Here is a 56867-nt window from a genome sequence, read left to right as displayed (position 1 = left end):
TGCTCAACGCCGACACCACCGAGGCCGACCTGGAACTCCTGCTCGCCGAGGTCAAGGCGGCGGCCGCGGAACTGCAGCCGTAACGCGGGCCCGAAGACCTTAACCACCAGGTCACAGCGGGTTCGTGGAGCGGAAACACCGCACGGGCAAGGTGCTGTCATGGAGCACACCGAGCACCCGGAGCACCAGACGCCGCAACCGACGCCCGCCCTCCCCCGTGCCCGACGGCGCGGCGCCAGAGCCCACCGCTGGCGCCGCGACTCCGTCGAACTCGCCGCCGTCTTCGTCTCGGTCACCGCGGCCGACCTGGTCGCCAAGATCGTCGTCAACGGCCCCGACGGCCCGGTGGTCCTCGCCGCCTCCGCCCTCGCCCTCCTCGCCACCGCCCTGTTCCACACCTGGTGGTCCCAGCGCCACCACCCCCACGCCCCCGCGCCGCCGACCACCCTGTGGCGCGTCCGCACCGCCGCCCGCAGCTCCCCCGCCGACCTGGCCCGCGTCCACACCGCCCTCGCCGACCGGCACGTCGCCATCCTCTCCCTCCAGCCCCACCCCCTCCCCGACACCACCGTCGACGAGCTCTACCTCCGCGCGCCCCACACCCTCAGCCCCATCGACCTCACCACCCTCCTCACCACCACCGGCCACCCCCTCCTCGACACCCCCACCCGCATCGGCTAGGGCTACCGGCCGTCCGCGGCACGGGCCGGGGTGAGGCGGTAGGCGGGGAGGCCTCGGCGGCGGATGAGGAGTTCGGCGACCACGAGGTTGGGGAGCCAGCTGAGGAAGGGGACCGCGGCGTAGGCGTTGTCGAAGAGGCGGCCGCCGTCGACGGGCCCCTGGGCGGCGAGCTCCTGGAGGACGATGAGGACGCCGAGCCAGGCGCGCAGGGTGACGGCGGCGTAGGTGAGGGCGAAGCTGCGGATCATCCAGGCGCGGTGGCTCGGCAGGTCACGGTCGCGGATGGCGCGGTAGCCGCGCCAGGTGGTCCAGGCCCAGAGCAGGGCGAGGCTGCCGAACCCGAAGAAGCCGTCGAAGGCGATCGAGTTGAAGAACGACATGACGAACGCGGCCACGGATCCGGCCGCGACCGCGAGGACGTAGACCCGGCCGGTCCAGCGGTGCGCGGCGGGGGATCTGCGGCGCAGCGCGGTGGAGAACTGGAGCGGGCCCACCAACAGCGCCAGCGAGGCCGTCACGATGTGGACGTAGAAGGTGACCTGGACGGCCATCGGGCGCTCGGCGTAGGTGGCGGACAGCCCGCCCTTCGACGCGGCGATGGGCAGGCTGGCCTGGGCGTAGGTCCCCACGGCGTAGGCGACGATGGTGAGCGAGGTCAGCAGGACGACGACCCAGCGGACTCGTCCGCCCCGGCCCGTCCTCGTGCTGGGGGTGGTCGCGACATCGGCGGCGGTACTGGTCATCGGTGACCCCGATCGGCTGGAGATGGGACGGCATCACGTGCACGGGTGCGGCGGCGCCGGCCGGCCGGCGCCGCCGGGCCCGGACGCGCCGCCCTGCGCTCCGGCGCCCCGGAGCGGGGCCTTACCGCCACGGTGTTCGAACCTCCAGCCCAGTCTGCGCGGGCGGGCGGCCCCGCGCCCATGGAGCCACCCCCCACCCCCGAAGGGGGGCTACCCCCATGGCCTGACGCAGCGTCAAGCCTTCCTGTCGGCAACCCGGTTATCCCACCCGTCGCGATCTGCGCACTGACGCTACGTCAGCCACTCGCGCGCCGGCTGGCTCAATTACATCTCTACTCAGCTCCACTGTCGGACGGGTACGTTTGTTCGGTGTCCGCACCGTCTGGACCATCCGGACGCGGCATGCGCGGCTACCACGCCGCGCTGTCCGCGCTCCGCCAGCACCACGGCATCCGCACCACGCCGTACCAGCCGAGCACCGGCCGCTTCCTCAGCCCCGACCCGCTGCTCCTGCCCGACGATCCGCAGCAGTGGAACGCCTACGCGTACAGCCACAACAATCCGGTCAACAGGGCGGACCCGTCCGGGCTGTACGACCCGGACGTCCGGGCCGCACAGCTGAAGGAGCGGGTGGAACAGGAGAACGCCGCGAAGAACTGCGGCGGCCCCGGGAACACCGGACCGACTGTCTGCCCCGACGGGAGCAGCTGGGAGGACAACCGCCCGACCGCGGCTCAGCTGACGGCCCTGAAGTACCGGATCCAGATGAGGAAGCTCATCGCCGAGGGCGGTGACGACTACTCGGACACCGAGGACAGGGTGTTCAAGAAGCACGCGCCCGGTCCGCACGACCGGAAGGTCAAGATCCTCATGGGCGAGGTCGTCGTGGGGCTGAACGTTCAGGGGCTCAGGGTCGACGACACGTTCTACGTGGCGGCGAAGCTGCTGGCCCACTACCTGGACGCGAGTGGAACACCGTTCGAACTCCACCCCAACAGCATGATGAACGAGATCCCGGCCTTCAAGAAGGCCGTCAAGAACTACCTGACCGGTGACGCCGCCGGGAAGGAGACATTCGACTCGGGCTGGCAGAGGACCCGCGCCAACGAGAAGGACGGGCCGTCGAGCATCGGATGGTTCTACGCCCTGAACAACTTCCAGTGGAGGGTCTCCGGCGTGAACCGGAAGGACAGTGGGCCAGAATACAAACTGGAGATCCGCAAGCGCTACGACTGGGGAACCCCCAGTGAGGGCCGGGACCTCCTGCACAAGATTCACATCGAGGTGACCCAGCCGGAGATCGCCCATCTCAACACCGTGGGGCTGGCACAGGACTTCGACGTGTTCGGTTCGGTGACGATGCGAGGGGTGCCCGGATGACAGCTCCGGTGAGGTTGATACGTGCTTGCCTGGTGAGTGCCTCGCTCCTGGCCCTAGGGGCCTGCGGCGGTGCGACGGGCGGCGGTGTGTCCGCCGGTGGCGGGACGGCCACGGCTGCTGCCGCCCCGTCCGCAGCGGCGCCGTCCGGTGAATCCGAGGCGAGGGCCATCGGGTGGCCCAGCGCCGACCAGCGGCGGGTGTACGGCGTGGTCCCGCCGGAGGGCGCGACCGACGTCAGCTACGGGTTCTACAAGGTCGGCGGTGGCGGAGATCTCTGGGCGACGTTCAAGACCGGCCAGGAGGGCCTGGATGCGTTCCTCGCCAGTCTCAGGCTCAAGGAGTCGGACCTTTACCCCGGTGTCCAGGAGTTCATCGACTCCGAACTCGAACTCACCGGCTGGTCGATCGATCCCACCCATACGGTGAAGGGCATTTCGGCCCCGGCCAAGGAGGAGGACATGAAGAGCCCGAGCCACAAGATCGTCGTGGACTACACGGGCCCCGGCCCGTTCACGGTGTACATCCTGGCCGGCAAGCCGTAGCGCTCCCCTGAGGCCGAAACCGGCCGCGTCCGCCGCTCGTTGCGGCGGGCGCGGCCGTTGTGGTGTCAGGGGGCGGCGGTGCCGAAGGGGTTGTCGATGAGGTAACGCCAGTTGCCGTCGGGGCCGCGGCGGGCGACGTCGGTGGCAGTGCCGGTGAGGTGAAGGGCGGTGTCGCCGGTGACGTAGGTGTGGCGGGGACGGACGGTGATGGGCAGGCCGACGGCGAGGAAGCCGACGTTGCGCCCGGATCCGGCACGGTTCGGGAGGCTGTGGGGCTGGTTGCTTCCTTGCGACGTTCCTTTTCAACAGCTCGCGCCACCGGTCGCGGTAGGTCCGGGCGCTTTCTCCGCCGGCCAGCACTGTGTAGAAGCCCTTGACGTCGTCGCTCAGCACCTCGTGGATGCTCTGCCCGTCCGCCGCCGTCTCCTCGAGCAGGCCCAGCGTGCCGTCGAGGACCGGCATCAGGTTGCGGCCCGTGAGGCCCGAGTGCGGGGAGAGGTGGACCTTGATCTGTTCCCACGCCGCCCGGTGGTCGGCTGGCAGGGCCACGGCCCGGGCCTCGAACGCCTTCCACTCCCGGGTGAGGTCGCTGCCGGTGATGGTCTCCCAGGAGTACACCCACTTCAAGATCGACAAGGCACGTGAGGCCGCCAAGGGCAGCACCGACCCGACTGGCATGAACGCCGTCACCCCCGACCCCTCCCAGGGCCGCGACGTCACCGTCTACGCCGAAGCCCAGACCGACTCCCACACCATCGGCACCTTCGCCTAGATGAATGATGCGAAGGGTTAGTGGTCGTAGGCGGTCAGGGAGCGCATGACGGGCTGGCCGGTGCGGTCGTTGTGCCAGATTGCGCACGTCAGCGCGAGGATGCGCTGCAGGACGCGGACCATCACGCCGCCTGGGGTACGGCCCTGGTGGCGTTCGAGGTCGAGCTGGGCCTTGAAGGTCTGGTTGACGGACTCGATGGTCTGCCGCAGCGGCTTGAACAGTGCGGATCCGGCCCGCAAGGGCTCGCCCTTGCGGGCCGGACGAAGCAGCCGCACTCCCCAGTCGGCGAGTTCGCGTTCGAAGGCGCGGCCGTAGTACTGCTGGTCGCTGATCAGGGTCTGTCCCGGCCGGGAGCCGGCGAGATCGGGCTCCGCGTGGAGCATGCCGAGCAGGGTCTCGCGCTCGTCGGCCTTCGCGCCGGTCAGCGCGAAGGCGACGGGCAGCCCGTGCAGGGTGCACACCAGGTGCAGGCGCAGACCCCAGAAGAACCGGGAGTGGCTGGCGCAGTAGCCGTACTCGGCCCATCCGGCCAGGTCGGAGCGCTTGGCCGTCTCGCGGGAACGCCCGCATTCCACCGGCATGGAGTCGACGACCCACACGGTGTCCGTCCACAGCGAGGTGTCGGTCGCGAGCCGGCGGTTGACGCGTGCGATCAGGTCGGCGGCCTTGCGTAGCCGCCTGTTGTAGTCCGACTGCCCGGGCAAATAGGGGAACAGGTGTCGCAGGTGGGTGGTGGCGTGGCGGATCCAGCGGCGTTCGGAGGTGAAGCCGAGCAGGGCCTGCATCACGGCCAGGGTGACCAGCTCGGCGTCACTGAGCCGGGGCGCGATGCCGACTTCGGGCCGTTTCGGCGCCAGATGCGGCGATTCCTTCAGCAGGTCGCCGGTCTTCACGTAGAGTGCGGTCGCGAGGGAGTCCAGGTCAGGCGTCACAACCGACCTTTGAACTCCCTCGCTTCATGTCATGCGCGACAAGGAGCCCTTGGCATCAATCATCTAGGGCTTGGGACCGGCGCGCGTCACCCGCCCGTCCGGGGGCCTTCGGGCGTCCTGAGGCCGGTGTGACACATCGCCCGGAGGCCGTTACGCAGCCGATGGACGGCCGTGACACGACCGGCCGGGGACCGCGACACGGGCCTCCTACCGTCGCTGACGACGCACCGGCCACTCGGGCCGGGCGGCGTCCATGACGAAGGAGAGACACCGTATGAGCAGGAGCCGTACCGACCGTTCCCCCGCCCGCCGCGTGCTGGCGGTCTGCGCCCTGACCGGCGGCGCGCTGCTGACCGCCGTCACCGGCGGGCAGGCCTGGGCCGACGGCACCCCGACCCCGACGGCCACCCCGTCCGCCGCGGGTGTGGCCCAGCCCGCGGCGCCGGGCGCGGCGGTGGCCACCCCCTCGCCGAGCCGCCCGGCCACTCCCCCGGCCCCCTCGGCCGCGGTCCAGGGTTCCGGTGCCGCCGTCGCCTCGCCCACCGCACAGCCGGCCGGTAGCGACGCCAAGCCCCAGGTCCGGGAGGTGCCCAAGGGCGCGGCCCAGGCCGGGGACGGATCCGGCGAGACCGACGGCAACGGCCTGATGCTGGCCGGTGGTGGGGGCATCGCGGCCGTCGGCGCCGCCGCACTGGGCTTCGCGATCCTGCGCCGCCGCTCCGGTGCGCGCGGCTGACACCGGCCCCGAGTCCGCCGGGCACCCCGGCGCCGCTGCCCCGCCCCTGACCGGGCGGGGCGGCGGTGCCGGGGGCCCGGTGGGCGCCGGGGCCCCGGCGAACGGCGGGCAGCCCGACGGCACGTCCGGTGCCGCCCGGCCGGCCCGCCGCGGCCGCCCGCGCGGTGGCGGCCGCCGGCGGCGCGTCACCGGACCGGGCCCGGTGCGCCGGACCGCCTTCGGCGCGGCGGGCCTGGCCTGCCTGGTGCTGGGCACCACCGTCGCGCTGTCCGGCCAGCACACCCCGGTGGTGCGGGTCGAGCCCTCGGTGCACGGCAGTGCGGACGGTCCGGCCGCCGCGCCCACGGGCGGCACCGGGAGCCCGACGAGCACCGGAACCGGCGGAAACGCCGGGAGCTCCGGGGCTCCGGCCACCACGCCGCAGCCCTTCGCCGCCTCCGCTCCGACCCGGCTGCTGATTCCGACCGCCGGGGTGGACGCCCCGGTGACCGGCCTCGGCCTGAACCCCGACGGAACGGTCGAGGTGCCGGCCGCCGACCGGGCCGGCGAGGTCGGCTGGTACCGCAACGGGCCGACGCCCGGCGAGACCGGCCCCGCCGTCCTGATCGGGCACTACGACACCGCACACGGACCGGCGGTCTTCCACGGCGTGCCCAAGCTGCGGGAGGGCGACCTGATCCAGGTCCGGCGCGCGGACGGCAGCACCGTGGACTTCAAGGTCCGTACGCTGCTGCAGGCCGCGAAGGACCGTTTCCCCACCGATAAGGTCTACGGCGACACGCCCGCGCCCGTGCTCAGGCTCATCACCTGCGGCGGGCGGATCGGCTCGGACGGGCACTGGACGGACAACATCATCGTCCTGGCGGACCTAGCCGGTCCGGGCGCCGCGACCGGCTGAGGCCGCTCGGCGACGGGACGGCCGGAGGCGCTTCGCGGTCGGGACGGCGGGACGGGAACCACCGACCGCCGTCCACGCGACCTACCACCGAGACCGGTACGGGGACGAACCGGCACATCGCCGCAGACCAGGAGGACGAGCACCGACCGTGGCAGCAGCATCCCCCCTCCACCGCCGGCCCGGCGCCGTCCCGGTGGCGGCCCTCGCCGCCCTGGCCGTCCTCGTGGCGCTCGCCGCCCTGGCCGTCGGCCGCGCCACCCCCGGCGGGTTGCAGGACCAGGGCCCGGCCCCAGCGGTGACGCCGCCGCCGGTCGCCCAGCCGCTCTGGCCCGACCTGGCCGCCTCGCCACCGCCGACCCAGCCCCCCACCGGGGCGGCCGCCGGCCCGCAGACCGCGCCGCAACCCGTGCCGGACGTGACCCTCGCCGGGCGCGACATCACCACGGTCGACGCCGGTACCGTCCGCACCATCCTCGCCAAGGATCCGGCGGTGACCGCGGACGAGCGCCGCGCCCTCGACTCCTGCCCCACCTGCGAGATCCGCAGCCCCGAATTCCGCGACCTCACCGGTGACGGAAAGCCCGAGCTGATCGTCGCCGTCACCACCCCCGGTCCCGTCGTGCTGCACGTCTACACGCCGGCCGACGACCATCTGCTGCCGATCCTCCGGGTCGAGGTGCTGCGAGGGTTCAGCGCCGCGGCCGTCGGATCCGACCTGTGGCTCTACGAGCCGACCACCACGTTCATCCAGACCCGCAGCCACTACCAGTGGGACGGCGTCCGACTCGTCCTGATGGAGCAGAAGCTGGAGGGCGTCGGCCCCGTCCCCGGCAGCGGAAGCGCGAACGGCACTGGGCCTGCGGTCGGCAGCTCCGCCGAGCCCTCCCCCGCCGCCTCCCCCGCCAACGGCCGCGCCCCCGCACCGATCCGCCCGTCGTCCGGCCCGGTCACCACGGCCGAACCGACCCCGTTGGCTCCCGGTGCCGTCGTACCCTCCACACGAACGGCCGTCCCGACGCCCGCCCACCCGACCCCGGCTCCCCCGGAAGCGAAGCCATGAACCCCGCAACCGCGCCCGCCCACCCGCACATCCTGCTCGTCGAGGACGACGAGGTGATCCGGGAGGCCACCCGGATGGCCCTGGAGCGCTACGGCTTCCCGGTCACCACGGCCGCCGACGGCCTGGAGGGCCTGGAGGCCTTCCACGCCGTCCGCCCCGACCTCCTCCTGCTGGACGTCATGCTGCCGCTCCTCGACGGGGTCGGCCTCTGCCGCCGGATCCGCGAGGAGAGCCAGCTGCCGATCCTGATGATGTCGGCCCGCACCGACCCGGTCGACGTGGTGTCCGGCCTGGAGGCCGGTGCGGACGACTACGTGGTCAAGCCCTTCGAGAGCGCCGTACTGGTCGCCCGGATCCGCACCGTGCTCCGCCGGGTCCGCGTGGTCCCGGCGGCCGACACCGCCGTACCCGCGGAGCCGGTGCCCCCGACCGGCTCCGCGGGCCCTGCGGAGCCCGTTCCCCCCGCACCCTCCCCCGCGCTCCGCAGCTTCGACGGCATGCAGCTGGACACCGACAGCATGGAGGTCCGCGTCCACGGCCACCTCGTCCCGCTCACCCCCACCGAGCTGCGGCTGCTGCTGGAGTTCACCGCCGCGCCCGGCATCGTGCTGGAACGCTCCACCCTGCTGGAACGCGTCTGGGACTACGACTGGGGCGCCGACACCCGGGTGGTGGACGTCCACGTGCAGCGGCTTCGGGCCAAGATCGGCTCCGGCCGGATCGAGACCGTCCGCGGGTTCGGCTACAAGCTGCGGCGCCCGGCATGACCCTGCGCCGCCAGATCGCCACCGCCGTCGCCGCCATCTCCGTCCTGGTCGCGGTGGCCGTCGGCCTGCTGGTCCACCAGGCGATGATCCGTCAGCACGTGGACCAGGCCCGCGCCTCCGCGCTGACCGTCCTCGACTCGGCGCTGGACACCTACAAGCGCAGCGGCGACACCGACAGCCGGGCCACCCGGAACGACCCGGCGCTGCCCACCCGGCTGCACGACCTCGCGACCGGCGGCCGGGAGGGCACGCTGCTCGCCACCGGCCCGCAGGGCGAGTCGATGTGGGCGGCCCGCCCGATCCAGGACGGGGTGCTCTCGGTCCGGGTGGACTTCACCCAGGACCGGCAGTCGATCGCCGACCTCGACCGGATCATCCTGATCACCGTCGTCGCGGCGGTCTTCACCACGGTCCTGGCCGGCGTGCTGGTCGCCGACCGGATCAGCCGTCGGCTGCGCACCGCGGCGACGGCCGCGCGCGGCATCGCCGCCGGGCGGACGGACACCCGGATCGGTGAACTCGTCGACGGGCGGGACGAGGTCGCCGATCTCGCCGCCGCCGTCGACCTGATGTCGCGTACCCTGCACCGCCGGCTGGAGGACGAGCAGCGCTTCACCGCGGACGTCGCCCACGAGCTGCGCACCCCGCTCACCGGCCTGGTCACCGCGGCCGAACTGCTGCCGCCCGGCCGCCCCACCCAACTCGTCCAGAACCGGGTGCAGGCCCTGCGCTCGCTGGTCGAGGACCTGCTGGAGGTCTCCCGCCTCGACGCGGACGCCGAAACCCCGGACCTCGCCCCCGTCCCGCTGGAACGGGCGGTCCGCCGGACGGTCACCCTCACCGGCCTGGACGTGGACGTGGCCGTGGCCGCCGACCGCCAGGTCCGCACCGACCTCCGCCGCCTCGACCGCATCCTCGGCAACCTCCTGCTCAACGCCCACCGCCACGGCACCTCGCCGGTCGAACTCCACGTCGACGGCCACCGGATCACCGTCCGCGACCACGGCCCCGGCTACCCCGAGGACCTCCTCGACCACGGCCCCCAGCGCTTCCGCACCAACGCCCCCGAACGCGGGCGCGGCCACGGCCTCGGCCTCACCATCGCCACCGGCCACGCCCGCGTCATCGGCGCCACCCTCACCTTCGCCAACCACCCCGCCGGCGGCGCCCTCGCCACCCTCACCCTCCCCGACGAGCCGCTCCACCCCTGACCCCGGCCGGGGCCGGGTGCCGGCTGCGGTCCGCCGGCACCCGGCGGACCGCCCGTGCGGTAGCCACTCAGCCGTCGCTCGGCTGCACGACGCACGCCGAGTTCGCGAGCATCGACCCGAAGCCGCCGAGCAGCGAGGAGACGACGCCCTTGCAGGCCGCGGCCTCCTGCGGCGTCTTGGGACCGGCGGCGGCGGCCGGCTGGGCGAGGGAGAGCGGCGCGGCCAGCAGCAGTGCGCAGCACGCCGCGCCCAGAGCGGACTTCTTCGCGAAAGACAGTGGGAAGGACATGGGTGCCCCTTCGGAGGAGGTGGGATTCGGCGGAAAGCCGAGCCATCCGTATCCGAAGAGGCACCGGCGCTCACGGATCCTGCGCCATCCGTGAGCGTGTCCGATGCCGTCGATCACGCCCGATCAGCGGTCCCGCCCCGATCAGCCGTCCCGCCGACCCGCCCCGCCCGGTGAGCTTCGGCCCCCGGCCCGCCGCCGACCCGGTCATTCGTGCGTTCACGATCGCGTAACCGGCCGGAAGCGCGGCGTCGGTAGCGTCGCCCGCATGACGGCATCACGCACTCGCCCCGAACGGCTCTGGCACCGGCCTTTCCGCAGGTCCGACCGCAGGTGCGCGGCGCCCGACGGCCAGGCCACCCGGCTGCCCGCGCTCACCGGGGGCCCGTTCCGGAGCGCCCGCCCGTACCCGCCGGTCGACCGGCCGCGGGCCGCGGCCGAGCCGGGCCGGGAGGTGCCGTCCCCGCTCTCGGTGGACGGAACGGAGCTGGTGCTGCGCCCCGCCGGGCCGACCGACCGGGCCGAGGCCCTGGCGATGCACGGCCGCTGCTCCCCCGCCTCGCTGCGGCTGCGCTACCACGGGCCGGTCCGTGACGCCGGCCGCTACCTGGACCACCTGCTGGACGCCCGGCACGGCCACAGCCTCGCCGTGACGGCCGCCGACGGGCGGATCGTCGCCCTCGGGCACCTGATGTGGGACGACGGCGAGGCGGAGCTGGCGGTTCTGGTCGAGGACGCCTGGCAGCGGCGCGGGCTCGGGCTGGAGCTGCTGCGGCGGCTGTCGACGGCGGCCCGGGCGGCCGGCGTGGGCTCGGTGTACGCGATGACGCACGCCTCGAACACCGGGCTGATCGCCGCGATGCGCCGGCTGGCCGCGCCGCTGGACTTCCACGCCGAGGACGGCACCCTGGTGATCACCGCCACGCTGGCCTCGGGCGAGCCGACCGCCTGCGCCCGCCTGAGCCGCTGATCCCGGGCGGCCGATCCCAAACGGCCGATCCGGGCAGCTGATCAGTTCTTCACCACACTCTTACCAGGGAACCCGGCGGCGCCGGTGAGCGTCCCAAGCGGCAACGGCCCCCTCCGTACACCGCCTTCCCCCACGGGCCGTCAGGACGCCCGTGGCGGCGCCTTCGGCCGCGTCGCAGCAGGCGGCATGGGGTCCGGATCGTCGAGCCGGGCGGCGGAGTCGGTAGGCTGGCCCCGTCCCCGCCGCCCGACGGCCCGTTAATCCGGACCCGGGTGGTGCCGCAGCAAGGAGGAACCACTGAGCATGGCAGGCACCGAATCGGAGCCCACAGGCGCACGCGACGCCTCGCTGCCGGCCCGCGCCAAGATCGCGGTCACCGCCGGCCGGGTGGCCGCCGCCGTGTCCCGCAAGGCCGGTCGCGGAAGCGGCTCGGTGATCGGCGGCAAGGTCGCCCTCAGGCTCGACCCCGACCTGCTCGGCACCCTCGCCGACCACCTCGACGTCATCCTGGTCAGCGCCACCAACGGCAAGACCACCACCACCCGGCTGATCGCCGAGGCGCTGCGCGCCGCCGGTCCGGTGGTCTCCAACGCCCTGGGCGCGAACATGCCGGCCGGCATCACCTCCGCCCTGGCCGGCGGCTCGGACGCCCGCTTCGGCGTGATCGAGGTCGACGAGAAGTACCTGGCGACGGTCGCCCGCGACACCCGCCCCAAGGCGATCGCCCTGCTCAACCTCTCCCGCGACCAGCTCGACCGCGCCGCCGAGACGCGGATGATGGCCGAGAAGTGGCGCGAGGGCCTGCAGGACACCGAGGCCGTGGTCATCGCCAACGCCGACGACCCGCTGGTGACCTGGGCCGCCTCCTCCTGCAAGAAGGTGGTCTGGGTGGCCGCCGGACAGGCGTGGAAGGAGGACGCCTGGTCCTGCCCCGCCTGCGGCGGTGTGATGCAGCGCCCCGGCGAGGACTGGTTCTGCCAGGAGTGCGGCTTCCGCCGCCCCAACCCGCACTGGGCGCTCCAGGGCACCCACGTGATCGACCCGCAGCGCGGCGCCTGGCCGATCCAGCTCCAGCTGCCCGGCCGGGCCAACCTGGCCAACGCCACCAGCTCGGCCGCCGTCGCCGCCGTGTTCGGGGTCTCCCCGCAGGTCGCGCTGGAGCGGATGCGCTCGGTGACGGCCGTCGCCGGCCGCTACGACGTGGTCCAGTACCAGGGCCGGGACATAAGGCTGCTGCTGGCCAAGAACCCGGCCGGCTGGCTGGAGACCTTCTCGCTGATCGACGGCCCGCCCGCGCCGGTGATCCTGTCCGTCAACGCCCTCGACGCCGACGGCACCGACACGTCCTGGCTGTGGGACGTCGACTACGAGCGCCTCGCCGGGCACCCGGTGTTCGTGATGGGGCAGCGCAAGCTGGACCTGGCCGTCCGCCTGGAGGTCGCCGGGCTGCAGTTCCACGTGGTGGACACGCTGGAGCAGGCCGTCCGGATGGCCCCGCCCGGCCGGATCGAGGCCATCGCCAACTACACCGCCTTCCAGCAGCTGCGGAAGGTCGTGGCCGGCTGATGCCGCGCCCGCAGCCCCCCATGACCCCCCTGATCGTGATGGAAGGCCTTCGAGGATGAGTGAGAGCAGCCTGCGCGTGGTCTGGGTCTACCCGGACCTGCTCAGCACCTACGGCGACCGCGGCAACGCCCTGGTCGTGGAGCGCCGGGCCCGCCAGCGCCACCTCAACGTGACCCGGATCGACGTCCGCTCCGACCAGGCGATCCCCACCAGCGGCGACATCTACCTGATCGGCGGCGGCGAGGACCGTCCGCAGCGGCTGGCCGCCGAGCGGCTGCGGGCCGACACCGGCCTGATCCGGGCGTCCGAGAACGGCGCGATCATCTTCGGCGTCTGCGCGGGCTTCCAGATCATGGGCCACGAGTTCGTCAACGACCTGGGCGAGCGCGAGCCGGGCCTGGGCCTGCTCGACGTCTGGACCACCCGCGGCGACGGCGCCCGGTGCGTCGGCGACGTGCTGGCCGACGTGGACCCGCGGCTCGGCCTGCCGCAGCTGACCGGCTTCGAGAACCACCAGGGCGTCACCCACCTCGGCCAGGGCGTCGCGCCGCTGGCCACCGTCACCGCGGGCCGGGGCAACGGCACCGGCGACGGCACCGAGGGCGCCTGGCGGGACACCGTGTTCGGCACCTACCTGCACGGCCCGGTGCTGGCCCGCAACCCCGCCGTGGCCGACATGCTGATCAAGCTGGCGCTGGACGTCAACGCCCTGCCGCCGGCCGACACCACCTGGTACGACGCGCTGCGCGCCGAGCGCATCGCCGCCACGACGCGCCCCGCGTAGTACGTCCGCACGCCCCGAGGGGCGGGTGCCCGCGATGCGGTCACCCGCTCCAAGGGCGGCCCTGGACGTACCACAATGGGGCTGCCTACTGCACACCCTCCTCGGCAGCAGGCTGCACCTCCGCGCGGGGGCGCCGACGGCGCCGCTCCCGCGTCGGCTCCTGCCCGGCCGGACCAGGGGCCGTATGCTCGACTTCGCGGCCGTTTTCGGACGTTCCGTCCGGATCGGCCGGTCCTTCATCCCGCGGCCACCTCCCCGCCACTCCGGCGAGGGAGCGCCCCGCTACGGTGACGGCTCGTCGTCCCAGCCTGTAGTCCGGCCGTTCCTCGGTTCTGCTCGGGAGTTGCAAAGCTAATGCGTATCGGAGTGCTGACCAGCGGCGGTGACTGCCCCGGCCTGAACGCGGTGATCCGTTCTGTGGTCCACCGGGGGGTGGTCGACCACGGCGACGAGATCATCGGTTTCCAGGACGGTTGGCGCGGTCTTCTGGAGGGCGTCCACCGACCGCTCACCCTCGACTCGGTGAGCGGCATCCTGGCCCAGGGCGGCACGATCCTCGGCTCCTCCCGGGTCCAGCCGAGCCACCTGCGCGACGGCGTCGAGCGCGCCAAGCAGCTGTGCGCGGACCTCGGCATCGACGCGGTCATCCCGATCGGCGGCGAGGGCACCCTGAAGGCCGCCAAGCTGATGAGCGACGCCGGACTGCCGGTGGTCGGGGTCCCGAAGACCATCGACAACGACATCGCCGCCACCGACGTGACCTTCGGCTTCGACACCGCCGTCTCGGTCGCCACCGACGCGCTGGACCGGCTGAAGACCACCGCCGAGTCCCACCAGCGGGTCATGGTCGTCGAGGTCATGGGCCGGCACACCGGCTGGATCGCGCTCAACGCGGGCATGGCGGCCGGTGCGCACGCCATCGTCGTCCCGGAGCGGCCGTTCCACATCGAGAAGCTGACCGCCGTCGTCCGCGAGCGCTTCGACCGGCAGAAGAAGTTCGCCATCGTGGTCTGCGCCGAAGGCGCCAAGCCCGAACCCGGCACCATGCACTGGGAGGAGGGCACCAAGGACATCTACGGCCACGAGCGGTTCACCGGCATCGCCACCCAGCTCTCCCGCGAACTGGAGCACCGGCTCGGCAAGGAGGCCCGCCCGGTGATCCTCGGCCACACCCAGCGCGGCGGCACCCCGACCGCGTACGACCGGGTGCTCGCCACCCGCTTCGGCTGGCACGCCGTCGAGGCCGTCCACAAGGGCGCCTTCGGGCACATCACCGCGCTGCAGGGCACCAACATCAACCTGGTGCCGCTGGCCGAGGCGGTCGCCGAGCTGAAGACCGTCCCGCAGGAGCGCTACCTGGAGGCGGAGACGGTCCTCTGACCCCTCTCCCCCACGTCGAGGGCCCCCGAACCCGTGCCGGTTCGGGGGCCCTCGTGCGTCCGACGGGCGCCCGGGCGACGGCACGCCCTATCGTGGCCGGTGGAGCGGACACTCGCGGAAGGGCAGTCGATGGAGATCCTCGCGTACGGGGTGCAGGCCGACGAACGGCCGCTGCTGGAACAGGCCTTCGCCGGCCGGCACGGGCTGCGCTGCCTGAGCGTGTTCCTCGATCGCGACACCGCCCCGCTCGCCGCCGGCTACCCGGCCGTCAGCAGCAGCGTCAACGCCGTTCTGGACGCCGAGACCCTCACCGTCCTCGCCGCCGGCGGCACCAAGCTGATCGCCCAGCGCTCCACCGGCTTCAACAACATCGACCTCGACGCGGCCGCCGAACTCGGCCTCACCGTCGCCCGGGTGTCGTACTACAGCCCTTACTCAGTTGCCGAACACGCTTGGGCCCTCGCCCTGGCCGTCAACCGCCGGATCGTCCGGGCCGCCGGGCGCAGCCGCGAGTTCGACTTCCGGCTGGACGGGCTGCTGGGGCGGGACGTGCACGGGATGACCGTCGGGGTGATCGGCACCGGGAAGATCGGCGAGTGCTTCACCCGGATCGCGGCCGGCTTCGGCACCGAACTGCTCGGCTGGGACATCACGGAGAACCCGGCCTGCGTCGACCTGGGCATGACCTACACCGAACTGCCCGAACTCCTCACCCGCGCCGACCTGGTGAGCCTGCACGTCCCGCTCGTCCCGGCCACCCACCACCTGATCGACGCGGCCGCGCTGGCCCGGATGAAGGACGACGCGATCCTCGTCAACTCCAGCCGCGGGGGCCTGATCGACAGCGCCGCCCTGGTCGAGACGCTGCGCGCCGGGCGGCTGTCCGGCGTCGGCCTGGACGTGTACGAGGAGGAGACCGGCGTCTTCTTCACCGACCGCTCCATCCACGGCATCACCGACGACGTCCTCGCCCGCCTCGTCACCTTCCCCCAGGTCCTGGTCACCAGCCACCAGGCCTACTTCACCCACACCGCCGTCGGCCAGATCATCGAGGCGACGGCACGGAACATCGACGACCACGCCGCCGGCCGCACCAACGAGAACACCCTCGTCCCGAGGAACTGACCCCGCAAGGAGCCGGCCCGTCCCGGGCGTCCACGGGATATAGAGCCCACCACGGCGGGCGTAGGACGTCCGCACGGAGTTCGGGCGACCGCGGACGGCCCGCCCGCCCGAGCGGGGCGGTCACTGGGCCGGGATCGGCCGCACCGGGTGCTTGCTCAGGATGGACACCCGGTTGAAGGCGTTGATGGCGATGGCCACCCAGATCACCGCGGAGATCTGGTCATCCGTCAGGGCTTGGCGGGCGGCGCCGTAGGCGTCCTCCTGGAGGGCGGCGTCCGCGGGGTCGGTGGTCGCCTCCGCCAGGGCGAGGGCGGCGCGTTCCTGCGGGGTGAACAGTTCGGTGTCGCGCCACGCCGGGAGGGTGCCCAGACGCTGCGGGGTGTCGCCGGCCTGCAGTGCGGCCCTGGTGTGCACGTTGAGGCAGTAGGCGCAGCCGTTGATCTGGGACACCCGCAGGTTGACCAGTTCCACGAGCGTGCGGTCCAACCCGGCGTCCGCCGCGCCCGCACGGGCCGACTCGGCCGTCGCGACCAGTGCGCGGTAGGCCTTGGGGCTCTGCTTGTCGACGAACACCCGTCGGCGCGCCGGGGCCTCGGCCACGCCCGCTGTCACATCACTCATCGGAACTCCTCTTGCCGGATCGCCGTCGGACGGCACTGCGCCACGCCATGATAGTTGAAAGTAAAACATTCTGGAAGCGGGACGGCGCATCGCGACCACCACCGGGACCGATCCCGTCGAGCCGCGCGACCACCCTGCCGCCGGGCGCCAGGCACCCGCTCGGCACGGACAACGACGGCATCGACGAGCTCGGCAAGGTGATGGCCGGCGGGCAGACCAGCCTGGAGATCGGCCTCGCCGCCGGGCTGATCGCCGCCGTCCTCGCGCGCTGTACGGCGCGGTCGCGGGCTACCTGGGCGGCTGGATCGACGCCGCTGTCCGGAGAGGTCCCGGAACACCGCTACGCGTGCTACTTCCCGGTCGGCGAGGTCGAGTCGGGCGGCCGTCCGACCGTCGTGGCACCGTCCCCGGCGACGACGGTACGGGCCCCGGCGGTGTCCGACGGGGCGCCGGCCGAGCCGCTGCTGCGCATCGAGAACCTGGTCAAGCAGTACCCGGTGACCAGTGGCCTGGTCCTGCGCCGGACCGTGGGCGCGGTCAGCGCCGTGGCCGACATCTCCCTGACGGTCCGACGCGGGGAGACGCTCGGCCTGGTCGGCGAGTCCGGCTGCGGCAAGACCACCGTCGGCAAGCTCATCGTCGGCCTGGAGCGGCCCAGCAGCGGCAGCCTGGACACCATCCCCGTGGCCGACCCGGTGGTGGAGAAGGCCAAGAGCAGCCGGGGCGTCGCCGGGGAGCTCCCGTCCGCGATCGACCCACCGTCCGGCTGCCGCTTCCGCACCCGCTGCGCGGCGGCGCAGCAGATCTGCGCGGAGGCCGAGCCACCGCTGACCGCCCTCGGCCCCGACGACCACCTGGCCGCCTGCCACTTCCCACTGCGGCCTCACCCGACACCTGGCCGCTGAATCCCCCGCCCGGCCCGACGGGAGCGGCCTCCCTGCGCCTGCGGGAAGCCGCAGGGGAATCCGCCCACGTCGCAGCCCGACTGAGGCCGCGTCACGCCGGCGCGGCCGACGGCGACGTCCAGGCGCCCCGACCCCGGCGCCTCCGACCTCGGCGCCCCGACCCCGGCGCTCTCGGGCGACACCCGGTGCCCGCAGCGGCAACCGGCCGTGCACGGCCGGTCCTAGCGTGTGGCTCATCGCAGCCCACACGCCGTCCGAGCGGAAGAGAGAAGAGCCCATGCCGTTCATCACCGTCGGCCAGGAGAACTCCGGCCCCATCGACCTCTACTACGAGGACCACGGCTCCGGGCAGCCGGTGGTCCTCATCCACGGGTTCCCGCTGGACGGGCACTCCTGGGAGCGGCAGAGTGCCGCCCTGCTCGACGCCGGATACCGGGTCATCACCTACGACCGCCGCGGCTTCGGCCGGTCCTCCCAGCCCACCACCGGCTACGACTACGACACCTTCGCCGCCGACCTCCACACCGTGCTGGAGACCCTCGACGTCCGGGACGCCGCGCTGGTCGGCTTCTCGATGGGCACCGGCGAGGTCGCCCGGTACGTGTCCGCCCACGGCTCCGCCCGGGTCGCCAAGGTCGCCTTCCTGGCCTCCCTGGAGCCCTACCTGCTCAAGACCGACGACAACCCGGACGGAGCCGCCCCGAAGGAGTTCTTCGACGGCGTCGTCGCGGCGGTGAAGGCCGACCGCTACGCCTACTACGGCGACTTCTTCCGGGACTTCTACAACCTGGACGAGAACCTCGGCACCAGGATCAGCGAGGAGGCCGTGCGCAACAGCTGGAACGTCGCGGCGGGCGGGGGCTCCCACGCCGCCGCGGCCGCGCCGTCCACCTGGTACACCGACTTCCGGGCCGACATCGCGCGCATCGACGTCCCGGCCCTGATCCTGCACGGGACGGGCGACCGCATCCTGCCCGTCGACAACACCGGACGGCCGTTCCGCCGGGCACTGCCCTCCGCCGAGTACGTGGAGATCGAGGGCGCGCCGCACGGCCTGCTGTGGACCCACGCCGAGGAGGTGAACACGGCACTGCTGGCCTTCCTCGCGAAGTAGCCGAAGCGCTGGTCCGACCGCCCCGGCCTGCCGCCCCGGCCCTCCCCCGCTCCGACAGGACACGGGCGGGCCGGGGCGTCGCGCTGTCCGGAGCCGGTGCCCCGGCGCCCCAGCGCCCCTTGTCCGCCGGCGCGGGTGCGACCGGATCTCCTTCACGACGATCGAGTGGTCGGGGAACAGCCCGCTACGCGCGGCGTTCCACGTGATGCTGACGGTGAACTCGTACCTGCTGGCGTTGGCCCCGGGCGTGTCCGTCGACGGGGCCAGGTCGCCGGCCGGGCTCCGCCGGCCGTCCCACGTCTCACCGGTGGTGGAGGAGGAGTTGATCCACACGTAGCCGTCCAGGCCGACGCAGGACAGCATCTGCTGGCGCTGCCTCGGGTACTCGGAGTTGCCCGGGCCGGCGGTGTAGTCCTGGTAGCCCAGCCGGGCCGCCGACACGCCGGTGGTGCACACGGCTCCGCCCGGTGGTCCGCGACATGTCCGCTCCTCTTCTCGCCGGTTCATCAAGTCCGTTGAAATGAAACGTAGTTGGCCCGGCCGGCGCCGGTTCTCCCTCCGTGCGCTCATCGTCGACCGCCTGCGCACGAGAGCTCCGCCGGGGGCACGGGCGCCACGCGCGGCCCGGCGGTGCGCTGCCGGACCGGAGGCGGTGCACTGTGGGCCAATTCCGGTCCGGGCCGCCGACCTAACGTTCCATCAGGCGTTCGAGCGGGCCGAACCTCCGGGCCCGGCCCGCTCGAACGCCCCGTCGCCGCCTGCACCGTGCGGCGATCCGACCCCGTGACAGGAGGCTGTCGAGGTGCCTGCAATGCCCGTCGGCGGGCTGGTCCCCCGCGCCGTCGAGGACGCCGCCGACGTCGTCGTCCGCAACGCGAAGATCCACACCGGGGACGCCCGCCGCCCCCAGGCCGGTGCCCTCGCCATCCGCGACGGCCTGATCACGGCCGTCGGGGACGACGCGGACATCGCCCCGGTCATCGGACCTTCCACCACCGTGGTCGACGCGCTCGGCCGGCGCGTGGTGCCCGGCCTCAACGACGCCCACCTGCACGTGATCCGGGGCGGCCTCAACTACGTCCTCGAACTGCGCTGGGACGGCGTGGCCTCGCTGCGCCAGGCCCTGGCGATGCTGCGGGACCAGGCCGCCCGCACCCCCAAGGGGCAGTGGGTACGGGTCGTCGGCGGCTGGTCGGCCGAACAGTTCGCCGAGCGACGACTCCCCACACCCGCCGAACTGAACGAGGCGGCACCGGACACCCCGGTGTTCGTCCTCCACCTCTACCAGTCGGCGATCCTCAACCGCGCGGCGCTGAAGGCCGTCGGCTACACCGCGAGCACCCCCGACCCGAAGGGCGGCCAGATCGTCCGGGGCCGCGGCGGCGAGCCCAACGGCATGCTGCTGGCCGCCCCGAGCGCCCTGATCCTCTACTCCACGCTCGCCAAGGCCCCGACGCTGGAGGGCGAGGACCGCAGGACGTCCACCCGGCACTTCCTGCGCGAGCTGAACCGCTTCGGCCTGACCTCCGCGATCGACGCCGCCGGCGGGTTCCAGAGCTTCCCCGAGAACTACGGCACGGTGACCGAACTCGCCCGGGAGGGCCTGCTCTCGGTACGCATCGCCTACCACCTCTTCCCGCAGACCCCGGGCCAGGAACTCGACGATCTCACCCGCTGGGTCGAGACGGTCCGCCCCGGGGACGGCGACGCGTGGCTGCGGCTGAACGGCGCCGGCGAGAACCTCACCTGGGCCGCCGCCGACTTCGAGAACTTCGCCGAGCCACGCCCCGAACTCGACTCCTACGAAGGGGAGTTCGAGAAGGCTGTCCGCCTGCTCACGGAGCACGGCTGGGGCTTCCGGCTGCACGCGACCTACGACGAGACGATCCGGCGCGACCTCACCGTGTTCGAGAAGCTCGCCGCCGAAGGGCTCTTCCCCGCGGGGAACCGGTGGCTCTTCGACCACGCGGAGACCGTCTCGCGGGCGAGCCTCGACCGGATCGCGGCGCTCGGCGGCGCGCTCTCCGTGCAGAACCGACTGTCCTTCCAGGGCGAGGTGTTCACCCGCCGGTACGGCCTCGGCGCCGCCGCCGACGCCCCACCGATCCGGGCGATGCTGGAACGCGGGCTGACCGTGGCCGCCGGCACGGACGCCACCCGGGTGTCCTCCTACAACCCCTGGGTCGCTCTGCACTGGCTGGTCTCCGGCCGCACCGTCGGCGGACTGGCGACACGGTCGCCGCAGAACCGGGTGGACCGGGAGACCGCACTCGCGATGTACACCACGGCGGGCGCGGCGCTCACCGGCGAGCAGGACGTCAAGGGCGTGCTGCGGCCGGGCTGTTACGGCGACCTGGCGGTCCTGTCCGACGACTACTTCACCGTGCCCGAGCAGGACATCCCGCACATCGAGTCCCTGCTGACGGTCGTCGGCGGCCGGATCGTCCACGCCGCGGCCGAGTACGAGGGCATGGACGAGGAGCTCCCGGCGGTCAGCCCCGGCTGGAGCCCGGTCGCGCACTTCGGCGGGTACCAGAACCGCTACCGGAACGGCCACCAGGCGTCCGGCCGCGCCCCGGGCACGGGCGCCCGCCAGGCGGAGCTGCTCGGGCAGGTCGTCGCCGAGTCCGAGCTGCACCACCGCTGGCGCGTCGACCGGGGCCTGGCGGCGGAGCACCACCAGCCGTTCGACCCCTGCTTCCTCCTCTGAGCCGGTTCCCCGGACCGGACCACCCCGACCACCTCCACGGGCCACCGTGCGAAGGACCCACCGAGAACCGAAGGGAAACCCTCATGGTCGACCTCACCCAGGTCAGCGCCACCCCGAGCCCCGACCTGCTCACCCCGGACAACGCCGTGGTGCTGTTCGTGGACCACCAGCCGCAGATGTTCTTCGGCACCGGCAGCGGCGACCGGACCGCGATCATCAACGCCACCGTCGGCCTCGCCAAGGCCGCCAAGGCCTTCGACGTACCCACCGTACTGACCACCGTCGCCGCCGAATCCTTCTCCGGCCCGCTGCTGCCGCAGCTCGCGGCGGTCTTCCCCAAGGCCGAGATCCTCGACCGCACCTCGATGAACGCCTGGGAGGACGAGGCGGTCGTCGAGGCGATCAAGGCCACCGGGCGCGGCAAGGTCGTCATAGCCGGCCTGTGGACCGAGGTCTGCCTGGTCCTGCCGGTGCTGTCCATGATCGACCAGGGCTACGAGGTCTACGTCGTCACCGACGCCTCCGGCGGCGTCTCGCCGAAGGCCCACGAGCACGCCGTCCAGCGGATGCTGCAGGCCGGCGCCGTGCCGGTCACCTGGGTGCAGGTGCTGCTGGAGCTCCAGCGCGACTGGGCCCGCACGGAGACCTACGGCGCCGTCATGGAGATCGTCAAGGAGCACGCCGGCGCGTACGGCCTCGGAGTCGTCTACGCGCAGGCCGTCATCGGCGAGCACGCCGCGGGCTGAGCCGGCCCGCGCACCGACACCGCATCAGAGACAGGGACCAGGAACAGGACACGATGGATACCGGACTGCTGATCCTCCGGGTGGTGGTGGGCCTGCTCATCGCCGGGCACGGAGTACAGAAGGTGAGCTACCGCCTCGGGGGCCACGGCCTGACGGGCGGGACGGAGGAGTTCCGGCACGACGGGTTCCGCGGCGGGCCGCTCACCGCCCTCGCCGCGGGCGCCGGCCAGGTCGGCTCGGGCCTGTTCCTGGCCCTGGGCGCGCTCACGCCGCTGGCGGCCATGGTCGCCATGGGCGTGATGACGGTGGCTCTCACCGTGAAACTGCCGCACGGGCTCTGGGTGCAGGACGACGGCTACGAGTACCCGCTCGTCCTGATCGTCGTCGCCGGAACACTGGCCCTCACCGGTCCGGGCCGGTGGTCCGCCGACCACGCCGTCGGCCTGACCGCCTGGCCGGTCTGGCTGGCGGTCGCGGCCGCACTGCTCGGGCCGGCGAGCGGGCTGCTCACCCGCGCGGTCCTGCACCGGCCGCCGGCACCCGGGGAGGCGACGGCCGGTGCGCGCCCTGCTGACTGACGCCCTCCGGACCCTGGTCCCGCCGCGCACCGACCGGCACGGCCCGCTGCCGCCGCTGATGCTGCTGCTGACCGTGGCCACCGGTGTGGTCGACGCCGTGAGCTACCTCGGCCTCGGGCACGTGTTCGTGGCGAACATGACCGGCAACGTGGTCTTCCTGGGGTTCGCCCTGGCGGGGGCCCCGGGCCTGTCGGCCACGGCCTCACTCGTCTCGCTGGCGGCCTTCCTGGCCGGAGCACTCGCCGGCGGGCGGCTCGGCAGCCGGATGGCAGCCCACCGCGGGCGCCTGCTGGCCGTGGCCACCGGCGTCCAGACGGTCCTCACGGCCGCGGCCGCCGTCACCGACGCCGTCACCGACGGCAGTGGCCGCTACGCCCTGATCGTGCTGCTTGGCCTGGGCATGGGCCTGCAGAACGCGGTGGCCCGGCGGCTCGGCGTGCCGGACCTGACCACCACGGTCCTCACCCTCACCCTGACCGGCCTCGCCGCCGACTCGGCACCGGCCGGGGGCGCGGCGCCGCGCCCGGGGCGCCGGATCCTCTCCGCGCTGGCGATGCTGCTGGGCGGCGTCGCGGGCGCGGCGCTGGTCCTGCACGGGCGGCCCGCCGCCGCCCTCGCCCTGGCCGCCCTGCTGCTCCTGGCCACCGCACTGACCGCCCACCGGGTCTCGGTACCCGACGCCCACTGGGCCCCGCCCACGACCTGAGCGGTTCCGCAGCACCGATCGACTCCTCCGACCAGTACCAGCACGCGCCCGGCGCCCCGTTCAGCGGACGCCGGGCGCGCACGACGACCGGGAGGTCCCCCCATGATGCAGGGCTTCGCCCGACGGGTGGTCCCGTTGGTGGCGGCGATCGCCGCGCTGACGGCGCTCCCCACCGCCTCGGTGGCCCAGAACACCCCGACGCAACAGCCGGGCTCGCACCGGCAGTTCGCCGTCGGCCCGCAGTACGACTTCACCCACGTGTACGTCGCGCCGGGCACCGAGCAGGCGTTCGCGGCCAGTTGGGTCTCCACCTTCGGGGGAACCACGATCGGGCCGAACGCCACCCAGGTGACCCCGACGCCCAGCCGAACGCTGTCCGAGCTGGTGCTGTCACCGGTCGGCACGCTGTCGGTGTTCGACTACACCACCCCCGTCCCGTACCCCTTCGGCACCGAACGCACCGGCTGGCTGGTGACCGACCTCGACCAGGCGGTCCGGGCCGCCCGGGCCGACGGCGCGGCCGTGACGGTCGCCCCGTTCGCCGACCCGATCGGCCGGGACGCCGTCGTCCAGTTCCCCGGCGGTGTCAGCGCCCAGCTCTACGTGCACACCACCCCGCCGTCCTACCCCGACCTGGCGAGCGTGCCGGAGAACCGGCTCTACCTGTCGCCGGACGCGGTCGGCGCGTTCCTGCGGAGCTACCTCGCCTTCACCGGGGGCCGCATCGTCTCCGACGACCGGAAGGCCGACGGCGCCGCGATCGGCCTGCCCGGAGCGACGTACCGGCTCCTGCGTCTCACCTCCGGCTTCGGCAGCACGACGGTCACCGTGACGGACGGCCACCTGCCCCACCCCTTCGGCCGGGAGCTCACCGGATACGGCGTGTCCGACCTCGGCGCCACCCTGGACCGGGCGAAGGCCGCCGGCGCGTCGGTGCCGTGGGGGCCGGTCCCGGTGGGCGGCCGGGACAGCGCGATGGTGCAGTTCCCGGGCGGCTACCTCGCGGAGATCCACACCCTCCGATGACCGGCGAGCGGTGACCGACCGTCATGGTCCCACCGTCGTGGGGGTCGCCGGGCACGGACGGCGGCCCCCACGGTCGGGTCACACCGCGACGCCGTAACCGGACGGGGCGGCGGCCGGGCCCGGCACGGTGACCGGCTGGGGCAGCCGGACGGTGCCCGGCGCGCAGCCCGTCCCGGCAGCTGCCCGCCACTCGCGCGGGGAGACGCCGTACGCGGCCCGGAACGCCCGGCTGAAGTGACTGGCGCTCACGAAACCCCAGCGGCCCGCGACCGCCGCGACGGTCACCCGGCTCGCCCCCGGGCGGGCGAGGTCGCGGCGGCACATGTCGAGGCGCTGGCGCTGGATCCAGCGGGCCGCCGTCACCCCCTCGTAGCGGAAGAGCTTGTGCAGGTACCGCACGGACACGTGGTGGGCGGCCGCGATCCCCTCCGGAGAGAGCTCCGGGTCCCCCAGGTGACGCAGGATGTGGTCCTTGACCCGGGCCAGCACGGCCAGGGCCACCTCGGGAGCCTCCGGGACGAACCGACCACGGCGCTCGTGCGCGAGCACCGCGAGCAGGTCGAGCGCCGTGGTGGCGAGCCAGGACGCCAGTTGCGGCTCCATCGAGCCGGCCGACCGGGAGAGGCACTCCAGGTAGGCGGCCACCAGGCGGGCGGTGCCGCTGCCGGCGTCGAAGGCGTTCCCGGTGAGCACCCGCAGGTCCTCCTCGCGGACGCCCACCGCCGACCGCGGCCAGTGGAAGGCCGTGAAGACGAACGGCTCCGGCAGTTCCTTGGCGAACGGCCGCCCGGCGTCGGAGATCGCGAAGGTCCCCGGACGCAGCGACACCTGGCGGCCGTCCTGGACCAACCGGGCGGTACCGCGGTGCTGGAGCGCCAGTGTCAGGTGGTCCTCCCCGCCGCGGGCGATCAGCGCCGCGCTGCGCTCGACCCGCTGCGGGCCCGCCTGGACGAGGGAGACCTGCAGCGCGCCCACGAGGTGGCTGGTGATCGTCGCGGGGGCGGGCGCGCTCTCGCGCAGGACCACGTCGAGCGGGATGAAGGTGTGGGACACGGCCTCGTGCCAGTACTCGGCGCGATCGGCGCACGGTACCGCCGCGGTGTCGAGAACGACGGACATCAGTACTCCTCGGACGGCTGTCGGCCGGACCCTCGGGTCCGGCATCGCGGTGTCGGGCGGGTGGGCGATCACGGTGTCGGGCGGGTGGGCGATCACGGTGTCGGGCGGGTGGGCGATCACGGTGTCGGGCGGGTGCGCGCGGGATCACCTCCGGGCGGGACGACCCGGGAGCGGATCACCAGGAACGGCGGTGCAGGGCGACGTGCACGGTGTCGACGGCCTGGATCAGCGCGGCCCGGGCGGTGCCGGTCGGGCAGACCCCGCCGAGCAGCAGGAAGCCGTGCACGGCGCCCTGGCCGCCTTCGTCGGTCCGCAGCGCGCGCCACTCGCGCGGCGGGACGCCGTACGCGGCTCGGAAGGTCCGGCTGAAGTGCGCCGGGTTGACGAAGCCCCACCGCTGGGCGACGGCCGACACCGTCGGCGCGGTGCGGCCGCGCCGGGCCAGCTCGCGGGCGCAGGCCTCCAGGCGGCGCTGCTGGATGAACCGGCTCACCGTCACCCCTTCGCCCTCGAAGAGCCGGTGCAGGTACCGCACGGAGATGTGGTGGGCGTGCGCGATCCGCTCGGGCCTCAGCTCCGGATCTCCCAGGTGGTGGTCGATGTACTCCCGCGCCCGCCGGACCAGGTGCGCGTTCGGAGCGTCGTCCGTGCCGTCCGCCGCCTGGGAGCGGGCGAGTTGGGCGACGAGCGCGCTGAGCAGGTCGGCGACACTGCCGGCCAGCCGATCGCCGACCGGGGCGGAGTAGGAGTGCGCGGAGGCGGCGAGGATGCCGAGGAACGGCAGGAGCACCGGTCCACACCCCTCCCCCGGGCTGACGGCCGTCGCCGACACGTGCCGCAGGTCGTGCTCCGGCACGCCCAGCAGGCGACGCGGCAGGTGGAACAGGTGGGTGCGGAAGCGCTCCGGGTAGTCGACGGCGTACGGGCGCGCCGTGTCGTACAGGACGAGCCCGCCCGGCCGCACCTCCGCCCGGCGCCCGTCCTGTTCCAGTACGGCCCGGCCCGACACCTGCACGCCGACCCCGACCTGCGGCTCGCTCCCCGGGGCCCGCGCGATCAGCGCCGCCGTACGGGAGAGCCGGGCGGCGTCCGCCTCCAGCGTGGAGATCCGCACGTACCCGAGCCGGTGCGACTCCAGGAGCCCGTCGAACGGCCGCCCGGTGAGCGGGAGCACCTCCACGGGCACCAGCGTCCGCGACACCGCTCCGCTCCAGAACGCCGCCTTCTCCTCGTCCGCGACCGACGCGGTCGTCACCCGCACGCCCATCTGACCGCCCTTCCGTCGAAGTCCTGCGCAGTCTCAGCCTGGACCGCGGGCGCAGCCGCCCGTTAGGTCATCTGACTGCCGGATCGCGGTGGCCCGTCGCGGGGCCGGATCCGGGGCGTGGGAGGGACGGGTCGGCGGGCGTTTCGGCAGGTCAGCCGTTGCCGAGGGCGTGGGCGAGCGCGGCCCGCGAGGTGATGCCGAGCTTCGGGAAGATCCGGTAGAGGTGGGCCGCGACGGTGCGGGGCGACAGTTGGAGCTGCCGGCCGATCTCCTTGTTGGTCAGACCGGTCGCGGCCAGCCGGGCGATCCGCAGTTCCTGGCCGGTCAGGCCGGACGGCTCCGCGGCCGCTCCGCCCGGAGACAGGACCATCGAGTCACCCGCGGCCCGCAACTCCTCCTCGCACCACAGCGCCCAGGGGACCGCCCGGAGACGGCGGAACACGTGGTGGGCAATCCGCAACACCTCCCGGGCCCCCGGCCGGTGGCGCCGACGCAGCCACGAGCCGTGGGCGAGCCGCAGCCGGGCGAGGTCGAACGCCCACTGCTCGACGCCCGGCACGGCGTACGCGGCGTGGTAGGCGGCGTCGGCGTCGTCGTCCTCGGCGGCCAGGGCGGTGGCGGCCGCGAACAGGAAGGCGTGGCGGTCGGAGATCTCCGCGGAGCGTGCCGCCCGCGCCGCCGCGAGCTGCGCCCGGGCCTCGTCGTGCCGGCCGGTGTGCACGGCGGCCGTCACCAGGTCGAAGACCAGCGCGTGGTGCCAGGGCGGGCCGCTGGGTGGTCGTCCGGGCGGGGTGAGCTCGCAGAAGTGCGCGTACGCCTCCTCGTAGCGCCGGTGGGCGAGCGCGGCCAGGCCGCGCAGGTGGGTCAGGCGGTCGAGGACGTACCGCATCCTCGCGCGGGTGGCGACCGGCCTGACGACCTGCTCGATCTCCCGCAGTCCGGCCTCGTCCCCCCGGCCGGCCAGGAAGTGGGCGTAGTACTGGCGGAACATCAGGGCGTTCGCGTGGTATCCGAGTTCGTCGGCGATCTCGGCCTCGCGCAGGCAGACGGGCGCCTGGTCCCAGTGTCCGAGCAGGAAGTCCTGGTGGCACTTGGCCTTCGCCACGGAGCCCTGGGTGGCGTAGCCGTGCAGCCCGGCGAAGCGCTGCCACAGGTCTCCCCCGGGGCAGTCCAGCGCCGAGGCCGTCCACAGCAGGAGCCAGGCCGCGCCGGCCTCCTGCTCCTCGGTCATGCCGTCGGCCACCGCCCGCAGGGTGGCGGCCGCGTCCGGCCCCGGATCGGTCCACGCCCGCAGGCACAGCCGGCCCGCCTCGGAGACGTTCTCCCGGTGCCGGTCCAGGGCTCGCCAGGCCCAGGGGTCGTCCGTGTAGGTGGCGGCCAGCAGCAGCTTGAAGTAGGCCTGTTCGACCAGCCCGCCGAAGGTGTCGGCGCCCGGTGCCGTCAGCGCGTCGAGGGCCGCGGGCAGCAGTGCGGCGGAGGACTCGAAGTCGATGTGGTGGCTCTGGTCGACGTAGACCACCGCGTACGCGAACAGGGGGGCGACGTCCTGCGGAACCGTGCTGGCCTTCAGTTCCCCCACCAGGGCGGCGGCGTGGCGCAGTTGCCCGCCCCGGGCGGCCATCACCGCGGCCCAGGTGAGCCGTCGGGTGCGGTCGCACGAACTCGGGCTGAGGACGGCGGCGCGTTCGAGCAGCAGCGCGCCCTCCGCGTCGCCGCCCCGGCGGGCGAGGTCGCGGCCGGCCTCCTGGAGGCGGCGCGCGAGGTCCTCGTCCGGTACCAGCGCGGCGGACGCCTCGTGGGCCAGCCGCCGGGGGTCGTCCGGGGCGAGGGCTTCGGCCAGGGCGCTGTGGGCCTCGCGGCGCGCGGCGTCGGAGGCCGCGGAGACCACGGCGGTGCGCACCAGTGGGTGCCGGAACACCAGCTGCCCGGTCGCGTCGAGCCGGGCCAGGCCGTCCGCCTCGATCCGCTCCAGGGTCTTCCGCGCGTGCTCGTCCGCGGCGGCACGCAGCCACACGCCACTGCTGAACTCCGGTCCGGTGGCCAGTGCGCCCAGCAGGAGGAGACGACCGACCTCCGGTGCCGTCGCTCCCAGCCGGTCGGCGAACAGCCGCTCCAGTTTCCGTCCCAGCGGCAGCCGCTCCGGCAGCGGTGCGACGCCCCGCTGCTGGGCGGCCGCGAGTTGCCGTGGCAGCTCCACCAGGGCCAGGGGGTTGCCGGCCGCCTCCGCCAGCACCCGGTCCCTGGCGGGCGCCGCGAGCTCGGGGTAGCGGGTGCCCAGCAGCAGGGCCGCGTCCGCCGGGGGCAGGGCCCGCACGTCGACGGCCTCGGCCGACCACGCCTGGACCGCCCGGCCGCCCGCGCGGGTGGCGCCGACGATCACCAGCGGAAGCTCGGCGCAGCGCCGGTGGAGGAAGGCGAAGACGGTCGAGCTCGACGAGTCGATCCAGTGCAGGTCGTCCAGGAGCAGCAGCACCGGGGCGGTCCGCACCGCCTCCTCCAGCAGCACCAGGGCGGCGGCCCCGACGGCGAACCCGTTCGGGGTTCCGGGCCGGACACCGAGCGCGCTCTCCAGGGCGTCCCGCTGGTGGGCGGACAGGGCGCCCGAGCGCTGGAACAGCGGCCACAGGACCTGGTGGAGGGCCCCGAAGGCGAGGTCCGCCTCCGCCTCCGTACCGACCGCCCGCAGGACGGCGAACCCGCGCTCGCGCGCTTCGCGCTCCATCCAGGCCAGCAGCGTGCTCTTGCCGACGCCGGCGTCACCGCGCAGCAGCACCGTGGAGCCGCTCGCGCCGTCCTCGGCCTGGACCAGGGCCGCGGTCAGCAGCTCCGTCTCCCCCTGCCGCCCGACCAGGGCCGAACCCCGCCCGTCTCGTACCACTCTTGCCCCCGGGTCGGCCGGTTTCCGCTCACTCCCAGCCAGTCGAGTTTACTGCCCGTCAGATCCTCCCGGCACGGAGGTGGGAGCGCCGGCCGGTGGACGACTCCCGCCGCCGCCCCTCACCGGCGGTGGCGACCGCCCCGCCGGCCGGCCGGCGGGGCCGCGCGCGGCGCGGACAGGAAGAGCCGGGCCAGCTCCCGGCCCAGGTTCACGCCGATGGCGAGGGCCATCGCCGTGGCGACGGCGCGCCCGACGCCGCTCAGCCCGATCTCCGGCTCGCCCCGGACGAAGGCGAGCATCCCGAAGTAGAGCACCGACCCGGGCAGCAGCGGCCCCAGGGCCGCCGTGATGTGCGGCAGCGCGGAGCTTCCCCGGTGACGCGCCGTGAGCTGGCCGGACAGGCCCACCAGCCCGGCGGCGAGCCCGGTGGCCAGGAGCGGCTCCCCGCCGGCGTTGACCAGCACCCCGTAGGTCGTCCAGCCGGCCGCGCTGTTGAGCAGGGCCACGGACAGCGCGCCCGGCTCGGTGTTCAGCAGCACCGCGAACGCCAGGGTGAGCAGCACCGCCGCGGCGAGCTGCAACGGCGGGTTCACCGCCCCGGCCGGGACGTCCTGCGCCGCCAGGTCCGCGCCGTTGTTGACGCCGACGTAGAGCACCGTCATCACCCCGATCACCACACCGGCCATCAGGTACAGCGCTTCGAGCAGGCGCGCGGCGGCGGTGAGGTAGAAGCCCGCCAGGCCGTCCTGGGCCGCCGCCACCATGGGCCATCCCGGCAGCAGCGCGTACAGCCCTCCGGTGATCACCACCGATCCGCGCAGGTGCAGCCCGTTGAACGACAGCAGGATGCCGATCACGGCGGCCGGCCCCGCGGCCACCACGAACTGGTAGAACGCCGGGAGGTCGTGGCGCGCCACCAGCGCCGAGAGCCGGTCGCCTGCCAGGGCCGCGACGACGGCGCTGGCGAACACCAGCCAGGCCCGGGCGTCGGCCCGGCCGCCGACCAGCAGCGTCGCGGCCCCGGCCAGCACACCGCAGCACAGGAGGAGGAGCCAGCCGGGGTAGCGGTGGCTGTACCGGTGCACGGCCACGAGGCGGTCATGGGCGTCGTGGACCCCGATGCCACCCGCCGTGATCTCGGTGACCAGCCGGAAGACCGCGGCCAGCCGCGCGTAGTCGCCCGCCGCGCGGCGGACCGAGGACTCGACCGTCAACGGCGGCCCGGACGGGCCCGGCTGGTACGAGATCGCCACCCGGGTGAAGGTCACCTGGGGGTCGCACGGGTGGACCCGGTAGGCACCCGCGACGGCGAGCATGGCCGCCTCGACGTCCTCCGCCGCCTCGCCGCTGGCCAGCAGCAGCTCGCCGACCAGCAGCGCCAGCTCCAGCACCCGCACCGGCTCGACGGCTCCGGGCGGCTCCGCGAAGGAGTCCGCGGCCAGCCGGCGATCGGCCGTCGGAGTGCGCAGCAGTGGCAGCATCCGATCGGGCCAGGGGGCTGCGGTGTCGCGGACTTCCGGTCCCGACCGGGCGGTTTCGGCGGGACCTCCGGGCGCCGGGATCTGGTGCGGCCCGCTCTCGGAGCGCGTCGGCCGTCCCTCCGGATCGGCACGCCCGCCGAGCTGATCGTGTTCCGACATCGCGACTCCCTGAACCACCCTCCCCCCAGATCACCTTGTGCTCCCGAGCAACTACCCGGCGTGATGTGGCGGCGAACACTCCGGCCTCCAGGACTCCCTCCCAAACGGAGCGCAAAGGTCCGCACACGCCCCATCCCCGCGAGCGTGCCGTTCGCCCGGGCGGTGTCGGCCTGCTCCCGCCGACCGGCACCTCCCGGGGTGGCGCATCGCCGTGGCCGCAACGGACCGGCGGCCCGATCCGGCGACCGGAGGTGGGACGAGACCGTGCGTCAGGTCTTCGCGACGGCTGCCAACGGGCTCAGCGCGGCTGCCCGGCGGGCCGGGACGGCTGCCGCGATCACGCCGGTCGCCAGGGAGCCGAGGCACAGGAGGAGCAGTGTTCCCCAGGGCGGTGCCAGGGAGTACCGGGTCATGGCGCCGTTGGCCAGCGCGCCGACCGTCCAGGCTCCGAAGAGGCCGCCGGCCAGGCCCAGGAGTGTGCCGAAGGCGGCGACGGTCACCGACTCCAGGCGGATCATCCGGCGGATGCCGGCGCGGTCCATGCCGATGGCGCGCAGGACGCCGATCTCGCGGGTGCGTTCGGCGACCGACATGGCCAGGGTGTTGGTGATCCCGAGCAGGGAGATCACGGTGCCGAGCGCGAGCAGCCCGTACATCAGTTTCAGCAACTCGCCCAGGGCGCCGGCGGCCTGGTGGACGAGTTCCTCCCTGGTCTGCACCTGGACCAGCGGGCTGTTGCCCACGGCGGTGTGCAGCCGGTCCTCGATGGTCCTGGAGGTCGCGCCGCCGTCGGTGCGAACGAGGATCCGCTGGATGGAGCCGGGGGCGAAGCCGGTGCGCTGGACCTCGGTGCGGTCGCCCAGCGCGTCGTGGGCGGTGGGGTTGTCCTGGTAGACGGCGACGACGGTGTACTGCTGGAAGTCCTGACCGCTGCCCATCCGGGCGTTGAGCCGGCCGCCCGCGCTCACGCCCTGTTCCCGCGCGACGGTGCGGGAGACGGCGATCCGGCCCGGTCCGAGGTCCTTCAGCGAGCCGTCGACGAGATCGAGCCTCATGACGGCGTCCACGGTGTCGGGGGTGACACCCGAGATCGTGCGGACACCACCGCCGGTGAACAGGACGGAGTCCGTGACGGCGCTCGCCGTCCTCACCCCGGGGACGTCGGCCACCCGTTGTACGGCGGCGGGGTCGATGCCGGTCGTGGTGGTGCGGGTGCTGAGCACGTAGTCGGCACCGAGGCCGGACGCGGCCTGACGGTCCAGAGCCTGCCCGGTGGAGTTTCCGATGACGGCGAGCCCGGCGACCAGGGCCGTGCTGATCATCAGGGCGGAGGCGGTGGCCGCGCTGCGCCTCGGGTTGCGCAGCGCGTTCCGGTGGGCGAGCCGGCCGGTCGTCCCGAAGCGGCCGGTCAGCCGTCCGCTCAGCCGGATCACGGGGGTCGCGAGGACCGGCGCGAGCACGATCAGGGCGACGACGAGGACACCGCAGCCGAACATCGCGGTCCGCAGATTCTCCACCGAGGCGTCCTTCGCCCCCGTCAGCGACAGCAGCAACCCGGCGCCGAGGACCAGCAGGGCCAGTCCCACCGCGCCGCGGCCCCGGGAGCGGACGGCCGTGGGCGGCTGGTCGGCCGAGCGCAGCGCCTCGATGGGTGCGACCTTCGCGGCGTTGCGGGACGGCAGCCACGCGGCGAGGACCGTGACGCCCACGCCCACCGCGAGTGCCGCCACGAGCGGGCGCGGGCCGATCACCAGGGGGCCGTGGGGCAGCGTGTCCTGCGTGGTGCTCAGCAGGTCGGGCAGCACGGCGGCGATGCCGAGGCCGAGCAGGAGGCCGGCCACCGACGCGACGAGGCCGAGCAGGACGGCCTCCCAGAGCACGGAGCGGACCACCTGGCGGCGCGAGGCGCCGATCGCCCGCAGCAGCGCGATCTCACGGGTACGCCCGGCGACGAGCACGGTGAAGGTGTTGGCGATGAGGAACGAGCCGATGAACAGCGAGACCCCGGCGAAGACCATCGGCAGCTTCTGGTAGCCCCGGGTCAGCGTGTCGACGTAGGAGGCCTGCTGGGTGGCCTGGGCGGCGCCGGTGACGGCCTCGGCCCGGTCGGGCGGGAGTACCGCGGTGACCCGCTCGGAGAGCTCGGCCTGGCTGGTGCCGGGCGCGGCGGACAGGTCGACGGAGGTGTAGCGGCCCGGGGCGGCGAACAGCGCCTGGGCGGTCGCCTGGTCGAACAGGGTGAGGGTGCCGCCGGCGGTCACCCGGGTGTCCTGGGTGGTGACGACGCCCACGAGCCGTTTCGTCAGGACGGGGCCGTCGGTGGCCAGGGTGATGGTGTCGCCGATGCTGAACCCGCCGGCGGCGGCGGTGCCGCTGTCGACGGCGAGTTCACCGGCGTCGCGGGGTGCGTGGCCCCGGAGCAACGGGTAGCGACCGTCCTTGCCGTCCTTGCCCGGCACGTAGGCGGCGGCCAGGTTCGCCCGTGCGGTGCCGACCCGCAGCGGCGTGCCGTCCGCGGCGTTCAGGACCGCCGAGCCGTCCACCGAGGGCCGTACGGCCGCCGCACCGGGCACGGCGGCGAGCCTGTGGACGAGCGCGTCGTCGAGTGCGCTGCCGTTCTGACGCGTGGCGGCCCCGGTCAGGGGGGTTCTCGGGGTCACGGTGACCGCGATGTCCGCGAAGTTCTTCGACGCGGCGGCGCGGTGGGCCGCTACGGAGGTGTCCGCGAAGACGAGGGTGCCGCAGACGAATGCGACACCGAGGCAGACCGCGAGGACGGTCATGACCAGACGGGCCTTGGCCGCCAGGACGTTGCGCAGGGCTGTTCTCAGCATGGGTAGCTTTCGGGGCCGTGAGGGAGGACGGGAACGGGCGGCGCGAGTGCGCGAGTGCGCGAGTGCATGGGGTGGGACGACCGACTGAGGTGCCGGGTGGGCTGGTCAGCCGGTGCGGGTGCGGGTGTCGAACTCCTTCATCCGCTCCAGGACCCGGTCCGCGGTGGGGCGGGTCATCTCGTCGGCCAGGCGGCCGTCGGAGAGGAAGACCACGCGGTCGGCGAAGCCGGCGGCGACCGGGTCGTGCGTCACCATGACCACGGTCTGGCCCAGTTCGCGCACGCACTCGCGCAGGAAGCCGAGGACCTCCGTCCCGGCCCGGGAGTCGAGGTTGCCGGTGGGCTCGTCGGCGAAGACGATCGCGGGGCGGGAGACCAGCGCACGGGCCACCGCGACCCGCTGCTGCTGCCCGCCGGACAGCTCCGCGGGCCGGTGGCCGAGCCGCCGGCCCAGGCCGACCAGGGAGATCACGTGGTCCAGCCACTGCCGGTCGGGGCGGCGCCCGGCGATGGCCAGCGGCAGCGTGATGTTCTCCAGCGCGGTCAGCGTCGGCAGCAGGTTGAACGCCTGGAAGACGAAGCCGATCCGGTCGCGGCGCAACTCGGTGAGCTGCCGGTCGTTGAGGGTGCCCAGGTCGGTGGTGCCGATGCGGACGGATCCGGAGCTGGCCCGGTCCAGCCCGGCCGCGCAGTGCATCAGGGTGGACTTGCCGCAGCCGGAGGGGCCCATGATCGAGGTGAACTCGCCCTCCCGGAAGGCGATGTCGACCTGGTCCAGGGCGACGACACGGGTGTCGCCGCCGCCGTAGACCTTCGACAGGCCGGTGGTGGCGGCCGCGACCCCCGTCGCCGGGTGCGGCACGTACGGGGAAAAGGGTTCGGCGGTCACGGGGGGACTCCTCTGCGGGTGCGGAACGGGTGCACGTCGAAGAGTGTCCGGAGAACGTATCGGGGCCTGGGCCGGCGTGTATCGGTGCCCGCGCCGCTCTGTATCGGTTCGGTGGGGGCCGGGCGGTCAGGTCGGCAGGCGCAGCGTGGCGACGGCGCCGCCGTCGGGGGCGTTGGCCAGGCACAGCTCGGCCCCGAGGACCTGGGCCTGGCCCAGGGCGATGGTCAGGCCCAGACCGTGGCCCGACCCGTGCCCGGTCGCGTCCGTGTGGAAGCGGCGCGGACCGTCGCGCAGCAGGTCCGCGGGGAAGCCGGGACCGTGGTCGCGCACGACGACCGTCCGGTCCCCGACGGTGACCTCGACCGGGGCGCTCCCGTGCCGGTGGGCGTTGACGACGAGGTTGCCGACGACCCGCTCAAGGCGTCGCGGGTCGGTCTCCACGGTCCCGGCGGTCTGCGCGTTCTTCGCGTCGGTGCCCGTACCACTCCCGGTCCCGGTGACCACCGTGGCGAGTCCGGTGCGCGCCACGGCCTCGGCGACGACGGCGAGTAGCGGTACGCGGGCGCGGACCGCCTGTTCGACGCCGGCGTCGAGTCGGGAGATCTCCAGCAGGTCCTCGACCAGGCCGCGCAGATCGCGCACCCGGGCCCGCAGCAGGTCCTCCGTCTCGCCGGGCGGGAGCAGGTCGGCAGCGGCCAGCAGGCCCCCGACGGGGGTGCGCAGCTCGTGGGCCACGTCCGCGGTGAACCGGCGCTCGGTGCGCAGCCGGCGGCTGAGACTGTCGGCCATGAGGTCGACGGTGGCGGCGATGTCGGCGACCTCGTCGCGGCCCTTGGTGGGCCCGGTCCGGGCGTCGAGGTCCCCGCTCGAAATGCGGCTCGCGGTCTGGGAGACCCGTCGCAGCCGGCGGCCGACCAGCCCGGCTCCGTAGAGCGCCAGGGGAACCGCGGCCGCGAGCGAGACCAGTGACGCCACCGCCATGCTCGCGTCGAGTCGGCGCAGCCCGTAGAGGTCGGGGCTCATGTTGACCTGGACGGCCAGCACCGGGCTGCCCGGGCCGCCGACCCGTTGGGCGGCCCAGACGCTCGGCCCCGCGTTGCCTTCGACCCGGCCGTCGTAGGCGATGTGCCGGTCGCCGTCGGCCGGCCGGCGCAGTGCGGTGGGCAGTTCGGCGGGATCGAGCTCGGCGCCGTCCGCCAGCGTTCCGGTCCGCCGGTAGGTGTCGACGGCGGAGTACACGGAGTTGAAGGCGCGCGCTTCGGCCCGCTGGCGGATGTCGTGCGCCGTCCACAGGTGGACCAGCACGCCCACCGCGGCCGCGACCAGGCACGCGGTGGCCGCGGCCAGCGCGGCGATCTTCCAGCGCAGGGACGTGCGGGACGGCCGCGGCCGGCGCAGGGGGCGCACCGGCCTCAGCGCCTGAGCTTGTAGCCGAAGCCGCGGACCGTCTCGATCCGCTCCTGGCCGAGTTTGCGGCGCAGCCGCTGCACGCCCAGGTCCACGACCCGGCTGTCGCCGTCCCAGCCGTACTCCCAGACGTTGCGGAGCAGGGTGTGGCGTTCCAGCACGATGCCCGGATGGGCGGCGAACTCCAGCAGCAGCTTCAGCTCGGTCGGGGTCAGCGCCACCGGGCGGCCGGACACGGCCACCTCCAGTCCGCCGGTGTCGATGGTCAGGTCGCCGAACACCAGCAGCTCCCCCTCGGACGCGGGTTCCTCCCCGCCCGGGGTCCGTTCAGGTCCCGGGGCGGACGGGTAGGTCGCCCGTCGCAGCAGCGAGCGGATGCGTGCCACGAGGACGTAGGTGTCCACGGGTTTGACCACGTAGTCGTCCGCTCCGGCCTCCAGGCCGGCCACGACATCGAGCCCGTCGCCGCGGGCGGACATCATCAGGATCGGCACCAGGCTGCTCTCCCGGACCCTGCGGCACAGGCCGATCCCGTCCAGAGCGGGCAGCATCACATCCAGGATCAGCAGGTCGAAGCTCCCGTCGCGGAAGAGCTCCAGGCCCGCCAGCCCGTCGGCCGCCGCCTCCACCCGGTAGCCGTAGCGCTCCAGCGCCACGGTGAAGGACCGGCGCATCAGCTGGTCGTCCTCCACGAGCAACACCCGAACCGGGCGCGCGGAGGCCGGAGCCGGGACGGACGAGGACACGGTGACGGACTCCTGCTCGAATGATTGGATGTTCGGATGTTCAGATGGGCCGAGCGAGGGTCTCGGGTGCGTTCACGCACAGTCGGCCACCCGACAGGAACGATACGGCAGGCGCCGGATCCACCGCCGACGCCGCCGGGTGGACGCGGCTCACTCCCCGAGGCCCGCCTCCGCCAGCGAAACCGCAGGTCAGATCGGGGGAATCGGGTCGTGGGGCCGCCGGTTCCAGGGCCGTCCGGCTCCCGATCGGACCTCCCGGGGTGGGTCGCCCACCGCTTTGACGGACAACCACGCGCTACCTGATACCCGCTGGATACAATCGCCGGCCAAGGCCTAGAAGTGTCACATGTGAAATTATATAATTCTTCCACAATTGATCACGAGATACGGAGGCATGCGGTGGCGCAACAGGGTGGGGCACGCGGGAGTCACGATCGTGCCGTGTCGGCCGCGCTGGCCGAGAACTTCCAGCAGGGGTGGGCCGATACCGGCCTGCAGCTGCCGCTCGTCCCCGGGGCGGCGTTCGCGGCCAAGCGCCGTGCGGCACTGTCCGAGCGGTTCCCCGGCGAGCGGATCGTCATCCCGTCGGGTGGCCTCAAGGCCCGGAGCAACGACTTCGACTACACGTTCCGGCCGCACTCCGCGTTCATCCACCTCACCGCCGAGCAGGGCACCCAGGCCGTGCCCGACAGCGTCCTCGTCTTCGAGCCGCTCGGCAACGGCCACGAGGTGACCCTCTTCACCCGGCCGCGCTCGCCGCGCGACGGCGGCCCGCACGGCGCGGAGTTCTACAGCTCCCGGCGGCACGGCGAGTTCTGGGTCGGCCGCCGCCGCACCCTCACGGAGACCTCCGACGCCTTCGGCCTGGCGGCCGCCGCCCGCGACGACCTGGAGCGGGCGCTCGCCGGGCGGGTCCCCACCCGAGTGCTGCGCGGCGAGGACGAGCTGGTCGACGCGCTGGTGCCGCCGGCCCGCGAGGCCGAGGCCGAACTGCTCACCTTCCTGTCGGAGTTGCGCCTGGTCAAGGACGAGTGGGAGGTCGAGCAGCTGCGCACCGCGGTCGGCTCCACGGTCGCCGGCTTCCACGACGTCGTCGGCGAGCTGCGCACCGCCACGGGTCTGGCCCGGGGCGAGCGCTGGATCGAGGGCACCTTCAACCGGCGGGCCCGGCTGGACGGTTACGGCCTGGGCTTCGAGACCATCGCGGCGGCCGGCGCGCACGCCTGCGTCCTGCACTGGATGCACAACGACGGCCCGGTGCGGGACGGGGACCTGCTCCTGCTGGACGCCGGCGTCGAGGCGGACTCCTTCTACACCGGCGACGTCACCCGCACGCTGCCGGTCAGCGGGCGCTTCACCGACGTCCAGCGCCGGTTCTACGACCTGGTCTTCGCCGCCCAGTCGGCGGGCATCGCCACCCTGCGGCCCGGCGCCCGGTTCGGCGACTTCCACGACGCCGCGATGCGCGTCATCGCCGAGGGCCTCGACGCCTGGGGCCTGCTGCCCGGCGGGGACGATCCGCTGGCCGCCGACTCCGCCCTGTACCGCCGGTTCACCGTCTGCGGCTCGGGCCACATGCTCGGCCTGGACTGCCACGACTGCGGCGCCGCCCGCAGCGAGGCGTACCTGGACGGCGTGCTGGAGCCCGGCCACGTCCTCACCGTCGAGCCCGGCCTGTACTTCCAGCCGGACGACCTGACGATCCCGGAGGAGCTGCGCGGCATCGGCATCCGGATCGAGGACGACTTCCTCATCACGGACGACGGCGCCCTGTGCCTGTCCGCGGACCTGCCGCGCGGCGCGGACGAGGTCGAGGCGTGGATGGCGTCGCTGCGCTGACCGCGCACGGCCCGTCGGTGACGCCCGCCCGCGAGGGCGGGCGCACCAGCGGCCGGTGACGGGGGCCGCCCGCCCCCCGTCACCGGCCGCCGCGGTTTCAGGCCGACTGCCAGCCGACCGTGCCCAGGATGCTCGAACCCGCCGTTCCCGGTGCGGCGTTGCCCGGGGCGGGGACGTCGTAGCGCAGCGGGCAGCCGGCCATCCGGCCGCCCACGATGAGCGGGCCGAACACCGCGCCGGTGGACAGGCTCGAGAACTCGCCGCTGTCACCGTCGAAGACGTCCGCGGCGATCCCGGTGCTGTGGACGGCCTCCTGGGCTATCCAGGTGCCGGCCGCCACGGCCTTGGCGATGATCGCCTCCCACTCGGCCGCGCCGGTCCTGAAGCCGAGGTGCACGTCGGCGTTCTGGTCCCCGTCGGACCGCTTCAGGACGAAGTCCTCCCGGCGCTTCGCCAGCAGGTCGGTCAACTTCCAGCGCTCCCCCTCGAACTCCACCTGGTCCTCCCGGATGCTCCGCGACCAGGGGACGTACTGCCGGACGAGGTCCCGGTCCTGGTCGGTCATCCAGTCCTGCCCGGTGGACAGCACCGCGAAGAGCTGCTTGTTCGCCGCCTGGTAGGAGCTCTGCGGCGTCAGCACCGTGGCGCCGCACTTCCTGATGGCGAGCAGCTGCTCGGCGTCCCGGCCGGCGTCGAGCCATTCCTGCGGCACGACCCGCTCCAGCACCAGCGGGAACTCGTCCCGGCGGGTGGCGAGGGCGTCGACGAACTCGTCCGTGTCGAAGTACTCCGCGGCGATCCCGCCCCTGCGCAGGACGTCGATCTCGATCTCGTAGTACCTGCGGTCCTGGATGCCGACGTCGGGCAGGTAGCCGATGAGCGCCACCCGCGGGTCCAGGCCGTACTCGTCGAGGACGCCGCGCAGCAGCTCGTTGCGCGCCGTCATGGGGTCGCCGAGGGTGAGGGAGGCCGACACCCGCCCGGGCAGCAGTTGGCGCCACAGGTCGTTGAGCAGGTGGGTGAAGACCTGGCCGCCGGTGGCCGCGCAGAAGTTGAACTCGATGAACTTCCAGCCGGATTCGGTCAGGATGACGTCCGGCCGCCCGATGGCCGTCGCGTACGCCCGCTCGAACTCCTCGTCCGCGTAGAAGCCGGTCAGCCGCTCGTCGAGGCCCAGGGCCCGGTGCCGGGCCAGGCAGTCCTCGCCCAGGCTCCAGGCGGCCCGCCGCAGCAGCTCGGCGAGCCGGGTGGCCGCGCTCTCCAGTTCGGCGCCGCGCGCGGCCGGCAGGACGACGGGCCCGGCGGGGCTGATCCGGTCGAACCAGAAGGTCCGGAAGCCCCGGAACTGGTGGTCCAGCGCGTTGAGCAGCAGCCGGGGATCGGTCACGGTGGCCGCGTTCGGGGCCGTGGGTCTGTGTTCCATGGTTGTGCACTCCTGGGAGAGGGTTGGAGCAGGTCCGGCCTAGGACGTGTCCGACCTAGGACGTGTCCGACCTAGGACGTGTCCGACCTAGGACGTGTCCGACCTAGGACGTGTCCGACCTGGCCGGTCAGGACAGGACGGTCAGGTCGCGGCCCGTGCGGTTGAGCCGCTCGCCCCCGTCGTCGGTGCAGATCACGATGTCCTCGATCCGGGCCCCGAACCGCCCGGGCAGGTAGATGCCGGGCTCGACGGAGAACGCCATCCCGGGCTCCAGCGGCAGCTCGGAGCCGGCCACGATGTACGGGTCCTCGTGGCCTTCCAGGCCGATGCCGTGCCCGGTGCGGTGGATGAAGTCCGGGCCGAAGCCCGCGTCGGTGATCAGGTCCCGGCCGACCGCGTCGAGCCCTCCGGCGGTGACGCCCGGCCGCACGGAGTCGGTCTGCAGGCGCTGGGCGGCCAGCAGCACCTCGTGCAGGCGCAGGTAGTCCGACGACGGCTCGCCCAGCACGTAGGTGCGGGTGGAGTCGGAGCAGTAGCCGTCCGCGGTGGTGCCGCCGATGTCGACCACGACGGGGTCGCCGTACCCGATCACCCGGTCGGACAGGTCGTGGTGCGCGCTGGCGCTGTTGGGCCCGGAGCCGACGATGACGAAGCTCACCCGGACATGGCCCTCGGCGAGGATCGCCTCGGCGATGTCCCGGCCGACCTCGCGCTCGGTGCGCCCGGGCCGCAGCCACTCGCCCATCCGGGCGTGCACCCGGTCGATGGCGTCCCCGGCCCGGCGCAGCGCCTCGACCTCGGCCGGGCCCTTGCGGACCCGCAGCGGGTTCAGCACCTGCCCGGCGAGCTCCTGGCGGGCGCCGGGCAGCGCGGCCCGGAAGGCCACCGCCTTCTCGGCCCACATCCGGTTGTCCACCCCGACGCGGTCGGTGCGGCGGGACAGCCGGGCGGCGACGAGGGCGTACGGGTCCTCCGTCTCGGCCCAGCCGACGATCTCGATGCCGAGACCGCCGGCCGGCGAGGCGTGCGCGGCGGCCCGCTCCAACTCCGGTACCACGAGGAGGGGTTCACCGTCCGCGGGCAGTACGAGGCAGGTGAGCCGTTCCAGCGGCTTGGCGTCGTAGCCGGTGAGGTAGCGCAGGTCGGCGCCCGGGCTGATCAGCAGTGCGTCCAGCCCTGCCTGCGCGGTGGCCTTGGCGGCGGTCGCCAGCCGTTCGGCGCCGTAGAGGTCGCTCGTGGTCACTGGTGCTCCTCCGTCATGGTGGTCCGTCACGGGTTCTCCGCCATGGTTCAGGCCGTGGCGTGGCGGTCGTCGGGCGCGCCCGTGGTCAGGGCGGGCCGGGTGCCGCGTCGGCCGAACTCGGCCTCCAGCGCCGTGCCGGCCCGGAACAGGCCCGCCTCGCCGAACCTGGGCCCGACCAGCTGCACCCCGATCGGCAGGCCGTTGCCGGCGAACCCGAGCGGCAGGGACATGGCCGGGTGCCCGGTGAGCGCGAACGGGATGGTCTGCATGTCGTTGGCCAGCCGCGGCGGCGGCCAGTCGAGCGGGAAGGCGTCGAAGCGGGCCGCGGTGGTCTGCCCGCAGGCGGTGACCAACACGTCGTGGTCGGCGAAGACCCGCTGGTCGAGTGCCTCGATGAGCCGGCGGCGCAGCTCCATCGCGCGCAGCAGGTCCGCGGCGCCCACCCCGGCGCCGGGCAGCAGCTTCTGGTAGGTGATGCGGCCGAACTTCCGCGGCTCCTCGCGCAGGTTCCGCTCGTGCGTGGCGAAGCCCTCGGCGGCCATGACGATCCGGCCGCAGGCGTTGAACAGTTCGTACGCCGGCAGCTTGCACTCCTCGACGATCGCGCCGAGGCCCTCCAGGTGGGCCAGGGCCCGTTCGATGCCCTCGGTGATCTCCGGCAGGGTCTCGGGGTCGTGGGCGTACCAGGCGCTCGAATAGGCCACCCGCAGGCCCTTCACGTCCCCGGTCAGGCCGCCGAGGTAGTCCGGCGCGGGTGCGTCGCGGGTGCGCGGGTCGCGCGGGTCGGGCCCGGCGACGGCCTGGAGCGCGGCGGCGGTGTCGGCCACCGTCCAGCCCAGCGGCCCGAAGTGGTCCATGGTGGGCGACAGCGGGGTGGCGCCGTGTCCGGACACCAGGCCGTAGGTGGGCTTCAGGCCGACCGTCCCGCAGTGGAACGCCGGGCCGCGCATCGAGCCGGCGGTGTCGGACCCGAACGCGACGCGCAGGAACCCGGCGGCCACCGCGACGCCCGCCCCCGACGAGGAGCCGCTGGGGATGTGCTCGGTGTTCCACGGGTTGCGCGCCGGCGGGAAGGGCAGGTCCGGGCTCGGCCCGCCCATCGCGAACTCGTAGGTGGCGAGCTTGCCCAGCAGCACGCCGCCGCCGGCCCGCAGCCGTTCCTCCACGGCGCTGTCCCCGGCGGCGACGTCCGAGACGGTCAGCCAGGACTGGTTGGTGGTGGGCAGGCCCTCGGCGTCGAAGATGTCCTTCAGCGCGTACGGGATGCCGTGCAGCGGGCCGCGGTCGAGGCCGCCGCGCAGCTCCCGGTCGGCCTGCCGGGCGCGCTCCAGGGCCTGGTCACGGGTGACCAGCACGAAGGAGTTCAGCGCCGCGTCGTGGGCCTCGATCAGGCCCAGCGCGTGCTCGGCCAGTTGCACCGAGGTGATCTCCCCGGAGCGCAGCAGCGCTCCGGCCTGTGCGACGGTCAGCTCGGCGAGGTCGCCGGGCCCGGTGGCGTCGGTCCCGGACATCGCGTCGGTCTCAGACATCGCAGGTCTCCACGGTGCGCAGCAGCTCCATCATCGCCCGCATCGGGCGGTAGCCGGCCAGGACGCCGGGCGCCAGGTCGGACGGCATCTCGATGCCGAGGCGTGCGAGGACGGAGGCGAACTCCCGGTCCGCGGTCCCGGCCGGGGACGGCTCGGTGCCGTGCGCTCCGGGGTCCTCTTCCTTGCCGGCGTGTGCCACGTGCGGTCTTCCCTTCGGTACGTTCAGCGGTGCGTGTGCCCGACCAGGTGGGCGCAGGTGATGAGGTCGAGCGAGGCGTGGCCGGTGGAGCTGAAGACGGTCGGGCGCGCGTCGAGCCCGGTGTGCTCGCCGCTCTCCAGGGACGCGAGGTCGATCGCCGTCCGGTGGATCTCGCCGGCCTCGGCGACGGCGATCCCGATGTCCTCGACGACGACCGTGACGGCGGCCAGCAGCGTGTGCGGGAGCTCCCGCGACTGCGTGGTGTGCGCGCCCATGCAGTTGATGTGCACGTGCTCCGGCAGGTCGGTGGAGATCGGCAGCGGGAGTACGGACGTCGTCGCCGTGGAGACGACGTCCGCTCCCGCCGTGGCCTCCTCGGCGGAGGCGCAGACCACGGCCCGGGCCGCTCCGGCGGCCCTGATCCGCTCACACAGCGCCTCGGCGTTGGCGGTGGTGCGGGAGTGCACCCGCACCTGCGTGATCTCCCGCACCGCCGCGACGCCGAGGTACTGCTGCCAGGCCTGCACCCCGGACCCGACGATGCCGAGGACGGAACCGTCCGGGGCCGCGCAGCGGTCGGTGACCACGGCGGTGACGGCGGCGCACTTGAGGTTGGTGACGGCCGCGCCGTCCAGCACCTCCAGCAGGTCCCCCGTGCTGGTGGAGAACACCGGGACCACGGAGGTCACGGTCGGCCCCGGCCCGTCGGTGATGGTGGCGGTCTTGGAGATGTAGAGCCCGAAGTCCCCGGAGACGGCGGGCATCGCCAGGAACTTGGCACCCTGCTCGTCCTCGACGACCTGCCGCAGCGGCACGGCCATCCGCCGTACCGCGCCGCTGCGCAGGCCCGTCCGCATCAGCTCGGCGACGGCTCGGACGTCGTCGAGGGAGTGCGGCGGCCGTTCGGTGCGGTCGAGGGTCACCCGAGCCCTGCCAGGACGTCCAGCAGGTCGCCGGCGAACCGCTCGGTCAGCTCCGTCGGCATGTCGCCGCGCAGCATCATCCGGACGCCGGCCTGGCCCTGCGCCACGATCGGGAAGAACATCGCGGAGCAGTAGTAGCCGCGCTCGTAGAGCTCGGTGGACAGCCGCACCGCGCGGTCGTTGTCGCCGGTCACCACGAACTTGATGTGCGAGCCGGTGCCGCGCAGGCCGTGGCCGCTCAGCCGTTCGTCGAACAGCTCGATGTTCCGGGCGAGTTGACGCTGACGCAGGCCCAGCTCGGGGCTGCGGTGGACCTCCAGGGCGCCCAGGGTGGTGCCGACCGCGGCGGTCCGCAGCCCCTGTGACCAGGCCAGCGGCCCGGAGCGGTAGAGGAACTCGAAGACGTCGCGGTCGCCGATCATCGCGATGCCGCCGGTGCTGCCGAACGCCTTGGCGATCGACGCGACGATGATCGTGCGGGAGTCGAGCTCGTCGAAGACCGTGCGCGCGTAGCCCCCGCCGCCCTCGCCCACCGCGGACATCGCGTGCGAGTCGTCCAGGTAGACGAACATGCCGTAGCGGTCCTGCAGGGCCTTGATGCCCTCCAGGTCCGCCGTGCCGCCGACGGAGTAGGCGCCTTCACAGACGTAGGCGACCCGCGGGTACCGCTTGCAGATGTCCTCCAGGTACTCCATGTCGTTGTGCGGACAGGTCAGGACCAGCGTCTCGTCGGCGATGATCGGCTTGAGGAAGTTCATCGAGAAGTGCGCGAACCGGTCGAAGACCACGACGAGGGGCTCGCCGTCCGTCAGGTGCCCCGAGGCCAGCAGCGGCAGGATCGCCGCGCTCAGCACCCCGCACGACACCGACGGCAGCACGTGGGTGCCGAAGTGCTCGGCCAGCTCCTCCTCCAGCCGCTCCATGATGCCCAGGCGGATCCGGAACTCGCCCATGGACAGGCCGGTGATCTGCTCCTCGGCCAGCGCGGCGCGCCCGGCCTCGACCACCGTGGGGTGGCTGTTGAGCCCCAGGTAGGAGCACGAGGACAGGTTGGTGAACTCGTGTCCGGTGTGGATCTCGCGCAGCCGGTTCTGGCCCTCGACGGCCTCGACCACCAGCCCGAGCATCCCGTGCTTCTGGGACAGGCCCCAGGCGGCCTCGCTGGCCGGCACCATCTTCGCGTTGTTGCGGTACCGGTGCGGGCCGGTGATGTCCTCGCTCATCGCGCACCGCCGCTGTGCTCGCGCAGCCAGTCGCCGAGCCGGGCGACGGCCTCGCGGGCCTTGCCCAGCCGGGCGTGGTGCAGGTGCCACACGTGGACCATGCCGGACCAGACCTCCAGTTCGCCGGTGCCGCCGGCCTCGCGCAGCGCGGCTGCGAACCGTTCGGCGTCGCTGAGCAGGACCTCGCGGCTGCCCACCTGGATGAGCACCGGCGGCAGACCGGTGACGTCCCCGAACAGCGGGGACACGTAGGGGTCGGTCGGCGCGGTGCCGGCCAGGTAGGACGCGGTGACCAGCGCCACGACGGGCTGGCTGAGCATCGGGTCCTCGTCCGCCAGGGTGCGGTGGGTCTCCCCGGAGCCGGTCAGGTCGGTCCACGGCGAGACGGCCGCCGCCGCCGCCGGCAGCGGCAGGCCCAGGTCGCGGACCTTGAGCAGGGTGGAGAGCATCAGGCCGCCGCCGGCGGAGTCCCCGGTGAACACCACGTCCGAGGGGGCGGTTCCGTCGGCGAGCAGGCCCTGGTAGGCCGCCACCGCGTCGTCCAGCGCCGCCGGGTAGGGGTGTTCGGGGGCCCGCCGGTAGTCCACGAAGAACATCCGGCAGCGGGCCGCCCGGGCGATCTCCCCGACCATGGCGCCGTGGCTGCGCAGCGAGCCGTACACGAATCCGCCGCCGTGCAGGTAGAGCCCGGTCCGGGCGCCCTCGGCGTTCGGCGGGGTCAGCAGGTACCCGCCGGGGCGCCGCTCGACCACGATGTCGTCGGCGATCGGCGTGCCCCACGCGTCGTAGAACTGCCGCGCCTCGGCGATGTCGTCGGGCCACTCGTCCGCGGCGAGCACCGTCAGGAGCTCTTCGAGCTCCGCGGCGTCACTGGCGGACATGACCGGCACGCCGCTCTCGGTGGACGTCATCGCTCGGAGGCCCCGTCCTCGGCGCCGACCGGGGCGATGCCGCGGTGGTAGCGCTCGCGCGCGTCGCCGTCGGGCGCCTGCATGATGGGCGCGGGGACGTCCAGGCCGTAGTGCTCGAACCACTTGGCCAGCTCGACGCCCTCGGCGAACTGGTACTCCAGGTGCCGGATCGGGCGGCGGGAGGGCTTGGACGGGTCGACCGGGCGGGGCTCGGAGCCGGCGTGCGCCAGACCCCCGGCCACCTCGTTGAGCAGGACGACCATCACCAGGTCGGAGGACAGGTCGACCTCCACCGCGCTGGCGTAGTCCGCCAGGATCCGCTCGGTGTACTCCTCGCGGACCGCGACGTTGTAGCTGTGCGGCATCAGCTCGACCAGGTCGCCCGGGGCCACCCCCGCGTCCTTGCAGAAGGCGCGGGTGTCGCAGACCACCGGGACGCCGCCCCGGATGTTGGTGTTGGGGCCGTAGATGTTCCCGATGAACGGCGTGGCGGAGTCGAAGTGCACGCACTTGGTGGTCAGGAACTCGCGCTCGGCGGTGTGGTCGCCGTTCGGGGTGAAGGCGGTGTTCTTGTTGTAGCCGTCGACGTCCATGCCGGCGATGCGGTCGTAGTCCATCGCGACCGGGCTGTAGGGGGCGACGTCCACCCGGGCGCCGAAGGCGCGGAACAGCGACTCCAGGTAGTCGCGGGCCACGGCGGCGTCCTGCTCGTTGTGGACGTCCAGGCCGTGGCTCGCCAGCGTCCGGTCGAGGCCGTGGCACAGGGCGACGCCGTCGCCCTCGGCCACCAGGCGGACCAGTTCGGCGACGATCCCGTCGCCGACGGCCTGCAGGCGGCCGTCGACCAGCTCGGTGCGGTGGGCGGAGACGTCGATGATCGCGTACTGCGGCAGGGTCTTCATGGGATTCCCCGATTCGTCGGTGCGGTGCGGGTGCGGGAGCGGGTGACGGAACGTCAGGAGGCGGCGGTGTCCGCCGCGTGGAGCTGGAGCATGCGCCGGGCCTGCAGCACGAAGGGCGGGGCCAGCACGCGGTCCTTCTCGACCGCGAACCCGTACGGCGTGGAGTCGTAGTCCTCGACGACCCGCCGGTACTCGGCGAGCTTCTCCGGTCCGACCGTGAACGCCTCGGCGATCGGGTCGACCTGGCGGGGGTGGATGGCCGCCTTGCCGGTGAAGCCGGCGTCCCGGGCCGCCCGGCACGCGGCCGAGACCACGTCGAGGTCGTGCAGCTCGAACGAGTTGGTGTCGATGGCGGGGATCCGGTGCCGGGACGCCGCGACGCAGAGCCGGGCCCGCGCGTAGTCGAGGTAGGTCTCGTTCTCGGCGTACATCTCGGCCGTCAGGTCGGCCTGGCCGAAGCAGAGGCCGTCGCTCACCTCGGCGATGGCGAAGGCGTTCTCGACCGAGTCCAGGGTCTCGATGAAGCTGCAGATCTGCGGCGGCTTCGAGGTGCCCGACAGCAGGGCCCGGTAGATCGCCACGTCGCCGGGGCCGGCGATCTTGGGGATGAAGATCACGTCGAGCGGGACGCCGCCGATCACGGCGTCCAGCGCGATCAGCATCCGCAGGTCCTCCAGGCCGTCGGGCGTCGCGATGCTGTTCACCCGCATGCCGAGGGCGGGCAGGCCCGCCTTCGTCAGGTCCGCCGCGGCCAGCAGCGCGCGGGCCTCGGCCTTCTTGGCCGGGTGGGTGGAGTCCTCCAGATCCAGGACCAGCATGTCCGCCTGGACCTTGCCCGGCTTGGCGACCGAGGCCAGCAGCAGCGCCGGGGTGTACAGCAGGCTCGCGTAGGACTTCACTGCGCACTCTCCCTTCCGAACAGCAGGTTCATCTTCTGGAGCGAGAAGTCCTCGTAGCGGATCGGCTCGTACTTCGCGGGGCGGTCCGCCGTGAACTTCGGGAAGCACTCGATGACGGTGTCGTCGTTGGCCAGCTTGAAGAACACGATGGACTGCCGCCGCCGGTCGGCGAGCCGGACCCGGTGCGGCGTCGAGACGTACTCGTCGTTCGACCAACGGGCCATCAGGTCACCGATGTTGACGATGAAGCTGTCGCGCTCCGGGACCTCGACGTCCAGCCAGCGGCCGGAGAGGTCCCGCAGCTGCAGGCCGGGGCCGTCCTGGGTGAGCAGCGTGATCAGCGTGCCGTCGGTGTGCTCCCCCATGCCCTGGTCGTTGAGGAACTCCGGGGCGACGCCCGGGTAGAGGTGCGACCGGAGCGAGTCGTTCGAGGTGTCCGTGCGGGTGGCGAAGAAGTCGCGCGGCAGGTCCAGGGTCAGCGCCAGCAGCTCGGCGATCCGGCCCGAGACGCTCTCGCAGGCCGCGAAGTAGCGCTTGAGCGCCGCGCGCAGCCGGGCGCCCTCCTCGTCGGCGGGGAAGGGCAGGTCCTCGTCGTCGTCCAGGATCAGTCGCCCGGCGCTGAACTTCTCGACGTAGTCCGACGGCATGCCCTGCTTGCCGGTGTACGCGAACGCGTTCTCGGACAGCAGGGCGCTGTATCCGTACGGGCTGTAGTCGTTGTCGCCGCGCGCGGTGCTGGTCCGCATCGGGAACTCGCGCTTGGCCTCCAGCGGGCGCCCGAAGAAGCGCAGCGACGCGTCGTAGGCGTCGTCGAAGACCTCGGGGGCGATCCCGTGGCCGCGCACGACGAAGAACCCGGTGTGCCGGCAGGCCTCGGAGATCTCGTCGGCGACCTTGCGTTCGGCGCCGTCGTTGCCCGCCTGCGCGAGCTCGGGTGCCAGCGTGATGACCGGGATCATCGGTCCGCCTCCTGCCGGGGGACGAGAATCGTCCGCTCGAATTCGATCACTGTCACGCCGTCCTGGTTCTGGCCGGAGCTGTGGACGGTCACGATCCCCTCGCCGGGCCGCTTGGCGGACTCCCGCTTGGAGACGATCCGGGTCTGCGCGTAGAGCGTGTCGCCGACGAACACCGGGGCGGTCAGGCGCACCTTGTCCCAGCCGAGGTTGGCGGTGCCCTTCGCGCTGATGGTGCCCACCGTCATGCCGTTGACGATCCCGAAGGTGACCAGGCTCGACACCAGCAGCCGGCCGAACTCGGTCTTCTCGGCGTACACCGCGTCGATGTGCAGCGGGTGCTGGTTGAGGCAGAGCAGGGAGCTCCACACGTTGTCGCTCATGGTGATCGTCCGGCCCGGGCGGTGCTCGACGACCTCGCCGGGGACGAAGTCCTCGTAGTACAGGCCGCCGTCCTCACGGAAGACCCCGGGGGCCACTTCGACGTAAGAGTTCGCCCTCACTGCTGTCCTCCTTCGATGTCGGCGCGATCTTCGGTGCCGGTCCGGCCTTCGATGCCGGCCCGGTGCAGGGCGGACCGGGCCGCCCGGTGCGCCGCGTCGGCGGCCGTGGCCGCCAGGCCGATCCCCCAGACCGTCCGCCCGTCCGCGTCCAGCGCGGCGAAGCAGGCCGTCGGTTCGCCGGCCGCGGGTGCCGCGGCGGTGACCACGACCTGGGTGAACTTCACTCCGTGCGCCGCGGTGTGCTGTGCGACGACCTCGTGCTCGTCGGCCGCGGAGGGCGACGCGAGCGAGTCGTCGAGGCGGTAGGTGTCCTGGAGCAGCTGCCAGATCTCGGCCGGCTCCAGTTCGCGCCCCAGGGTGTCCGCGGTGTTCTGGACCACGGTCGCGAAGTCCCGGCGCAGCTCCGTCGGCAGGTCGACGCCCCAACCGGCCTTCAGCACGTAGGCGATGCCGCCCTTGCCCGACTGGCTGTTCACCCGGATGATCGCCTGGTAGTCGCGACCGACGTCCTTCGGGTCGATCGGCAGGTACGGGACCTGCCAGGGCAGTTCCCCGACCTCCCGGCCCTCGCGCTCGGCCTGGGTGGAGAGCGCGGCCAGGCCCTTGGCGATGGCGTCCTGGTGGGTGCCGGAGAAGGCGGTGTACACCAGGTCTCCGACGTAGGGGTGCCGCGGGTGCACCGGCAGGCGGTTGCAGTCCTCGACGATCTCGCGGACGGTGTCGATGTCGGAGATCTCCAGCTGGGGGTCGACGCCCTGGCTGAAGAGGTTGAGCGCGAGCGTCACCAGGCAGACGTTGCCGGTGCGTTCGCCGTTGCCGAACAGTGTGCCCTCGACCCGGTCGGCCCCGGCCATCAGCGCCATCTCGGCCGACGCGACGGCGGTGCCCCGGTCGTTGTGCGGGTGCACCGACAGGATGATCGACTCGCGCCGGTCGAGGTTGCGGTGCATCCACTCGACCTGGTCGGCGAAGACGTTGGGCGAGTGGGTCTCCACGGTGGTCGGGAGGTTCAGCACCATCGGCCGGTCGGGCGAGGCGCCGACGATCTTCGTGACCAGGTCCGCGATCTCCAGCACGAACTCCGGCTCGGTCAGGTTGAACGTCTCCGGCGAGTACTCGAACCGGATGTCCGTCCCGGGTGTCCGCTCCGCCAGGCGCACCATGTGCTCCGCGCCGTCGACGGCCATCTGCCGGACCTCGTCCCGCGACATGCCGAACACGACCTCGCGCCACAGGCAGGCCGTCGCGTGGCACAGGTGCACCGTCGCGCGTTCGGCCCCGTGAATCGCCTCGAAGGTCCGCTCGATGAGTTCCGGACGGGCCGGCGTGAATACCGAAACCGTCACGTCGTCCGGAATTCCGTCCTTGGTGACCAATTCCCGGACGAAGTCGAAATCGTCCGTGCTGGCCGCCGGATATCCGATTTCGATGTCCTTGAAACCCGTCGCGACGAGCAACTCGAACATCCGCTTCTTACGGCGCGGGTCCATCGGCTCGGCCAGCGCCTGATTTCCGTCCCGGAGGTCGACCGAAGCCCATACCGGAGCCCGATCGAGCGCCTGGTCCGGCCATCGTCGAAGCCAACCCGCCGTCGGTGTCGGCTCGTTCCGCGCATAGCGCTGGAACGGCATCGACGACGGGCGCTGCGGAATTCCGCGGTTCCGCTCCGGGAAAGGCAGTGGTGACGCAGTTCTTCGTGCTCCCATGCTGCCGCCTCTCGCTGTTCTCGGTGCTCCGACAGTACGGAGGGCCCGGCTCCGCGGGGAAGCAGAGGATCTTCTAGACCTGACCCTGGAATCGGACTAATTCGGCGCATTCGGACCAGATCGGCACCACCCGTGGTTGACGCCACGGGTTTCGTCGGGGATAGGATTTCGCGACACGACCGGCATGAATTCACCGCTCACGTGAAATGGCACCCTCATGGCCAACTCGACCAGTCTCGACAACGACGCGCCGGACGTGGCGAGTACCTCCCCGAGACCGCGCCGCGTGCTGACGGCGGCCAGCCTGGCGACCGGGATGATCGTCATCGACATCAGCATCGTGAACGTCGCGATCCCGGAGATCCGGGCCGGCCTGCACACGAGCCTGGCGACGATGCAGCTCGTCGTCGACGCGTACGTGATCATCATGGCCAGCCTGGTGCTGGCCGGGGCCGCGATGGTCGGGCGGTTCGGCGCGGTGCCGATGTTCCGTCTCGGCGTCGCCGTGTTCGGCGTGACGTCCGTGCTGTGCGGGCTGGCACCCGACGGCGCCGCGCTGGTCGTCGCACGGGCGTTGCAGGGACTCGGGGGCGTGCTCCTCACACCCGCCACCCTGGTGATGCTCACCGACACGTACCGGGACCCGGACGACCGCGCCAAGGCCGTCTCCGTCTGGGCGATGGCCGCCGGAAGTCCGGTGGCGTTCGGCCCCATCCTCGGCGGCGCCCTGGTCGCGGCGGTGGGATGGCGGAGCATCTTCCTGGTCAACGTGCCGGTCGTCCTGATCATCCTGTGGCTCTCGGCGCGTCACATGCCCCTGGGCGAACGGGCCGCGCGCAAGGAGCCCCAGGACGCGCTCGGCCAGTTCCTCGTCATCGTCTTCCTCGGCGGCGTCGCGCTGACCCTGACCGAGGGACGGGAGCTGGGGTGGACCCGACCGCTGCCCGTGGTGGCGGTGGCGGTGGCCGTCGTCGCGTTCGCCGCCTTCGTGGTCAGGCAGCGCCGGTACGCGTTCCCCATGATCCCGGGCGACCTGTTCCGGGCCCCGGGGTTCCGCAACTTCGTCGCGGCGGGCCTGCTGCTCTTCGCCGGCTACTACGGACTGGTGTTCTCCATCAGCGTGTTCCTCCAGCAGGTGCACGGGTACGATCCGGTCACCACCGGACTGTGCTTCCTGCCCTCCGCCCTGCCGATCACCTTCATGCCCCTGGTCGCCGGACGCGTCCACGCCCGGCTCGGTGCCCCCCGGGTCCTGGGCATCTCGGTCCTGCTGACCCTGGTCGGCGGGCTGTTGCTGACCTTCATCGGCGGAGACGCGCCGGTCGGCACCGGCATCGGGCTGCTCTTCATCGGGCTCGGCTTCGGCCTGGCGACGGTGCCCCAGATCACCCTGGTCATGGCGACGGCCCCGGCGCACCGCTCGGCGATCGCCAGCGGGGTGCTGTCGGCGGGCCGGTCGACGGGCACCATGATCGGCGTCGCCCTGCTCGGCGGCCTGCAGTCCGGGAACAGCATCGCCGCACCGGCGTTCGCGGCCGTCGTCATCTACCTGCTGATGGCGCTGGCCGTCGGCCTCGGCGCCCGACGGCTGCCCGCGGGCTAGGGCCCGTCCCGACGCGAGCACGGCCCCGCTCTCTCCCGGCGGGGCGCGGTCCCGCGGGCGCACGGCCTCCGCGGCATCGGTTCATCGGACTCCTCACAACCGGAGCACTCATGTCTGAGCATCAGCCGGACCGCGACATAGCCTCCCTGGCCGCGGCACTGCACGCGAACGATCCCGAATTCGCCCGAGCGGCCCCGTCCTCGGAGGTCGCCGCAGCCGTCCTGGGCGCCGACGGCGGCCTCGTCGGCACCATCGCGGCCGCCATGAACGGCTACGCGGACCGGCCGGCCCTCGGCCGCCGGGCCGAGCGGCTCGTCCAGGACCCGGCCACCGGCCGCCACCACCTCGAACTCCTCCCCGCCTTCGAGACGGTGACCTACGGCGAGCTGTGGCAGCGGGTCGGCCGACTCGCCACCGCCTGGGCCGACCCGGCCGGCGGCGACCTGCGCGCCGGCGACTTCGTCGGGGTGCTGGGCTTCACCAGCGTCGACTACGCCACCATCGACCTGGCCTGCATGTACCTGGGGGCGGTGCCGGTGCCGCTGGCCACCGGATCGTCCGCGGTGCGGCTGGCCCCGGTCGTCGCCGAGACGGAGCCGCGGCTGCTCGCCGCCGACATCGGCTCGATCGGCGCCGCGGTCGACACCGTCCTGGCGTCCGACTCCATCGAGCGCCTGGTCGTCTTCGACTACGACCCGCGCGTGGACGACCACCGCGACGCCCTGCGGCACGCCGTCGACAAGCTGGGCGGGCGGGCCTCGGTGGCGTCACTGCCGGAGGAGCTGGACCGCGGCGGCCGGCTGCCGGCCGTGCCACCGTGCGACGGCGACCCGGACCGGCTGGGCGGCCTGATCTACACCTCCGGGAGCACCGGCACGCCCAAGGGCGCGATCTACACCGCCGCCATGCTCACCGGAATGTGGCAGAAGGCCGGCGCCGGCATGGCCAGGGTCGGCGACCTGCCGGTGCCGACGATCGTCCTGCACTACATGCCGATGAGCCACGTCAACGGCCGGTCCTGGCTGATCTCCGGACTCGCCTCCGGCGGCATCGGGTACTTCGCGGCCCGCGGCGACATGTCGACGCTGTTCGACGACATCCGCCTGTCCCGGCCCACGGTGCTGAGCCTGGTGCCGAGGATCTGCGACATGGTGTACCAGCGCTACCTCCTGGAGGCCGACCGCCTCGGCCGCGCCGGCGCCGCCCGCCCGGAGGCGGAGGCCACCGCCCGCGTCCAGGTGCGGGACGGCATGCTCGGCGGACGGATCATCAGCGCCCTGTGCGGCAGCGCGCCGCTGTCGGCGCCGATGCACACCTTCATGGCCTCGATCCTCGGGGTGAAGATCACCGACTGCTACGGGTCGACGGAGACCACCCGGGCCGTCGTGGTCGACCAGCAGGTGCGCCGGCCCCCGGTCCTCGACTACCGGCTCGTCGACGTGCCGGAGCTCGGCTACTTCGCGACCGACAAACCGCACCCCCGGGGCGAACTGCGCCTGAAGTCGGCCGGGTTGGTCCCCGGCTACTACAAGCAGCCGGAGGCCACCGCGCGCGCCTTCGACGAGGACGGCTACTACCGGACGGGCGACGTGGTCGCCGAACTGGCGCCCGACCGGCTGGTCTACGTCGACCGGATCAACAACGTCGTGAAGCTCTCACAGGGCGAGTTCGTCGCGGTCTCCCGGCTGGAGGCGCTGTACTCGACCAGCCCGTACATCGCGCAGATCTACGTCTACGGCAGCAGCGAGCAGGCGTTCCTGCTGGCGGTGGTGGTCCCCGACCAGGACCGCCTGGGGCAGGCCGACGATGCCGCGGTACGGGCGGCCGTCCTCGACTCGATGCGGGAACTCGCCCACGAAGCGGGCCTCTACCCGTACGAGGTCCCGCACGACGTGCTCGTCGAACGGCAGCCGTTCACGATCGAGAACGGGCTGCTGTCGGGAGTGGGCAAGCTCCTGCGCCCCGTCCTCAAGGAGCACTACGGCGCCCGGCTGGAGCAGCAGTACGCGGACATCGCGACCGGCCGGGCCGGCCAGTTCGCCGCGCTGCGGGCCGAGGGCCGGGACGTCGCGCCGCTGGAGGCGGTCCTCACCGCGGTCCAGATCACCCTGGGCTACCCCTCCTCGCTGGTCCGCCCGGAGGCCAACTTCACCGACCTGGGCGGCGACTCCCTGTCGGCGCACACGTTCTCGACGGTCCTGGAGCAGGTCTTCGACATCGAGGTCCCGGTCCAGGCCATCCTCAGCCCCACCTCGACGCTGGCCCGCATCGCGGACCACCTCGGCTCGGCGCGCGGGCCGCAGACGCCCCGTGCCACGTTCGCCTCGGTGCACGGCCGCGACGCGGTCGAGGCCCGGGCGAGCGACCTGACGCTCGATCACTTCCTGGAGGGGCACGGCTTCGACGGGAGGCTTCCCGAGCGGCCGGCACCGGCCCCGGACGGCACCGCCCCCGCCGAGCACGTCCTGCTCACCGGGCCGACCGGCTACCTCGGGCGGTTCCTGGCGATCGAATGGCTCCAGCGCGTCGCCGGGACGGGCGGCCGGCTGACCTGCCTCGCCCGGGCCGCCGACGACGCGGCCGCCCGGCAGCGCGTGGTCGAGTGCCTGCGCGCCGCGGCCGGGGACCGGGCCGACTGGTTCGACGCCGTCGCGGCGAAGCACCTCGACGTCCTGGCCGCGGACGTGGCGGCGCCGAAGCTCGGCCTCGACGACGCGACCTGGGAGCGCCTGGCCGCCGGGACCGACCGGATCGTGCACGCCGCGGCCATGGTCAACCACGTGCTGCCGTACAGCCGGTTGTTCGCACCGAACGTCGGTGCGACGGCGGAGCTGATCGGGCTGGCGCTCACCGGCCGGCCCAAGCGGTTCGCCTACGTCTCGACCATCGCCGCCGCGATGCAGCCCGACGGGACGCTCCTCGACGAGGCGGTCGACATCCGCACGGCGGCCCCGGCCCGGCAGTTGAACGAGTCCGACGCGAACGGCTACGCCACCAGCAAGTGGGCCGGTGAGGTCCTGCTGCGGGAGGCGCACGAGCGCACCGGTCTGCCGGTCACGGTGTTCCGGCCCGACATGATCCTGGCCCACAGCCGCCTACCCGGCCAGCTGAACCTGCCCGACCGGTTCACCCGGCTGATCGTCAGCGTCCTCGCGACGGGCATGGCGCCGCGCTCCTTCTACCGGCTCGACCAGGACGGCAACCGGCGGCGGGCCCACTACAGCGGCCTGCCGGTCGACTTCACCGCCGAGGCGATCGCCTCGCTCAGCGCCCGGAGCGCCGACGGGTACGTCACGTACAACACCGTCAACGCGAACGACGACGGCGTCTCGCTGGACGAGATCGTGGACTGGCTGATCGACGCGGGGCATCCGGTCACCCGGTTCGACGACCACCGGGAGTGGCACATGCGCTTCGAGGCGGCGCTGCGGGGCCTGCCCGACCACCAACGCCGGCTGTCGCTGCTGCCGTTGCTGGCGGCGTACGCGAAGCCGGGCGAGCCGCGGGCGGGCTCCGCGACCCCGGCCACCCGGTTCACCGCGGCGGTCGGCGACCTCGGTGTCGGCAGCGGCCTCGTGCCGTCGCTCTCACCGGAGTTCATCGGCAAGTGCGTCGCGGACCTGCGGCTACTCGACCTGCTCTGACCGGCCTGATCCGAATCGAGTACGGCCGACCGCTCCCGGTGGGTGCGGTCGGCCGTTCGGTGCCGTGGCCTGGGGGCGTGTCCGACAATTCCCGCCGGGCGTACGGCGTCTGGGCACGCCCCGGTGGCGGCCGGGCAGCAGAGCGCCCGCGGCCGGGTGAACGGCCACGGGCGGTCGGCCCGGTCTGTCAGCCTCGCAGCGTCGCCATCCAGGTTTCGACCTGGTCGGGTGTGCGGGGCAGGGTGGTGGAAAGGTTTTCGTTGCCGTTGTCGGTGACGAGGATGTCGTCTTCGATGCGGATGCCGATGCCGCGGTATTCCTCGGGGACGGTGAGGTCGTCGCTCTG

Annotated in this window: 49 protein-coding genes and 2 pseudogenes (1 of these 51 running past the window's edge); 25 read left to right on the top strand and 26 right to left on the bottom strand. The window is 73.2% G+C overall.

The genetic code is table 11. From position 1 onward, the window contains the following. Both ACIO5E_RS09610 and ACIO5E_RS09605 read left to right on the top strand, forming a co-directional pair. Nucleotides 1-83, top strand: the final stretch of a protein-coding gene (locus tag ACIO5E_RS09610) for a pyridoxal phosphate-dependent decarboxylase family protein (protein ID WP_400665460.1). It extends 1342 nt beyond the left edge of the window; 83 of the gene's 1425 nt are visible here — the last part of the coding sequence; its start codon lies off the left edge, out of view; its stop codon occupies nucleotides 81-83. A 76-nt stretch (nucleotides 84-159) separates the two neighbouring features. Next, complete coding sequence (locus ACIO5E_RS09605; RefSeq protein WP_400665458.1) at nucleotides 160-681, top strand: hypothetical protein; 522 nt, start codon at nucleotides 160-162, stop codon at nucleotides 679-681. A gap of 2 nt (nucleotides 682-683) precedes the next feature. Here the strand turns inward: ACIO5E_RS09605 and ACIO5E_RS09600 are convergent, their stop codons facing one another. Further along, the gene (locus ACIO5E_RS09600) at nucleotides 684-1424 is read right to left on the bottom strand and encodes a DUF2306 domain-containing protein (RefSeq protein ID WP_400665456.1); all 741 of its coding nucleotides are present in this window, start codon (nucleotides 1422-1424) and stop codon (nucleotides 684-686) included. A 369-nt stretch (nucleotides 1425-1793) separates the two neighbouring features. Between ACIO5E_RS09600 and ACIO5E_RS09595 the strand changes: the two genes are divergently transcribed. Continuing rightward, a complete protein-coding gene (locus tag ACIO5E_RS09595) occupies nucleotides 1794-2804 on the top strand; it encodes an RHS repeat-associated core domain-containing protein (protein WP_400665454.1) in 1011 nt (336 codons plus the stop codon). 32 nt (nucleotides 2805-2836) lie between these two features. Beyond that, nucleotides 2837-3346: a hypothetical protein gene (locus ACIO5E_RS09590; protein ID WP_400666280.1), complete on the top strand. Its 510-nt coding sequence runs from the start codon at nucleotides 2837-2839 to the stop codon at nucleotides 3344-3346. A 282-nt stretch (nucleotides 3347-3628) separates the two neighbouring features. Here ACIO5E_RS09590 and ACIO5E_RS09585 read toward each other — a convergent pair. Further along, nucleotides 3629-3964, bottom strand: a pseudogene (locus tag ACIO5E_RS09585) (DUF1048 domain-containing protein); the annotation flags it as partial. Between ACIO5E_RS09585 and ACIO5E_RS09580 the strand changes: the two are divergent. After that, nucleotides 3852-4118: a hypothetical protein gene (locus tag ACIO5E_RS09580; RefSeq protein ID WP_400666278.1), complete on the top strand. Its 267-nt coding sequence runs from the start codon at nucleotides 3852-3854 to the stop codon at nucleotides 4116-4118. The pseudogene ACIO5E_RS09585 and the gene ACIO5E_RS09580 sit on opposite strands and share 113 nt — an antisense overlap. A 17-nt stretch (nucleotides 4119-4135) precedes the next feature. Here ACIO5E_RS09580 and ACIO5E_RS09575 read toward each other — a convergent pair whose 3' ends face one another. Beyond that, on the bottom strand, nucleotides 4136-5050 hold the full coding sequence (locus ACIO5E_RS09575) for an IS982 family transposase (RefSeq protein WP_400665452.1): 915 nt from the start codon (nucleotides 5048-5050) through the stop codon (nucleotides 4136-4138). 274 nt (nucleotides 5051-5324) lie between these two features. Here ACIO5E_RS09575 and ACIO5E_RS09570 point away from each other — a divergent pair, with 274 nt between their 5' ends. The 5 genes from ACIO5E_RS09570 to ACIO5E_RS09550 all read left to right on the top strand — a co-directional run bounded on the left by ACIO5E_RS09570 (nucleotide 5325) and on the right by ACIO5E_RS09550 (nucleotide 9722). Beyond that, nucleotides 5325-5786, top strand: coding sequence for a hypothetical protein (locus tag ACIO5E_RS09570; protein ID WP_400665450.1), 462 nt, complete (start codon nucleotides 5325-5327; stop codon nucleotides 5784-5786). After that, nucleotides 5773-6684 (top strand): class F sortase, encoded by a 912-nt coding sequence (locus ACIO5E_RS09565; RefSeq protein WP_400665449.1) that lies wholly within the window; start codon nucleotides 5773-5775, stop codon nucleotides 6682-6684. Before ACIO5E_RS09570 ends, ACIO5E_RS09565 begins: the two co-directional genes overlap by 14 nt. Nucleotides 6685-6832: 148 nt before the next feature. Beyond that, on the top strand, nucleotides 6833-7744 hold the full coding sequence (locus ACIO5E_RS09560; RefSeq protein WP_400665447.1) for a hypothetical protein: 912 nt from the start codon (nucleotides 6833-6835) through the stop codon (nucleotides 7742-7744). Beyond that, nucleotides 7741-8511 carry a two-component system response regulator CseB gene (gene cseB, locus ACIO5E_RS09555; protein ID WP_400665445.1) on the top strand — a complete coding sequence of 257 codons (771 nt, stop codon included), beginning with the start codon at nucleotides 7741-7743 and terminating at the stop codon, nucleotides 8509-8511. Before ACIO5E_RS09560 ends, cseB (ACIO5E_RS09555) begins: the two co-directional genes overlap by 4 nt. After that, nucleotides 8508-9722 (top strand): sensor histidine kinase, encoded by a 1215-nt coding sequence (locus tag ACIO5E_RS09550; protein WP_400665443.1) that lies wholly within the window; start codon nucleotides 8508-8510, stop codon nucleotides 9720-9722. Before cseB (ACIO5E_RS09555) ends, ACIO5E_RS09550 begins: the two co-directional genes overlap by 4 nt. 67 nt (nucleotides 9723-9789) lie before the next feature. Here the strand turns inward: ACIO5E_RS09550 and ACIO5E_RS09545 are convergent, their stop codons facing one another. Next, complete coding sequence (locus ACIO5E_RS09545) at nucleotides 9790-10011, bottom strand: hypothetical protein (protein WP_400665441.1); 222 nt, start codon at nucleotides 10009-10011, stop codon at nucleotides 9790-9792. Between the two features lie 265 nt (nucleotides 10012-10276). Here ACIO5E_RS09545 and ACIO5E_RS09540 point away from each other — a divergent pair, with 265 nt between their 5' ends. The 5 genes from ACIO5E_RS09540 to ACIO5E_RS09520 all read left to right on the top strand — a co-directional run bounded on the left by ACIO5E_RS09540 (nucleotide 10277) and on the right by ACIO5E_RS09520 (nucleotide 15833). Beyond that, nucleotides 10277-10978: a GNAT family N-acetyltransferase gene (locus ACIO5E_RS09540; RefSeq protein ID WP_400665439.1), complete on the top strand. Its 702-nt coding sequence runs from the start codon at nucleotides 10277-10279 to the stop codon at nucleotides 10976-10978. Between the two features lie 303 nt (nucleotides 10979-11281). Further along, entirely contained in the window at nucleotides 11282-12544 is a 1263-nt protein-coding gene (locus ACIO5E_RS09535) for a MurT ligase domain-containing protein (RefSeq protein WP_400665437.1), read from the top strand. A gap of 55 nt (nucleotides 12545-12599) precedes the next feature. Beyond that, nucleotides 12600-13328, top strand: a complete 729-nt coding sequence (locus ACIO5E_RS09530; RefSeq protein WP_280682685.1) for a glutamine amidotransferase — start codon at nucleotides 12600-12602, stop codon at nucleotides 13326-13328. A 354-nt stretch (nucleotides 13329-13682) separates the two neighbouring features. Then, nucleotides 13683-14708 (top strand): 6-phosphofructokinase, encoded by a 1026-nt coding sequence (locus ACIO5E_RS09525; RefSeq protein WP_400665435.1) that lies wholly within the window; start codon nucleotides 13683-13685, stop codon nucleotides 14706-14708. 129 nt (nucleotides 14709-14837) lie between these two features. Further along, nucleotides 14838-15833, top strand: coding sequence for a 2-hydroxyacid dehydrogenase (locus ACIO5E_RS09520; protein WP_400665433.1), 996 nt, complete (start codon nucleotides 14838-14840; stop codon nucleotides 15831-15833). Nucleotides 15834-15953: 120 nt separating this feature from the next. Here ACIO5E_RS09520 and ACIO5E_RS09515 read toward each other — a convergent pair whose 3' ends face one another. Further along, on the bottom strand, nucleotides 15954-16454 hold the full coding sequence (locus ACIO5E_RS09515) for a carboxymuconolactone decarboxylase family protein (protein WP_400665431.1): 501 nt from the start codon (nucleotides 16452-16454) through the stop codon (nucleotides 15954-15956). 47 nt (nucleotides 16455-16501) lie between these two features. Here ACIO5E_RS09515 and ACIO5E_RS09510 point away from each other — a divergent pair, with 47 nt between their 5' ends. From ACIO5E_RS09510 to ACIO5E_RS09480, 7 genes are all read left to right on the top strand, one after another. Further along, nucleotides 16502-17359 (top strand): oligopeptide/dipeptide ABC transporter ATP-binding protein, encoded by an 858-nt coding sequence (locus ACIO5E_RS09510; RefSeq protein WP_400665429.1) that lies wholly within the window; start codon nucleotides 16502-16504, stop codon nucleotides 17357-17359. A 277-nt stretch (nucleotides 17360-17636) separates the two neighbouring features. Next, nucleotides 17637-18473, top strand: coding sequence for an alpha/beta fold hydrolase (locus ACIO5E_RS09505; protein ID WP_400665427.1), 837 nt, complete (start codon nucleotides 17637-17639; stop codon nucleotides 18471-18473). 811 nt (nucleotides 18474-19284) lie between these two features. Continuing rightward, nucleotides 19285-21183 carry an amidohydrolase gene (locus ACIO5E_RS09500; protein WP_400666238.1) on the top strand — a complete coding sequence of 633 codons (1899 nt, stop codon included), beginning with the start codon at nucleotides 19285-19287 and terminating at the stop codon, nucleotides 21181-21183. Nucleotides 21184-21266: 83 nt separating this feature from the next. Next, nucleotides 21267-21929 carry a hydrolase gene (locus ACIO5E_RS09495; RefSeq protein ID WP_400665426.1) on the top strand — a complete coding sequence of 221 codons (663 nt, stop codon included), beginning with the start codon at nucleotides 21267-21269 and terminating at the stop codon, nucleotides 21927-21929. 53 nt (nucleotides 21930-21982) lie between these two features. Continuing rightward, nucleotides 21983-22507 (top strand): DoxX family protein, encoded by a 525-nt coding sequence (locus tag ACIO5E_RS09490; protein WP_400665424.1) that lies wholly within the window; start codon nucleotides 21983-21985, stop codon nucleotides 22505-22507. Beyond that, nucleotides 22488-23213, top strand: a complete 726-nt coding sequence (locus tag ACIO5E_RS09485) for a YoaK family protein (protein ID WP_400665422.1) — start codon at nucleotides 22488-22490, stop codon at nucleotides 23211-23213. Before ACIO5E_RS09490 ends, ACIO5E_RS09485 begins: the two co-directional genes overlap by 20 nt. Before the next feature lie 102 nt (nucleotides 23214-23315). Further along, nucleotides 23316-24239 (top strand): glyoxalase, encoded by a 924-nt coding sequence (locus ACIO5E_RS09480; RefSeq protein WP_400665421.1) that lies wholly within the window; start codon nucleotides 23316-23318, stop codon nucleotides 24237-24239. 78 nt (nucleotides 24240-24317) lie between these two features. Here ACIO5E_RS09480 and ACIO5E_RS09475 read toward each other — a convergent pair whose 3' ends face one another. The 8 genes from ACIO5E_RS09475 to cseB (ACIO5E_RS09440) all read right to left on the bottom strand — a co-directional run bounded on the left by ACIO5E_RS09475 (nucleotide 24318) and on the right by cseB (ACIO5E_RS09440) (nucleotide 36946). Next, complete coding sequence (locus ACIO5E_RS09475; protein WP_400665419.1) at nucleotides 24318-25358, bottom strand: helix-turn-helix domain-containing protein; 1041 nt, start codon at nucleotides 25356-25358, stop codon at nucleotides 24318-24320. Nucleotides 25359-25533: 175 nt separating this feature from the next. After that, a complete protein-coding gene (locus ACIO5E_RS09470) occupies nucleotides 25534-26625 on the bottom strand; it encodes a helix-turn-helix domain-containing protein (RefSeq protein ID WP_400665417.1) in 1092 nt (363 codons plus the stop codon). A 151-nt stretch (nucleotides 26626-26776) separates the two neighbouring features. Further along, nucleotides 26777-29503 (bottom strand): AAA family ATPase, encoded by a 2727-nt coding sequence (locus ACIO5E_RS09465; RefSeq protein WP_400665415.1) that lies wholly within the window; start codon nucleotides 29501-29503, stop codon nucleotides 26777-26779. A gap of 119 nt (nucleotides 29504-29622) precedes the next feature. Beyond that, nucleotides 29623-31143: a threonine/serine exporter ThrE family protein gene (locus ACIO5E_RS09460; RefSeq protein WP_400665413.1), complete on the bottom strand. Its 1521-nt coding sequence runs from the start codon at nucleotides 31141-31143 to the stop codon at nucleotides 29623-29625. Between the two features lie 269 nt (nucleotides 31144-31412). Next, nucleotides 31413-33977, bottom strand: coding sequence for an ABC transporter permease (locus ACIO5E_RS09455; protein ID WP_400665411.1), 2565 nt, complete (start codon nucleotides 33975-33977; stop codon nucleotides 31413-31415). A 105-nt stretch (nucleotides 33978-34082) separates the two neighbouring features. Continuing rightward, a complete protein-coding gene (locus ACIO5E_RS09450) occupies nucleotides 34083-34838 on the bottom strand; it encodes an ABC transporter ATP-binding protein (protein WP_400666236.1) in 756 nt (251 codons plus the stop codon). Nucleotides 34839-34991: 153 nt separating this feature from the next. Beyond that, nucleotides 34992-36272, bottom strand: coding sequence for an ATP-binding protein (locus ACIO5E_RS09445; RefSeq protein ID WP_400665409.1), 1281 nt, complete (start codon nucleotides 36270-36272; stop codon nucleotides 34992-34994). A gap of 5 nt (nucleotides 36273-36277) precedes the next feature. Then, nucleotides 36278-36946, bottom strand: coding sequence for a two-component system response regulator CseB (gene cseB, locus ACIO5E_RS09440; RefSeq protein ID WP_400666234.1), 669 nt, complete (start codon nucleotides 36944-36946; stop codon nucleotides 36278-36280). Between the two features lie 513 nt (nucleotides 36947-37459). Between cseB (ACIO5E_RS09440) and ACIO5E_RS09435 the strand changes: the two genes are divergently transcribed. Then, complete coding sequence (locus ACIO5E_RS09435; protein WP_400665407.1) at nucleotides 37460-38857, top strand: aminopeptidase P family protein; 1398 nt, start codon at nucleotides 37460-37462, stop codon at nucleotides 38855-38857. A 97-nt stretch (nucleotides 38858-38954) separates the two neighbouring features. On the opposite strand, the gene ACIO5E_RS09430 is transcribed toward ACIO5E_RS09435, so the two are convergent. The 12 genes from ACIO5E_RS09430 to ACIO5E_RS09375 form a co-directional block, all read right to left on the bottom strand. Next, nucleotides 38955-40280, bottom strand: coding sequence for a hypothetical protein (locus tag ACIO5E_RS09430; protein ID WP_400665405.1), 1326 nt, complete (start codon nucleotides 40278-40280; stop codon nucleotides 38955-38957). A gap of 127 nt (nucleotides 40281-40407) precedes the next feature. Further along, nucleotides 40408-41523 carry a M24 family metallopeptidase gene (locus ACIO5E_RS09425; RefSeq protein WP_400665403.1) on the bottom strand — a complete coding sequence of 372 codons (1116 nt, stop codon included), beginning with the start codon at nucleotides 41521-41523 and terminating at the stop codon, nucleotides 40408-40410. Between the two features lie 47 nt (nucleotides 41524-41570). Then, entirely contained in the window at nucleotides 41571-43052 is a 1482-nt protein-coding gene (locus ACIO5E_RS09420; RefSeq protein WP_400665401.1) for an amidase, read from the bottom strand. Then, nucleotides 43045-43251: a hypothetical protein gene (locus ACIO5E_RS09415; RefSeq protein ID WP_400665399.1), complete on the bottom strand. Its 207-nt coding sequence runs from the start codon at nucleotides 43249-43251 to the stop codon at nucleotides 43045-43047. Before ACIO5E_RS09415 ends, ACIO5E_RS09420 begins: the two co-directional genes overlap by 8 nt. A 23-nt stretch (nucleotides 43252-43274) precedes the next feature. Then, nucleotides 43275-44174, bottom strand: coding sequence for an ornithine cyclodeaminase family protein (locus ACIO5E_RS09410; protein WP_400665397.1), 900 nt, complete (start codon nucleotides 44172-44174; stop codon nucleotides 43275-43277). After that, nucleotides 44171-45397 carry an aminotransferase class I/II-fold pyridoxal phosphate-dependent enzyme gene (locus ACIO5E_RS09405; RefSeq protein WP_400665395.1) on the bottom strand — a complete coding sequence of 409 codons (1227 nt, stop codon included), beginning with the start codon at nucleotides 45395-45397 and terminating at the stop codon, nucleotides 44171-44173. Before ACIO5E_RS09405 ends, ACIO5E_RS09410 begins: the two co-directional genes overlap by 4 nt. Continuing rightward, nucleotides 45394-46308: an alpha/beta hydrolase gene (locus tag ACIO5E_RS09400; RefSeq protein WP_400665394.1), complete on the bottom strand. Its 915-nt coding sequence runs from the start codon at nucleotides 46306-46308 to the stop codon at nucleotides 45394-45396. The genes ACIO5E_RS09405 and ACIO5E_RS09400 overlap by 4 nt, the downstream gene beginning before the upstream one ends. Further along, entirely contained in the window at nucleotides 46305-47210 is a 906-nt protein-coding gene (locus ACIO5E_RS09395) for a hypothetical protein (protein WP_400665392.1), read from the bottom strand. Before ACIO5E_RS09395 ends, ACIO5E_RS09400 begins: the two co-directional genes overlap by 4 nt. Nucleotides 47211-47263: 53 nt before the next feature. Continuing rightward, entirely contained in the window at nucleotides 47264-48109 is an 846-nt protein-coding gene (locus ACIO5E_RS09390; protein WP_400665390.1) for an HpcH/HpaI aldolase/citrate lyase family protein, read from the bottom strand. Further along, complete coding sequence (locus tag ACIO5E_RS09385; RefSeq protein WP_400665388.1) at nucleotides 48106-49068, bottom strand: isopenicillin N synthase family dioxygenase; 963 nt, start codon at nucleotides 49066-49068, stop codon at nucleotides 48106-48108. Before ACIO5E_RS09385 ends, ACIO5E_RS09390 begins: the two co-directional genes overlap by 4 nt. Then, nucleotides 49065-49568: a MaoC family dehydratase gene (locus tag ACIO5E_RS09380; RefSeq protein ID WP_280682716.1), complete on the bottom strand. Its 504-nt coding sequence runs from the start codon at nucleotides 49566-49568 to the stop codon at nucleotides 49065-49067. The genes ACIO5E_RS09385 and ACIO5E_RS09380 overlap by 4 nt, the downstream gene beginning before the upstream one ends. After that, nucleotides 49565-51199 carry a 2-isopropylmalate synthase gene (locus ACIO5E_RS09375; protein WP_400665386.1) on the bottom strand — a complete coding sequence of 545 codons (1635 nt, stop codon included), beginning with the start codon at nucleotides 51197-51199 and terminating at the stop codon, nucleotides 49565-49567. The genes ACIO5E_RS09380 and ACIO5E_RS09375 overlap by 4 nt, the downstream gene beginning before the upstream one ends. 292 nt (nucleotides 51200-51491) lie before the next feature. Between ACIO5E_RS09375 and ACIO5E_RS09370 the strand changes: the two genes are divergently transcribed. Together ACIO5E_RS09370 and car are read left to right on the top strand one after the other, a co-directional pair. Continuing rightward, the gene (locus tag ACIO5E_RS09370) at nucleotides 51492-52877 is read left to right on the top strand and encodes an MFS transporter (protein WP_400665384.1); all 1386 of its coding nucleotides are present in this window, start codon (nucleotides 51492-51494) and stop codon (nucleotides 52875-52877) included. A gap of 110 nt (nucleotides 52878-52987) precedes the next feature. After that, nucleotides 52988-56521, top strand: a complete 3534-nt coding sequence (gene car / locus ACIO5E_RS09365) for a carboxylic acid reductase (RefSeq protein WP_400665382.1) — start codon at nucleotides 52988-52990, stop codon at nucleotides 56519-56521. Between the two features lie 187 nt (nucleotides 56522-56708). Here the strand turns inward: car and ACIO5E_RS09360 are convergent. Further along, nucleotides 56709-56867: pseudogene (locus ACIO5E_RS09360) on the bottom strand (aminopeptidase P family protein); the annotation flags it as partial.

The sequence above is a fragment of the Kitasatospora sp. NPDC087314 genome (assembly GCF_044744365.1).
Classification (GTDB): Bacteria; Actinomycetota; Actinomycetes; order Streptomycetales; family Streptomycetaceae; genus Kitasatospora.
The sequence above is the reverse complement of the archived record's forward strand: the minus strand, read 5'-3'. Positions and strand labels throughout refer to the sequence as shown.

What these genes read in the sequence shown, in the direction of transcription:
- ACIO5E_RS09605 (WP_400665458.1), top strand. Translation starts at nt 160, where the DNA reads ATGGAGCACACCGAGCACCCGGAGCACCAGACGCCGCAACCGACGCCC.
- ACIO5E_RS09600 (WP_400665456.1), bottom strand. Translation starts at nt 1,424, where the DNA reads ATGACCAGTACCGCCGCCGATGTCGCGACCACCCCCAGCACGAGGACG.
- ACIO5E_RS09570 (WP_400665450.1), top strand. Translation starts at nt 5,325, where the DNA reads ATGAGCAGGAGCCGTACCGACCGTTCCCCCGCCCGCCGCGTGCTGGCG.
- cseB (WP_400665445.1), top strand. Translation starts at nt 7,741, where the DNA reads ATGAACCCCGCAACCGCGCCCGCCCACCCGCACATCCTGCTCGTCGAG.
- ACIO5E_RS09550 (WP_400665443.1), top strand. Translation starts at nt 8,508, where the DNA reads ATGACCCTGCGCCGCCAGATCGCCACCGCCGTCGCCGCCATCTCCGTC.
- ACIO5E_RS09545 (WP_400665441.1), bottom strand. Translation starts at nt 10,011, where the DNA reads ATGTCCTTCCCACTGTCTTTCGCGAAGAAGTCCGCTCTGGGCGCGGCG.
- ACIO5E_RS09540 (WP_400665439.1), top strand. Translation starts at nt 10,277, where the DNA reads ATGACGGCATCACGCACTCGCCCCGAACGGCTCTGGCACCGGCCTTTC.
- ACIO5E_RS09535 (WP_400665437.1), top strand. Translation starts at nt 11,282, where the DNA reads ATGGCAGGCACCGAATCGGAGCCCACAGGCGCACGCGACGCCTCGCTG.
- ACIO5E_RS09530 (WP_280682685.1), top strand. Translation starts at nt 12,600, where the DNA reads ATGAGTGAGAGCAGCCTGCGCGTGGTCTGGGTCTACCCGGACCTGCTC.
- ACIO5E_RS09525 (WP_400665435.1), top strand. Translation starts at nt 13,683, where the DNA reads ATGCGTATCGGAGTGCTGACCAGCGGCGGTGACTGCCCCGGCCTGAAC.
- ACIO5E_RS09520 (WP_400665433.1), top strand. Translation starts at nt 14,838, where the DNA reads ATGGAGATCCTCGCGTACGGGGTGCAGGCCGACGAACGGCCGCTGCTG.
- ACIO5E_RS09515 (WP_400665431.1), bottom strand. Translation starts at nt 16,454, where the DNA reads ATGAGTGATGTGACAGCGGGCGTGGCCGAGGCCCCGGCGCGCCGACGG.
- ACIO5E_RS09510 (WP_400665429.1), top strand. Translation starts at nt 16,502, where the DNA reads ATGATAGTTGAAAGTAAAACATTCTGGAAGCGGGACGGCGCATCGCGA.
- ACIO5E_RS09505 (WP_400665427.1), top strand. Translation starts at nt 17,637, where the DNA reads ATGCCGTTCATCACCGTCGGCCAGGAGAACTCCGGCCCCATCGACCTC.
- ACIO5E_RS09500 (WP_400666238.1), top strand. Translation starts at nt 19,285, where the DNA reads ATGCCCGTCGGCGGGCTGGTCCCCCGCGCCGTCGAGGACGCCGCCGAC.
- ACIO5E_RS09495 (WP_400665426.1), top strand. Translation starts at nt 21,267, where the DNA reads ATGGTCGACCTCACCCAGGTCAGCGCCACCCCGAGCCCCGACCTGCTC.
- ACIO5E_RS09490 (WP_400665424.1), top strand. Translation starts at nt 21,983, where the DNA reads ATGGATACCGGACTGCTGATCCTCCGGGTGGTGGTGGGCCTGCTCATC.
- ACIO5E_RS09480 (WP_400665421.1), top strand. Translation starts at nt 23,316, where the DNA reads ATGATGCAGGGCTTCGCCCGACGGGTGGTCCCGTTGGTGGCGGCGATC.
- ACIO5E_RS09475 (WP_400665419.1), bottom strand. Translation starts at nt 25,358, where the DNA reads ATGTCCGTCGTTCTCGACACCGCGGCGGTACCGTGCGCCGATCGCGCC.
- ACIO5E_RS09470 (WP_400665417.1), bottom strand. Translation starts at nt 26,625, where the DNA reads ATGGGCGTGCGGGTGACGACCGCGTCGGTCGCGGACGAGGAGAAGGCG.
- ACIO5E_RS09460 (WP_400665413.1), bottom strand. Translation starts at nt 31,143, where the DNA reads ATGTCGGAACACGATCAGCTCGGCGGGCGTGCCGATCCGGAGGGACGG.
- ACIO5E_RS09455 (WP_400665411.1), bottom strand. Translation starts at nt 33,977, where the DNA reads ATGCTGAGAACAGCCCTGCGCAACGTCCTGGCGGCCAAGGCCCGTCTG.
- cseB (WP_400666234.1), bottom strand. Translation starts at nt 36,946, where the DNA reads ATGCGCCGGTCCTTCACCGTGGCGCTGGAGCGCTACGGCTACCGGGTG.
- ACIO5E_RS09430 (WP_400665405.1), bottom strand. Translation starts at nt 40,280, where the DNA reads ATGGAACACAGACCCACGGCCCCGAACGCGGCCACCGTGACCGATCCC.
- ACIO5E_RS09420 (WP_400665401.1), bottom strand. Translation starts at nt 43,052, where the DNA reads ATGTCTGAGACCGACGCGATGTCCGGGACCGACGCCACCGGGCCCGGC.
- ACIO5E_RS09405 (WP_400665395.1), bottom strand. Translation starts at nt 45,397, where the DNA reads ATGAGCGAGGACATCACCGGCCCGCACCGGTACCGCAACAACGCGAAG.
- ACIO5E_RS09400 (WP_400665394.1), bottom strand. Translation starts at nt 46,308, where the DNA reads ATGACGTCCACCGAGAGCGGCGTGCCGGTCATGTCCGCCAGTGACGCC.
- ACIO5E_RS09395 (WP_400665392.1), bottom strand. Translation starts at nt 47,210, where the DNA reads ATGAAGACCCTGCCGCAGTACGCGATCATCGACGTCTCCGCCCACCGC.
- ACIO5E_RS09385 (WP_400665388.1), bottom strand. Translation starts at nt 49,068, where the DNA reads ATGATCCCGGTCATCACGCTGGCACCCGAGCTCGCGCAGGCGGGCAAC.
- ACIO5E_RS09375 (WP_400665386.1), bottom strand. Translation starts at nt 51,199, where the DNA reads ATGCCGTTCCAGCGCTATGCGCGGAACGAGCCGACACCGACGGCGGGT.
- ACIO5E_RS09370 (WP_400665384.1), top strand. Translation starts at nt 51,492, where the DNA reads ATGGCCAACTCGACCAGTCTCGACAACGACGCGCCGGACGTGGCGAGT.
- car (WP_400665382.1), top strand. Translation starts at nt 52,988, where the DNA reads ATGTCTGAGCATCAGCCGGACCGCGACATAGCCTCCCTGGCCGCGGCA.